This is a genomic window from Algoriphagus yeomjeoni (genome assembly GCF_049821175.1).
Classification (GTDB): Bacteria; Bacteroidota; Bacteroidia; order Cytophagales; family Cyclobacteriaceae; genus Algoriphagus; species Algoriphagus yeomjeoni_A.
Genome location: NZ_CP187512.1, coordinates 403700 through 461370 on the forward strand (window position 1 = coordinate 403700; position 57671 = coordinate 461370).

General features: G+C 39.9%; 51 protein-coding genes (2 of these 51 running past the window's edge). 25 read left to right on the forward strand and 26 right to left on the reverse strand.

The features are described 5' to 3' along the window. Both proB and ACPUEN_RS01525 read right to left on the reverse strand, forming a co-directional pair. Positions 1-394, reverse strand: partial view of a glutamate 5-kinase gene (gene proB / locus ACPUEN_RS01520; RefSeq protein ID WP_425638076.1) — the 5' portion only. The gene continues 689 nt to the left of window position 1, outside the view; only the first 394 of its 1083 coding nucleotides appear in the window; it begins with the start codon at positions 392-394; the stop codon falls past the left edge of the window. A 219-nt stretch (positions 395-613) separates the two neighbouring features. After that, positions 614-1486: a geranylgeranylglycerol-phosphate geranylgeranyltransferase gene (locus ACPUEN_RS01525; protein WP_425638077.1), complete on the reverse strand. Its 873-nt coding sequence runs from the start codon at positions 1484-1486 to the stop codon at positions 614-616. A 467-nt stretch (positions 1487-1953) separates the two neighbouring features. On the opposite strand from ACPUEN_RS01525, the gene ACPUEN_RS01530 reads away from it, so the two are divergent. After that, positions 1954-2148, forward strand: coding sequence for a hypothetical protein (locus ACPUEN_RS01530; RefSeq protein ID WP_146613720.1), 195 nt, complete (start codon positions 1954-1956; stop codon positions 2146-2148). A gap of 234 nt (positions 2149-2382) precedes the next feature. On the opposite strand, the gene ACPUEN_RS01535 is transcribed toward ACPUEN_RS01530, so the two are convergent. The 7 genes from ACPUEN_RS01535 to ACPUEN_RS01565 form a co-directional block, all read right to left on the reverse strand. Further along, on the reverse strand, positions 2383-3102 hold the full coding sequence (locus ACPUEN_RS01535) for an energy transducer TonB (protein ID WP_425638078.1): 720 nt from the start codon (positions 3100-3102) through the stop codon (positions 2383-2385). 280 nt (positions 3103-3382) lie between these two features. Continuing rightward, on the reverse strand, positions 3383-4336 hold the full coding sequence (locus ACPUEN_RS01540; protein WP_425638079.1) for a carbon-nitrogen hydrolase family protein: 954 nt from the start codon (positions 4334-4336) through the stop codon (positions 3383-3385). Positions 4337-4401: 65 nt separating this feature from the next. Further along, positions 4402-5184 (reverse strand): glycerophosphodiester phosphodiesterase, encoded by a 783-nt coding sequence (locus ACPUEN_RS01545; protein WP_425638080.1) that lies wholly within the window; start codon positions 5182-5184, stop codon positions 4402-4404. Positions 5185-5413: 229 nt separating this feature from the next. After that, on the reverse strand, positions 5414-8077 hold the full coding sequence (locus ACPUEN_RS01550) for a DUF7133 domain-containing protein (RefSeq protein ID WP_425638081.1): 2664 nt from the start codon (positions 8075-8077) through the stop codon (positions 5414-5416). Positions 8078-8290: 213 nt separating this feature from the next. Then, positions 8291-9469, reverse strand: coding sequence for an FG-GAP repeat domain-containing protein (locus ACPUEN_RS01555; RefSeq protein WP_425638082.1), 1179 nt, complete (start codon positions 9467-9469; stop codon positions 8291-8293). A 75-nt stretch (positions 9470-9544) separates the two neighbouring features. Continuing rightward, positions 9545-10360 (reverse strand): creatininase family protein, encoded by an 816-nt coding sequence (locus ACPUEN_RS01560; protein WP_425638083.1) that lies wholly within the window; start codon positions 10358-10360, stop codon positions 9545-9547. Between the two features lie 185 nt (positions 10361-10545). Next, positions 10546-11154 (reverse strand): hypothetical protein, encoded by a 609-nt coding sequence (locus tag ACPUEN_RS01565; protein ID WP_425638084.1) that lies wholly within the window; start codon positions 11152-11154, stop codon positions 10546-10548. 325 nt (positions 11155-11479) lie between these two features. Between ACPUEN_RS01565 and ACPUEN_RS01570 the strand changes: the two genes are divergently transcribed. After that, positions 11480-12187 (forward strand): ferritin-like domain-containing protein, encoded by a 708-nt coding sequence (locus ACPUEN_RS01570; protein ID WP_111612020.1) that lies wholly within the window; start codon positions 11480-11482, stop codon positions 12185-12187. A gap of 25 nt (positions 12188-12212) precedes the next feature. Next, positions 12213-13031 carry a ferritin-like domain-containing protein gene (locus tag ACPUEN_RS01575; protein WP_425638085.1) on the forward strand — a complete coding sequence of 273 codons (819 nt, stop codon included), beginning with the start codon at positions 12213-12215 and terminating at the stop codon, positions 13029-13031. A gap of 197 nt (positions 13032-13228) precedes the next feature. On the opposite strand, the gene ACPUEN_RS01580 is transcribed toward ACPUEN_RS01575, so the two are convergent. Next, positions 13229-13756, reverse strand: coding sequence for a GNAT family N-acetyltransferase (locus ACPUEN_RS01580; RefSeq protein ID WP_425638086.1), 528 nt, complete (start codon positions 13754-13756; stop codon positions 13229-13231). 13 nt (positions 13757-13769) lie between these two features. Continuing rightward, positions 13770-14276 carry a RidA family protein gene (locus ACPUEN_RS01585; RefSeq protein WP_425638087.1) on the reverse strand — a complete coding sequence of 169 codons (507 nt, stop codon included), beginning with the start codon at positions 14274-14276 and terminating at the stop codon, positions 13770-13772. 81 nt (positions 14277-14357) lie between these two features. Between ACPUEN_RS01585 and ACPUEN_RS01590 the strand changes: the two genes are divergently transcribed. Next, complete coding sequence (locus ACPUEN_RS01590) at positions 14358-14819, forward strand: GNAT family N-acetyltransferase (RefSeq protein WP_425638088.1); 462 nt, start codon at positions 14358-14360, stop codon at positions 14817-14819. 36 nt (positions 14820-14855) lie between these two features. Here ACPUEN_RS01590 and ACPUEN_RS01595 read toward each other — a convergent pair whose 3' ends face one another. Both ACPUEN_RS01595 and ACPUEN_RS01600 read right to left on the reverse strand, forming a co-directional pair. After that, positions 14856-15779, reverse strand: a complete 924-nt coding sequence (locus ACPUEN_RS01595) for a hypothetical protein (protein WP_425638089.1) — start codon at positions 15777-15779, stop codon at positions 14856-14858. Positions 15780-15831: 52 nt separating this feature from the next. Beyond that, entirely contained in the window at positions 15832-16734 is a 903-nt protein-coding gene (locus tag ACPUEN_RS01600; protein WP_425638090.1) for a mechanosensitive ion channel family protein, read from the reverse strand. Positions 16735-16898: 164 nt separating this feature from the next. Between ACPUEN_RS01600 and ACPUEN_RS01605 the strand changes: the two genes are divergently transcribed. The 5 genes from ACPUEN_RS01605 to ACPUEN_RS01625 all read left to right on the forward strand — a co-directional run bounded on the left by ACPUEN_RS01605 (position 16899) and on the right by ACPUEN_RS01625 (position 23356). Then, positions 16899-18440, forward strand: coding sequence for a GNAT family N-acetyltransferase (locus ACPUEN_RS01605; protein ID WP_425638091.1), 1542 nt, complete (start codon positions 16899-16901; stop codon positions 18438-18440). After that, a complete protein-coding gene (locus tag ACPUEN_RS01610; RefSeq protein ID WP_425638092.1) occupies positions 18422-19006 on the forward strand; it encodes a KdsC family phosphatase in 585 nt (194 codons plus the stop codon). The genes ACPUEN_RS01605 and ACPUEN_RS01610 overlap by 19 nt, the downstream gene beginning before the upstream one ends. Further along, positions 18993-19841, forward strand: a complete 849-nt coding sequence (gene kdsA / locus ACPUEN_RS01615) for a 3-deoxy-8-phosphooctulonate synthase (RefSeq protein WP_425638093.1) — start codon at positions 18993-18995, stop codon at positions 19839-19841. The genes ACPUEN_RS01610 and kdsA overlap by 14 nt, the downstream gene beginning before the upstream one ends. 13 nt (positions 19842-19854) lie before the next feature. Further along, positions 19855-21495: a L,D-transpeptidase family protein gene (locus ACPUEN_RS01620; protein WP_425638094.1), complete on the forward strand. Its 1641-nt coding sequence runs from the start codon at positions 19855-19857 to the stop codon at positions 21493-21495. 205 nt (positions 21496-21700) lie between these two features. Beyond that, positions 21701-23356: a L,D-transpeptidase family protein gene (locus tag ACPUEN_RS01625; protein WP_425638095.1), complete on the forward strand. Its 1656-nt coding sequence runs from the start codon at positions 21701-21703 to the stop codon at positions 23354-23356. On the opposite strand, the gene ACPUEN_RS01630 is transcribed toward ACPUEN_RS01625, so the two are convergent. Further along, positions 23336-24025 (reverse strand): murein L,D-transpeptidase catalytic domain family protein, encoded by a 690-nt coding sequence (locus ACPUEN_RS01630; protein WP_425638096.1) that lies wholly within the window; start codon positions 24023-24025, stop codon positions 23336-23338. The genes ACPUEN_RS01625 and ACPUEN_RS01630 overlap by 21 nt on opposite strands. A 296-nt stretch (positions 24026-24321) precedes the next feature. On the opposite strand from ACPUEN_RS01630, the gene ACPUEN_RS01635 reads away from it, so the two are divergent. Together ACPUEN_RS01635 and folE are read left to right on the forward strand one after the other, a co-directional pair. Beyond that, on the forward strand, positions 24322-24732 hold the full coding sequence (locus tag ACPUEN_RS01635) for a 6-pyruvoyl trahydropterin synthase family protein (RefSeq protein WP_425638097.1): 411 nt from the start codon (positions 24322-24324) through the stop codon (positions 24730-24732). Next, positions 24692-25396: a GTP cyclohydrolase I FolE gene (gene folE / locus ACPUEN_RS01640; protein WP_111612006.1), complete on the forward strand. Its 705-nt coding sequence runs from the start codon at positions 24692-24694 to the stop codon at positions 25394-25396. The genes ACPUEN_RS01635 and folE overlap by 41 nt, the downstream gene beginning before the upstream one ends. 251 nt (positions 25397-25647) lie before the next feature. Here folE and ACPUEN_RS01645 read toward each other — a convergent pair whose 3' ends face one another. After that, positions 25648-28107 carry a glycosyl hydrolase 115 family protein gene (locus ACPUEN_RS01645; RefSeq protein WP_425638098.1) on the reverse strand — a complete coding sequence of 820 codons (2460 nt, stop codon included), beginning with the start codon at positions 28105-28107 and terminating at the stop codon, positions 25648-25650. Positions 28108-28475: 368 nt separating this feature from the next. Between ACPUEN_RS01645 and ACPUEN_RS01650 the strand changes: the two genes are divergently transcribed. From ACPUEN_RS01650 to ACPUEN_RS01665, 4 genes are all read left to right on the forward strand, one after another. Next, a complete protein-coding gene (locus tag ACPUEN_RS01650; RefSeq protein WP_425638099.1) occupies positions 28476-29609 on the forward strand; it encodes a hypothetical protein in 1134 nt (377 codons plus the stop codon). Between the two features lie 9 nt (positions 29610-29618). After that, complete coding sequence (locus ACPUEN_RS01655) at positions 29619-30797, forward strand: hypothetical protein (protein ID WP_425638100.1); 1179 nt, start codon at positions 29619-29621, stop codon at positions 30795-30797. Between the two features lie 55 nt (positions 30798-30852). Further along, on the forward strand, positions 30853-31533 hold the full coding sequence (locus tag ACPUEN_RS01660) for an SDR family NAD(P)-dependent oxidoreductase (RefSeq protein ID WP_425638101.1): 681 nt from the start codon (positions 30853-30855) through the stop codon (positions 31531-31533). Between the two features lie 65 nt (positions 31534-31598). Beyond that, positions 31599-32591, forward strand: a complete 993-nt coding sequence (locus ACPUEN_RS01665; RefSeq protein ID WP_425638102.1) for a phosphotriesterase family protein — start codon at positions 31599-31601, stop codon at positions 32589-32591. 47 nt (positions 32592-32638) lie between these two features. Here the strand turns inward: ACPUEN_RS01665 and ACPUEN_RS01670 are convergent, their stop codons facing one another. Both ACPUEN_RS01670 and ACPUEN_RS01675 read right to left on the reverse strand, forming a co-directional pair. Then, complete coding sequence (locus tag ACPUEN_RS01670; RefSeq protein ID WP_425638103.1) at positions 32639-33241, reverse strand: hypothetical protein; 603 nt, start codon at positions 33239-33241, stop codon at positions 32639-32641. Between the two features lie 61 nt (positions 33242-33302). Then, positions 33303-35012 carry a M28 family peptidase gene (locus ACPUEN_RS01675; RefSeq protein ID WP_425638104.1) on the reverse strand — a complete coding sequence of 570 codons (1710 nt, stop codon included), beginning with the start codon at positions 35010-35012 and terminating at the stop codon, positions 33303-33305. A gap of 322 nt (positions 35013-35334) precedes the next feature. On the opposite strand from ACPUEN_RS01675, the gene guaA reads away from it, so the two are divergent. The 4 genes from guaA to ACPUEN_RS01695 all read left to right on the forward strand — a co-directional run bounded on the left by guaA (position 35335) and on the right by ACPUEN_RS01695 (position 40351). After that, positions 35335-36864 (forward strand): glutamine-hydrolyzing GMP synthase, encoded by a 1530-nt coding sequence (gene guaA / locus ACPUEN_RS01680; RefSeq protein ID WP_425638105.1) that lies wholly within the window; start codon positions 35335-35337, stop codon positions 36862-36864. 154 nt (positions 36865-37018) lie between these two features. Continuing rightward, positions 37019-38668, forward strand: a complete 1650-nt coding sequence (locus tag ACPUEN_RS01685) for an ABC transporter substrate-binding protein (RefSeq protein ID WP_425638106.1) — start codon at positions 37019-37021, stop codon at positions 38666-38668. Between the two features lie 3 nt (positions 38669-38671). Beyond that, a complete protein-coding gene (hemL, locus tag ACPUEN_RS01690; protein ID WP_425638107.1) occupies positions 38672-39967 on the forward strand; it encodes a glutamate-1-semialdehyde 2,1-aminomutase in 1296 nt (431 codons plus the stop codon). 30 nt (positions 39968-39997) lie between these two features. Further along, positions 39998-40351, forward strand: coding sequence for a Spx/MgsR family RNA polymerase-binding regulatory protein (locus tag ACPUEN_RS01695; protein ID WP_425638108.1), 354 nt, complete (start codon positions 39998-40000; stop codon positions 40349-40351). A 37-nt stretch (positions 40352-40388) separates the two neighbouring features. Here the strand turns inward: ACPUEN_RS01695 and ACPUEN_RS01700 are convergent, their stop codons facing one another. From ACPUEN_RS01700 to ACPUEN_RS01715, 4 genes are all read right to left on the reverse strand, one after another. Continuing rightward, the gene (locus ACPUEN_RS01700) at positions 40389-41771 is read right to left on the reverse strand and encodes a c-type cytochrome domain-containing protein (RefSeq protein WP_425638109.1); all 1383 of its coding nucleotides are present in this window, start codon (positions 41769-41771) and stop codon (positions 40389-40391) included. Between the two features lie 37 nt (positions 41772-41808). Further along, positions 41809-43314 (reverse strand): DUF1501 domain-containing protein, encoded by a 1506-nt coding sequence (locus ACPUEN_RS01705; protein WP_425638110.1) that lies wholly within the window; start codon positions 43312-43314, stop codon positions 41809-41811. Between the two features lies 1 nt (position 43315). Continuing rightward, positions 43316-46057, reverse strand: a complete 2742-nt coding sequence (locus ACPUEN_RS01710; protein ID WP_425638111.1) for a DUF1553 domain-containing protein — start codon at positions 46055-46057, stop codon at positions 43316-43318. A 380-nt stretch (positions 46058-46437) separates the two neighbouring features. Beyond that, the gene (locus ACPUEN_RS01715; protein WP_425638112.1) at positions 46438-47385 is read right to left on the reverse strand and encodes an NAD-dependent epimerase/dehydratase family protein; all 948 of its coding nucleotides are present in this window, start codon (positions 47383-47385) and stop codon (positions 46438-46440) included. Between the two features lie 155 nt (positions 47386-47540). Between ACPUEN_RS01715 and kbl the strand changes: the two genes are divergently transcribed. Further along, a complete protein-coding gene (gene kbl / locus ACPUEN_RS01720) occupies positions 47541-48737 on the forward strand; it encodes a glycine C-acetyltransferase (protein WP_425638113.1) in 1197 nt (398 codons plus the stop codon). Between the two features lie 151 nt (positions 48738-48888). Here the strand turns inward: kbl and ACPUEN_RS01725 are convergent, their stop codons facing one another. After that, the gene (locus ACPUEN_RS01725) at positions 48889-49614 is read right to left on the reverse strand and encodes a DUF5715 family protein (protein ID WP_425638114.1); all 726 of its coding nucleotides are present in this window, start codon (positions 49612-49614) and stop codon (positions 48889-48891) included. Between the two features lie 312 nt (positions 49615-49926). Between ACPUEN_RS01725 and ACPUEN_RS01730 the strand changes: the two genes are divergently transcribed. Beyond that, complete coding sequence (locus ACPUEN_RS01730; protein ID WP_425638115.1) at positions 49927-50532, forward strand: DUF4870 domain-containing protein; 606 nt, start codon at positions 49927-49929, stop codon at positions 50530-50532. Between the two features lie 28 nt (positions 50533-50560). Here ACPUEN_RS01730 and cdaA read toward each other — a convergent pair whose 3' ends face one another. Further along, positions 50561-51442 (reverse strand): diadenylate cyclase CdaA, encoded by an 882-nt coding sequence (gene cdaA / locus ACPUEN_RS01735; RefSeq protein ID WP_111611988.1) that lies wholly within the window; start codon positions 51440-51442, stop codon positions 50561-50563. Continuing rightward, positions 51439-52215 (reverse strand): dihydropteroate synthase, encoded by a 777-nt coding sequence (gene folP, locus ACPUEN_RS01740; protein WP_425638116.1) that lies wholly within the window; start codon positions 52213-52215, stop codon positions 51439-51441. The genes cdaA and folP overlap by 4 nt, the downstream gene beginning before the upstream one ends. 122 nt (positions 52216-52337) lie before the next feature. Here folP and ACPUEN_RS01745 point away from each other — a divergent pair, with 122 nt between their 5' ends. From ACPUEN_RS01745 to ACPUEN_RS01755, 3 genes are read left to right on the forward strand one after another with little or no spacing between them, the layout of a single operon-like run. Beyond that, positions 52338-52883 carry a DUF1599 domain-containing protein gene (locus tag ACPUEN_RS01745; RefSeq protein ID WP_425638117.1) on the forward strand — a complete coding sequence of 182 codons (546 nt, stop codon included), beginning with the start codon at positions 52338-52340 and terminating at the stop codon, positions 52881-52883. Next, positions 52876-53976, forward strand: coding sequence for a BT_3928 family protein (locus tag ACPUEN_RS01750; protein WP_425638118.1), 1101 nt, complete (start codon positions 52876-52878; stop codon positions 53974-53976). Before ACPUEN_RS01745 ends, ACPUEN_RS01750 begins: the two co-directional genes overlap by 8 nt. A 2-nt stretch (positions 53977-53978) precedes the next feature. Further along, positions 53979-54509 carry a shikimate kinase gene (locus ACPUEN_RS01755; protein ID WP_425638119.1) on the forward strand — a complete coding sequence of 177 codons (531 nt, stop codon included), beginning with the start codon at positions 53979-53981 and terminating at the stop codon, positions 54507-54509. Here ACPUEN_RS01755 and ACPUEN_RS01760 read toward each other — a convergent pair. Continuing rightward, positions 54499-56004, reverse strand: coding sequence for an OmpP1/FadL family transporter (locus ACPUEN_RS01760; RefSeq protein WP_425638120.1), 1506 nt, complete (start codon positions 56002-56004; stop codon positions 54499-54501). The two genes, ACPUEN_RS01755 and ACPUEN_RS01760, sit on opposite strands and share 11 nt — an antisense overlap. Before the next feature lie 180 nt (positions 56005-56184). Continuing rightward, positions 56185-57519 carry a hypothetical protein gene (locus ACPUEN_RS01765; protein WP_425638121.1) on the reverse strand — a complete coding sequence of 445 codons (1335 nt, stop codon included), beginning with the start codon at positions 57517-57519 and terminating at the stop codon, positions 56185-56187. Positions 57520-57641: 122 nt separating this feature from the next. Between ACPUEN_RS01765 and proS the strand changes: the two genes are divergently transcribed. Further along, positions 57642-57671, forward strand: the 5' portion of a protein-coding gene (gene proS, locus ACPUEN_RS01770) for a proline--tRNA ligase (protein ID WP_425638122.1). The gene runs 1452 nt beyond the window's last position; the window shows 30 of its 1482 coding nt (coding positions 1-30); the start codon lies at positions 57642-57644; the stop codon falls past the right edge of the window.

Genomic DNA, 57671 nt, shown 5'->3' on the forward strand with positions numbered 1-57671 from the left:
TGGGCAAGATACCCTGAGAGAGCAGCGCTTGCACGCAGTTTTTCATATTCAAGAAATGCTTTCGGTCTCGGAAATCTTCTTTTGTTACCAAGATCTGAGCAACGGGCTGCTTATGTTTTTCGAAGAAATTCTGGTATTGATTGATCAGGCGGATTTGACCCGTGGAAGCCCAGATTTGTTTTTTGAAAACCGGGTTGAGTTTCTCCGGTAGGGGAATTGCCTGTCTCCCAAAAGCTACAGCGCCGGAACTTACCAGCACAACCTTTTTTCCTCGGGAAGTGAGATCCTGGATCTGCCTCACTAGCTTTTCCATACGCTCCAAATCAGGAAGACCATTTTCCTGAGTGAGCACATTTGACCCGATCTTGATTACAAGTAATTTGCTATCTAGCATGATTGAAAAATTTGGGTGAAAATAAGGAAGATTTACGACTTATGATTTTGGAATTACGATTTACGCGGCTTTCTTCTAAAGTTGAAGGTCAGTTTTAGGAGTTTGGGCTTGTGGTTGTATTGAGGGCGTAAATCGTCATTCGTAAGTCGTAAATAAGTAGAGATATTGAATGACCATTAAAATCAAAATATAGCCACCTCCTTATTTTGAAAATCGAATTTACAAAAAGCTCATGCTCAGCGTTCCTATCAGCATCAAAATCTTAGCCATGGTGCTCAGTTGGGTGAAATGGTCTTTGCGATCAGCCACATAGATTCTGTACATGAAATACATGAAAAAGAACCCTAAACCGCCGAAATAGGCGAAGATTATCTGGCGGTCAAGTTTGAACATCACTATCAATATAGCGCAGATAAAAATTGCCGCAATCAGGAATATAATAGCTTTGGTTTTGCGGAAGCCTAGGACGATTGGTAGCGTGCGGCAACCGTGTTTCCTATCTCCTGGCCGATCTTCTATATCTTTTATGATTTCCCGGATAAGGTTTAGGAAGAATGCGAAAATGGCAAAAGTCAATACCAGTAATTCTGCTTTCTGATAATGAATTGCCAAAATATATATGGAAAGTGCTGTTAGAAATGCAACGCTTACATTTCCTATTAAGGGCTCTCTTTTCAGTTGATTGCTGTAAAACCACAGGAGAAAAGCTGCTATAAAATTGATCAAGGCAATCTTAGGACTGACAAGATAGCCAAGTCCGATTGCGCTGAAGTTTAAGATGGTATGTAGCATGATGACTACCCGGCGCTTGATCCCCTTGCCAACCACCACATTGCCGGGTCGATTGACATAGTCGATCTTGACATCGTAATAATCGTTGATCATGTAGCCAGCCGCAGTGATCAATAGGGTGGAAGTTATGATCAAATACAGTTTGTAATCCTGAAGTACGGGAATTCCAGAATCAGTGGTTTTGACTAGAAAATAGGCAGTCATAAACTGTGCGAATCCCACCATCAGCAGATTGATCGGTCTGCTGATCCTAAAAAGTCCCCGGATGGAAATGGTTCTGTCCACAGTCATGCTGTTCATACGTCAAAAATAGATTCAATTCCCGTCACATCTAGGGAAAAGCTTACCTATCTGGAAATTAAGTGGCTTGTTAACATCTTTTTGATAGCGACCAGATTCAATTTTCTATAAGAGTACTTGCCCAAAGTATACTCCTAACAGGACGCGTAGGAAGTTCTTTTACATGTTGAGCATCTGGGATTTATTTCCCCAAATAGCTTATTAATTGTGACTTATGCTAAACATCTGTAAGGAGATAGTCCTTCTGATGGTAAGAACAAAGGGGCAAAGTGGGAGCTAAGTATGTGTGTTTGTATTGAAAAAAATGCGTAATGGGTCAAATGAAGACGCCGTTCGTTGGGGATAAAATCTTATTGATACTTCTTGCGAAATAAACCTAGTGCAACTTTAAGTCTTTAGCATTTGTTTTGTGACTGTTTTACAGTACTTTATTGCATAACACTATGAATAACGAAAAACAAAGACTTATGTATGGCCTAAAAAAGATTACCAACTATTCGGAGGGTTTGACCTCTTTAGTTGCTGGTACTTATGTGTTGTCACTCGCAGTAACCAAAGGAAATATGGCTCTTCGAATAGCGTTAGGAATTGCTGGAGGTTATCTAATTTTAAGAAGTGGTACTAAATTACACTCAGCCAGTTTTGATGACGAAATTTTGTGATTTGTATAGAGTTTTTTTAACAGGTTAATTGATCTTGATTCACCGCGGTAAGAAGGCAGCTTGATTTATCTAGTCCATTTCAGTTCTAATTATTATGACAGTCTGTGGCTGTTCTCATTAATTAGCTTTTTTCAGTTACACAAAAAAACCGGATGAATAATCCATCCGGTTCTTAAATCATCAGTTAGAAACATTATTAAGTGATCTTATAACTGATTTTAATTAAATGTACTCTTATCTAATCAAAGCAGGAAGAGTAGGGTTTTTCTTAAAGTCAAACGTAACTGGAACAATTTCCAGAGATGAAACTTCAACACCTTCAACTTTAGCAGGTGTCCAATTGCCGGATGTAGCTTTAACAGCAGCAACGGCTTGTTCTTGAAGATCATCTAAATACATATCAACTGAAGTGTCTACATTACTCGACGTACTCGCAAAATTGATTTCTCCATCATCTTCGACTACAAATTTAACATATATAGTTCCTTCCAAACCCCAATCTTTTGCTTCTGAAGGGTACTTCAAATTACTCAATAAATCTTCGGTTAAATCACCATTGTATTTAGCAGGCTGATCAACTGAATAGAAAACTCCTACTCTATTTGGTTGATTTTTCAGCATGTTTTTATTGCTCTTCAAATCAAATAATACAACTTCAAGTCTTTTTTTATCATTGAAATTGTCGATTCCTGTTACCGTAACATCCTTTACTTCACCATCTTCGATAGTGTAGTTATAAGAAAATGCTGGGTAATCCTTGGTGATTTCATGGATTTGCTTCATGTACTCCATGTCTTGATCTTGTAATATTTCTATCTCGCTGCTAGTTAATAAATAGTCCTGAGCTTGCGCTGAAAACATTACAAGAGCGAAAAGCATTGATAATGTTAATGTTAGTGGTTTAATTATCTGTTTTTTTCTGGTTAAAATACTCATAAAATTCTGTGTACTCATAATATTATCCCTTCTTAATTTAGTTCTAGTTAATTATTGTTTTATTTCAAGTGGCGGATAAATAATATCGCCATTCTACTTTAAATACAAATGTTAAAACAATATAGTTCCTTTAATCTGAATTTTTTCTATATTCATATATAAAAGATGTGAAAGTAAAATAATGTGGTATTAATTTTTTATGAATATATAATTTTTCTAAATAAAAAGTATGGCTTAATATTAAAATAATAAAACCTATTATAGAAAAATAGTATTAAAAAAATCTGCAGTAAGTAGTTTAATTATATTTAACACTGCTTTGTCTTTCACGATTGACACTGAGCCGAAGTATATCTGGCCTGGAATAATGTCCAACTGCATCGAAGTTTTGGCGCTCCTCCAAAACCCGATTAAAATCCAATGTCTCAATTAATATCCCTTCCGTATTTGCCACTGGCTCCAAAATCCACTTGCCATCCGGCCCAGCAATGCAAGAACCTCCATCTGCCAAGACTTCAGGAGCATTTTCAAGGATTAAATCTAGATGTGGCGTGTCATCTGGAAAGTCAGCTTTATTCATCAAACTGGATACGGAAATAACAAAAGACCTACTTTCCTGGGCAATCATCCGGGTGATGTTTTCTGTATTTCTGACAGCTCCTGGCCAAACGGCTATATGCAAATTTTCTCCCAAACCATACAAAGCAGTTCTCGCCATAGGCATCCAGTTTTCCCAACAGTTCAATCCGCCAACAGTAAACTCTTTTAACGGATGAACCTGTAATCCATGACCATCACCTGGAGCCCAAGTGAGTCTTTCTTCGTACGTAGGTTGCATTTTGCGATGTACAGATTTCATATCCCCCTCGGAATTGATATACACCAGCGAACAATAAATACTGTGGCCTCCACGGTCGATAGGTCTCTCAATAATCCCGAGATAGATAGCAATTTTCATACTTTTAGCCAACTCTTGAATCTCCAAAAGGTCTCCTTTTTCAATCTGAACCGCATTCCTTAAGTAATGGGCATGAATTTCCTTTTGAATTTTATTGTCCCAAGCAGCACCATTAGAAAGGGAAAGCCAAAAAGGATAACCTGGCACAAGCCCTTCTCCGAAAACAACCAATTCACAACCTTGTGCACCTGCCTCTACTATCGTAGTTTTTACTTTTTCCAGAGTTGCAGATTTGTTTAGCCATACCGGGGAAATCTGGGCTAGAGCGACTTTGAGAAGATTGGACTGATTCATAGAGTTCAAGTTTGACAGGAAATTACTGCAATGTGATTTCTGATCAAAATTGACTTTAAGTAATTCTACTCTCTATCCTTGATGATTCTGAAAAGTAACTCAGGCTCGTCGGTGGTGATGAAATCCGGGTTTTGATCAAGGAACCAAATCAAATCTTCCGCTGAATTTACGGTCCATGCATTGACAGTCAGTCCCAACTCCTGTGCTTCTTTGATCCAATGTGGATTCTTTTTGAGCAGATTAATATTATAGTCAAACCCAAAAAAACCAGCTTCTTTCAATTCTGCTGGAGTTTTATCACCATTTAAGTACGCGACATTTGCATCTGGGTCCATTTCAATTACTTTCAATCCGCCTTCATAGCTGAATGTGATGTAGTCAACCCATTTTTCAGCTTTCATTTTCTTCACAGCTAGAACAGATTTTTCTGCTATTTCTTTACTTCGTTCTACTGAGATTTTGGAAGGTTTGATTTCGAAAATCAACTTAGTGCCTTTCTGTTTTTTACCTGCTTTTAGGTATTCTTCTACCGTAGAAATTTTCTCTCCATTTGAGTGTTTTTTGGCCAAAAGTTCCTGATACGTTGAAGTTTCTATTTCCATTCCTTCAAAATCTGAATCATGATTAACTACCAACACTCCGTCTGAAGTCATCCAAACATCGAACTCAGAGCCTTCGCAGCCTAATTCCACTGCTTCTTTTAGTGAGGCTATGGAATTCTGTGGATGGGATTGAGCTTTCCAGGCACCTCGGTGAGCGATAACCATATTCTTATAGAAGGATTTCTGGGCGAATGAAATGGGGCTTATCATCAAAAAAGTAAGTAGTGTTAATAGAATTGATTTCATCGTGTTTTAATTTCAGGATTTAGACTTGCTGGTTAAATGTAAAGAATCGAGGAATATTAATGTTCCCATATGTAAGAATTCACAGAAAGTTAATGATTCGTTTTTGAGCCGCTTTGAAATCTTGTGGTAAAAAAAACACCTTGGATTTTTAAAATCTCAAGGTGTTTTGATACTCAATTAAGTTTGCATGTGCCCTGTGGTCTGCAAGCCACAGACCAGGGTTCTTTACTTACTTCTGAGCTTGTAAGTAGGTCACTAAAGAAGCTAATTCCTCATAGGAAAGTGCATTTGCAAGACCTGGAGGCATCATGGAAGTTTCCATTACTTTACGTGTTTTGATTTTACTCTTATCTAGTTTGGTAGCCGTGCCAGTGATATCCTGAATTACAACTTCGTCTGCAGTCTCCGCAGTCACAAAGCCCATGTAACTTTTGTCATCGTTAGTGTCGATCAACACAGATGCAAACCCTTGCGAGATGGAGGCATTCGGTTTCAAAATGGATTCTGTAATCTGAGAACGGTTCATGATTGATCCGATCTGACCCATGTACGGGCCTTTCAGAGGTTGACCTTTCTCTATGCTATGGCAAGCGATACATCCTTGGCTGGTGAAAAGCGTTTTTCCTTTGACAGGATCGCCTTTAAGATCTTGCACCGCGATCATTACATCTTCGATGGACGAAGCACCAACCTGACCTTTTTTGCTTTTGATTTTTTCCAAATCAACTTCGGTTTCTTGGATCACCAAGTTTGATTCTCCAACACCTAAATCTTCAATATCCATTCTATTTCGCTCATTCAGATCAGCGAAGAATTGTCTTTTTGTAGGATCTTCCTGCGCGTTTCTTTCACCTACCAAGAAGTCTTTGATTTGATCAGAAGATTCCCAAGTGATGGCTTTATAATAAGGTCCATGCGTGTCTGGGCGTGTGCCCCACCACCAAGAACCGTCATAAGGAGCTTCTTTCTTGTACAATCTGGAAAGTGTGCCTAAAATCTCTGCTTTTAGCTCCATATCATCTGTGTCTCTGTAAGCTTCAATCAATCCGTCCACGGCCTTAGGATCATGCATGAAGCGTAGCGCCCACAAGGCAATCTGTGAATTATCAGTTCCAATAGCATCCACAGCAGCATCTACTGCATTCAGTTTCACAAGTGATTTTACAGCTACGTGCGGGAGGATAATTGCAGAATTAGGAGTAGCATGTGGCCCTTCGGTACCTTTTTCAGGCTGTTTGAATGAAGCGGGTACTTTTACTTTCAATAGTTCCTCAGCTGCTTCAGGGTTTCCTATTCTACCCAATGCAACTATTGCTGCAGATTTTACTCGATCGTTTGGATCAGTTACACCTTCAATAAATGGATCCAGCGGAACATCTTGAAGGCAGGTTTTTCGATCTGCCAAGGCTCTTAAAGCGAATTCTCTAATTTTCTCTTCTTGGCTCAATTTCACTAACTCATCATTTCCACTCTCGCAAGTAGCTTGAGCGTAAGTGTAAATTCCTGCTACTCTTGATTCCAGCGGTAAGGTCTTATCAGTTGCTACAGAAAGCGCCGCAGCACCAGCTTCCTCCGGAAATCTAGCTAGCATTTCACGTTGTGCGTGAAAACGGGAAACTGAATTATTTGCTTTAAGTAATTCTGTCAATTCATCCAGTGAAGCTGTCTTTAAATCTGGTGCAGCTTCATAAGTCCAATCTTTTGGCACTACGCGTACCACATACCCTTTTTCCGGACTACCAAAATATCCAGCTCCATTCCAGGCAGCCAAGTACATTCTGCCTGAAGCATCTAAGTCAATGTCTGTAATTTGAGCCAATTTGATAAATTCCTCATTTTGCTGTGTAAATCCAGCTCCATCCATAGTTACTCTATGAATATACAATTGGCTTCTGCCCCAATCGGCCATCATCGGCACATGATTGTATTTGGCAGGCCAGCGATCATCATCCATAAAATAACTACCAGTACCGGATCCTCCACCTAAATCAACCAAGGCTGGGATAATTTCTTCTGTGAAATTTTTGAAAAAATTAGGGTATCCATATTCACCGGACTGGGTGTAGTGGATGAAACGGATGTTCCAGCCTCCACCGTCATTTGTATTTCCACGGGTATAGATATTCATAAATGGATCAATCGCCACATCATAGATGTTTCTTGTTCCGTGGATATATTCTTCCATTTCGGTGCCATCAGGTCTAACACGAACTATTCCTCCACCAAGCATGGTCATTTGCGTCCCATCTCTGTCTGTGGCATTGTGGAAACCGAAATCACCCACAGCGATATAAATCCATCCGTCGATGCCCATTCGGATACCATTTGTTGAGTGGTCTGTTCCACGGGAGCGTAGAGATTCCGGTGAAGATATACCTTCAATCAGCAATTTGGATGGACCATCAGCTATGCCATCATTGTCTTTATCCTCAAAAACAACCAAGTTCATGCCTTCAGCTTTTCCTGTTTCTTCTGAAAACTGGGTATGAAGAACGAAGACTTGGTCTCTCACTGAAATGATCCCTCTTGGATTGTCTACTTTGACAAATTCAGTATGGGAGTCCAATTCTCCATCATTATCGCTGTCAACTAGACGAACTATTGCTCCTTTTCCAGGCTCTTTACCTAAAGAACCCATCATGTCCACACCTACGAATACTTTTCCATCGGCCGACACAGATAAAGCAGCTGGACTAGGGACAATATCAGGACCAGCAAAATTCGTCATGATCAATTCTGTACTATCTGCACCATGATTTGCAGTATCGAGAGGGAACTGTGGATAGTAATTGGTAAGCTCTTCCAAATCGGCTTTTCTGGTGTCAGGACTTGAACATCCAAAAGCTAGAAATGAACCAACAAGGGTAATTATTGGTATTGAAATTTTAGACATGCTAAAATATTTTTAAAGGTTTATTATTTCGGGATATGCGGTTTGCACTCTCAAATATATCAGGATCAATGATAAAAGGGGAGTTAAAATCAATAGAGGCTCAGTTCCAGTGAATTTTGGCTCATTTGATAGGTTTAGTGGTTAAATAAGAACTCATTTACACAGTTATTCCAGAGGCTATTATAGCTTGTAAATATGAGATGAAGTTTTTTTTCACTTTATCTGGTTCTGGAAGAGAAAGACCCCGTTCTTATTGGCGATAACGATGTCAGGTTTTCCATCCTTATTCATGTCTTCGACGGCAATATTTAAACCAGCACCAGAATCATTATCGATGATGTGTTCACGGAAAAATGGACCAAACATGGGGGTGAATTCGAAATAGACCAAGTAGGGGGTGTCATCGTCTCCCGCGTCATTTCCATTGTGCGCCAAGTATCTCTTTCCAGTGATCATTTCTAGATCTCCATCTCCGTTCAGGTCAGCCATTATCGTTGAATGGGTCTGAGCAGTTATGTTACTCATGAGATGAGTTTTGAATGTTGAATCATTTATATACTCGTGCCACCATATACCCATAGAGTGTGCAGATGAGCTAACCACGTCATTATCCAAATCTCCATTGACGTCTAGTATTTGCATATGGGCAGCTGGTTCACTGATTAAAACAGGGTGAAAAACCCAGTCTCCGGATTTCTTATCGGCTTTGCCTTCAAACCAACCGTCAACCAAAACAACATCATCAATTTTATCTCCATTGATATCACCGTAGCCTAGGCCATGAGAAAAACGGTCAGTTCCAGCGACATTTTCTTCTGAGATATTAAAGCGCTTCCATTCAGTTGCGCCAGGAGTAGCTGGAGCTTGGAGCCAGATAATTTGCCTTTTGGCATAGTCACCACACAGGATATCCAGTCTCCCATCTCCATCAATATCCACAAAAGCAGGTGACTCATTTGAGATGCCGACAGAGTCTGCGATGATATGCTTTTGCCAGTTGTCACTTTCAGTTTTTGGATTTTCAAACCAATATGCAGGCGTACCCGGATAATCTATAATAACTACATCATCCCAGCCATCGAGATTTACATCCATTCCTAGATTCAAGAAGGAATTGCTGTATTCTTTTCTTGGGTCAAAAACTTTAGAGGGAGAAATTTCATGTCGTGTCCAATCAGGCGCTTCAAACCAATAGTATCCTGCAATTATATCCAGCTGACCATCTTTATTCATATCTCCGACTGCCACACCTTCTGAGAGAAAATCACGGGTTATTACAGTTTTTTTGAATTCCAGTTCATGATCTTGGCTAAAAGCTGGATTAGAAAAAATGGATAAAGTCAAAATGACATATGATCCTTGAAACCCGAGTTTAAAAATGTTTTGCTTCATAACAGGTGTTATTTATGTTCTAGTATTAGATTTTGATTCCTTTTGGATTTCCATTCAAAGACTTCGCTTTCATGACTAATTAAGACCAGCCATATCCCACTTTTTGATGACCTCCTTAATAAAGGCAGAGACTTTTGCATTTACTTTTAGGAAGTATTCATCCGCCTGATCCTGATCAAAGTTTGGATATCCTTGTCCCGGTTGATATAATCCAATTGAGGATGGAAAAGGAGTGGCAGACCAAGTGCCAGCCTCTGGGTAGGCAGTTGCCATTTCTGAATTATACTTTTCTTTATGTACGAGCGTAGGGTCGATGGCTTGAATGTAGGCAGTCTCGTTCAGACCGGCATGGCCACCATCTTCTTTGAAAACTTCCAAGGTCACATCTGAAGCAAATGACCACCAATTGAGGACTAGTGTTCTTACTCCAAGTTCGTTCGCTATTTCTCCTGCTACCTCTTGCAAAACTTTGGTTTGCCCTCCACCATGGCCGTTTAAAATGATAATATTTTTAAACCCATTTTTTGCAAGCCCTTTTAGAATATCCCTTATAAAAGGCCTGTATGCAGCTTCAGTAATTTGAAAAGCACCAGGATAAGCAGCCATACTTCCAGTAATTCCATAGTTAAGTGTTGGAGCGATCAATGCATTGAGATCATCTGCAATATTCTTTGCCATGGCAAAAGGAGCTGTATTATCTGCTCCGTTGTTGACCACGCCATGTGGCTCAAGTGTTCCAGTTGGTAGAAGAACTGTGGTGATTTTCTCAGGAACAAACTCTGCAAATTCCATCCAGTTGATCCTATCCATTTCACGTGTTGAAATCGACTCTTGGGCGAAAGTATAAAGTGATAAACCACTAAAAATAAAAGTAAAAAGAAGTTTTTTCATGAAAGGATTTTATTTCAAAATAGGAGTTTTTTAGGAGATCTGCTGAAAAAATCCATGACTGGAAAGTTAAAGGGTCGCAAAATCACTAAATAGATTCCAAAGGTTTTAGAAATAGGAATAAAAAATTGCCAAAAAAAGAGCAGGAATTTGAATTCCTGCTCTTTGACATCTTTAGTTAGGAGATGTTAGTTGCAACTAACATTTGGATTGTATTTCGCAAAGATGCCTGATGGGTTATTTTTCCACACCCATGCATGAAGTTGGTAATTGTCGAAAGGAAGAGGGACGGGAGCAAAAGCTTCATCAAAAACCTGCATGCCGAAATAAGGAATCATATCATTCTCTATATCCCAAGGTTCTTTTACGATGATAAACTCTACGCCTATCAATTTCATTTGTCCGTTTTTACTCATTTCGTAGAGCAGTGCTTCAGGCATAGTAGGGTCATAAGTCCCATCTACAGCCGCAAAATTAACGAAGTGATAGCCCATTCCTCCATCTTCTGAGGCGACGCAGTCGGAACCTTGTTCGTAACCATCGGCCATTGCCACTTCAATACTATGATATTTAGCCGTGGCAGCTCGGAGATCTGCGAGCATTTTTAATGTTTCTGGGTCCATTCTCAGGTTTTCTAGTGGAAAGGGATCCGGGTATTCCGTGACCTTCTCGAGACTGGAGTTTTGATCTAGTGGTTGATTGAGATTGGCTTCATCTGTAACACAACCTGAAAAGGAAAGTAATACTGTCGCAAACAGCAGAAGCCCTCCAATTGAATTTGGAATGTAATTTTTCATTGTTTTTGGAATTATTGTTGAAAAGTTAGAAATAATAAAAATTCATAAACCCTTGTGGGTACCGAAAACTAATTGATTGTATATCAATTATTTAATGACAAAATTTACTGAAATTGTGGGTTTTTACCAAATCGTTTATGGTATTTTTCAATAAAACCCGCTTCTCATTGAAGCCGAATGATTCCACTTTTTTACTCCTCTTCTAAATCCAGTTGGCATAATCACTTCGTAAATCTTTTTCAAATCACCTCTTCGAATCTTGATGTGTGATTGAATCTTTTCAATTGAAAACCATAACCGGATTATTAACCTAAACACTCTGAAAATGAAAAACGAATTAATCAAGCCTCAAGGACTGGTAAAAAATGCGAATCGCAGACAGTTCCTAAAAACAGGCTCTCTCTCAGTAGCCGCCGCAGGATTGATCTTGGCAGGCTGTAAAGATATAGAAGATGTGAATCCAATGCCTCCTATGGGAGATGGCGTAATGCTAGGTTCAGGAGATATCGGGATTTTGAACTATGCCTACGCTCTTGAACAATTAGAAGCCGCATTTTATGCTGCAGTGATGCAAGGAAGCTATTTCGCTAATGCAAGTGCCGAAGAGAAAACCATCATGGGTGATTTGGAAAAGCACGAAAGAGCGCACCGTGAGTTTTTCAAAGCGGCTTTAGGTGATGCAGCGATCGCTGATTTATCAGTTGATTTTAGCTCAATCGATTTCAGTAGTAGAACTTCTGTGTTGGGAGCAGCAAAAACTTTTGAAGACCTAGGGGTTGCGGCATATAATGGTGCAGGTCAGTTTATCCAGAACGTAGATTACTTATTGATTGCAGGTAAAATAGTTTCTGTAGAAGCTAGACATGCCGCAGCAATCAGAGATTTGATCAATCCAGGTTCTGCTGATTTTGCAGGAGACGATTTGATCGATGCAAATGGTCTGGAGCGCACCCTAAACTTTAGTCAAGTATTGACTGCCGCAAGTACTTATGTGACTACACCAATTGACTTCAGTCAACTACCAACATCCTAATCAACCACTTTAAACAACACTAGATATGAACTTATTAAAATTGCTAGATAAAATGTGCCCGGACACCAATAGTTCGGAAGAGAAAGAATTGTTTTTCTCCAGAAGAGAGGCTTTCCGCCAGTTTGGAGACATGAGTAAAAAAGTTGCTATGGCCGCTGTGCCACTTGGAATTCTGTCAGCTTTGCCAAAAGTAGCAAAGGCGGATACTGCAAGTTTGATCGGTGTATTGAATTATGCCTTAACCTTGGAGCATTTGGAGTACAGATATTATCAGATGGGAATTGAGTCAGGAGTAATTGATGGTGCTGACATGGCTATTTTCACCAAAATCAGAGACCATGAATTGGCCCACGTGAATTTCTTACAAGAGGTGATCTCAAATGTGCTTATGGGAACACCAGTAGCTGAGCCGGAATTTGATTTTACGGCAGGTGGAAACTTTATGCCATTCTCTGATTACCCTACGTTTTTGGCACTTTCTCAAGCTTTTGAAGACACAGGAGTACGAGCGTACAAAGGTCAGGCAGGTAATGTGATGGAAAGTGATGTGGTATTGACAGCTGCGCTTTCGATACACTCAGTGGAAGCTAGGCACGCATCTATGGTCAGAAGATTGAGAACAAAGAAAGGTCAGGATGATATTAAAGGTTGGATTACTAATAGTTCAATAGGTTCTCTCCCAGCAGTTACCCAAGGTATTTATGCCGGTGAAGATAATGTCACACACGGGGGTGTAAATGTGGTAAATCTAACTGGAATAGATGCTGGTGCAGTATCTGAAGGATGGGATGAGCCGCTTAACAAGGATCAAGTGTTGGGAATTGCATCGCTTTTCCTAGCATAAGAAGTAGTAATTAGTTGGGGTTAAGTGGTTAGATGTCACCTCCGTTTCGGGGTGGCATCTTTTTTTCGTTTACTATTTGCCGAGGTGTTCGTAAAGTTTTGTAACAGGAATCAATTTATGTTGTAAACATAATTATTGCCGTTCGTGGGACACGAACGGAGGCGAAATCATTAATTGAAAATATTTAATTGAAACGTTTATAATTCAATCTTAAACAAGCTACAAGGTTGTAGTCGAGGGTGTTCTAATAAATCAGGATGCTCAAAGTCATATTCATAGGTCATTCCTATTTTTTGCATTACCCGGATCGAAGCTAGGTTTTTTGAAGAGGCGAGTGAATACACTTCTTTAATACCTAATTCTTTTGCGTATTCAAGACATCTGGCAGCTCCTTCGGTGGAATATCCTTGATTCCAATATTTTTTTCTGATCCTCCAGCCTATATCTACACATGGAGTGAAACGTTCTTTGAATGATTTGGTACCCAAGCCTATCATTCCTAAAAAGTCTCCACTTTCTAATAAATCTACCGCAAAATAGCAATGCTCTAGCTCATCATAGAGTTTTGTCATTCTATCCATCAAGGCTTTGGATTCCTTCTTCGAAAGTGGATGTTGGAAAAAAGTCATGGTTTCCGGATCTGCATTCATTTTAGTAAAAGCATCAAGATCCGAAGCTTGCCAGAGACGAAATCCAAGGCGTGGACTTTGAAAAAGAAAATTCATCTTATCGATATAATCAATCTTCTAACTCCACAATAACCTCGATCTCCACAGCCATATTATTGGGCAAAGCCGCTACGCCAACTGCTGAGCGGGCATGCTTGCCTTTTTCTCCAAAGATCTCTACCATCAGATCAGAAAAGCCATTGATGACGGCAGGCTGTTTATCGAAGTTTGGATCGGAATTGACCATTCCTAGCACTTTCATAAATTGCTTCACCTTACTTAAATCTCCTGTGGCAGCCTTCAGCACTGCGATTACTTCCAGTCCTGTTTCACGCGCTGCTTGATAGCCTTCTTCAATAGTGAGTTCTGCGCCAACTTTTCCATATACATCCGATCCAGTTCCTGATAGGTACAGCAGATTACCGACCTGTTTCCACTTCACATAGTTTGCAATTGGGGCTCCGACTTCTGGCAGAGTTAGTTCAAGTTTTTCAAGGTTTTGCTCCGGTGACTGAGCATTTGCGAAAAAAGCGACAAAAAGTAATTGAAGTATGAGGATGAAGTTCTTGTATTTCATAGGAAGGATCAATGATTTTAGCTTTTCTAAGCTAAGTGATTCTTTTTACTTTTGGTATTCATATTCTAAAAAGTTGTCCTGATGGATCAGATCGAGATAATACCGTATTCAATGGAGTTAAGTCCGTTTTTCAAATCTATTAACCAAGCTTGGGTGGAGGACTATTTTTCGATCGAGCCATTTGATCAGGCTCAATTCGACCGTCCAGAGGAGACGATTATACAACCTGGTGGAACAATTATTTTTGCAAAATTAGGAGAAGAAGTTGTCGGGACAGTAGGGCTTCACAAAGTGAGCGATGAGGAATATGAACTCATCAAAATGGGCGTCTCTAGAAACGCGCAAGGAAAAGGACTAGGGATGATATTGGCTAGGGCGATTTTAGAAAAAGCTAAAGAAATGGGAGGGAAGAAGGTTGTACTTTATACCCATTCCAAGCTAGGTCCAGCTTTAAGAATCTATCAAAAATTAGGGTTTAAACCAGCAGAACTTGAAGAAGGGAAGTATTGCAGATGTGATATAAAAATGGAGTTAGTCCTCTGAATATCAAATTTGAAATTTCAAACCTCAAATTAAGCTTTACCAGAACCTGAATGCTTTTTCAAACACTCTGTTTCTGAAGAAGAAGTTGTCCCAAATATCAGGAGAAAAGTATATTTCCACACCAAAGTTGATCGTCATGTAGCCATCATAGCGATGAGTAAGTCCTGAGCCCCGGCGAACTCTGCCGTTATTTCTAAGGATCTTATCCACGTCTGGTAGACCGTTATCATCGATAAAACTTGGGTTTCTAATAGCCAGCCTTAGACGATCAGGGTTGTTTCCAGTAACATAATCATCCACTAGGTCAAGGTAAAACTCGCTGACATTATAGGCTGAAATATCATCCATATAATCAGTCAGGGTGAATCTGTAATTTCCCTCAAGGAAAAAATCCATATAAACATTTGCCTTATATTTTAACCCCAAACCCATCGGGAAAGTAATGATATATCGATTGTAAGGGTTGTTTTCCAGTTGCAGAGGTCTCAAATCTACCCACTCACCATCTAGCTCAGCCTTTGGATTATTAGTGGACATACCGAGTCCTGCGAAAATATATGGATTCAATAAGGAGCGATGGATATTTGGGACTTTTACTGGGTTTAAGTAGTATTCTACCATCGCTGTAGTCTCCCAATTTTTGGCTCTAAAATGTAGGTTTCTAGGTGTTCTATAGGCTCTCGGGTCCGAAGGTGGATCTTGACCTGACATTTTAATGTAGGAAAAATCTATTCTTGCTTTAAGGTTAGTTCCGAAGATATAATGAGCTGCAATATTCGCATTCCAGTCAGGTTGGATACCTTCGTTATACTTCCAAAATGAATATAATTCTCCGTAGTACTGCGTCATTCCTGCACTTGCAGAAAATGACCAAGGCTCTTCAAACCGAAAACGATAAAAACTTTGCGAGAAGGCTCCTGTCGTTGAAAGAAATAGAATTATGAATAGAAATTTTTTCATAGAAAGCCTTCACATGATATTCTCAACAAAGGGATTGTTGCTGAAAATTAGGCTAATTTTCTAACTTATCAAACCCCGATTTAAGGTGAAGATCTCGTTGAGGGAATGGTATCTCAACTCCTTGCTCACCAAATTTTTTGAAGATGGTATAATATAATTGGCTTTTCAGCACTTTTGGCCTGTTAATATACTCTGATGACCATACTCGGAGCGTGAAATTGATGCTATTGTCTCCATAGCTGTCAAAAAGTACATCTGGTGCAGGTGTATTGAGAACTCCAGCATTTTCTTTAGCGGCTTCGATTAAGATGCCTTTTATTTTTTCAGGGTTTTCCTTGTAAGATACACCTACAGGGAAATTGAATCGAATATTCCGGTCATTATGAGACCAGTTAATCACAGGACTATCAATAAATTGACTGTTTGGAACAATGATGGTGATGTTATCATTCGTCACAATGGTGGTGGATCGAGCAGAAATTCTAATTACATCTCCAGAAACATCCCCCACTTCAATTCTATCTCCGACTTTTATGGGCTGCTCAAAAAGGATGATAAGTCCAGATATAAAATTATTTGTGATGTTTTGCAGACCAAAACCAATACCTACACCAAGAGCACCAGCCAGGATCCCGAAAGCACTTAAGTCAACTCCGTTAGTCTGAAGAATGGAAAATACGCCTGCCATAATGAGTACGTACTTGACGATCATCCCGATGGATGCTCTGGTACCCGAATCGATTTGATAGCGATTTAAAATCTTGTGTACGAGAAGTCTTCTGACCCATTCAGTGACAATAAAAAGTATTACAAATGAGATAATTAAGGTGAGGACGAGACCAACAGTTAGCTTAGAATCTCCAAGGTTGACTAGGCTATAATTGAAAACTTGCTCTATCCATTCGATAAAGCCTTGCGCTTTTTCCTCAGCCACATCTTTTATTTCTTGCTGCATTTAAATCTTCATTACTTTGATTTTTCTTCTAGCACAACAAATCCAGAATTGCATTTAATGTACCACAATTCTACTAAAACATGCAATCATTTGCATTGTTCGCTTTCTTTTTGTTGGATAGGAGTGAATGGAGATATTTAATTGAATTTGGCTAATTTTGAAACATGAGCAAGCAAAAAGAAGAGCTAGAGCATAGGCTAAAGCTTAGAAATATTAAACTCTCGGATTACGATGACATCCGGGAAATCATGGTTTCCATATATAAAAATCAAGGTGGGGCTTGGACTAAAGAAGAGCTTAAAAACCAACTAAAAGCATTCCCTGAAGGTCAAATTGCGATAGAAGACAATGGCAAAGTAGTGGCAGCTGCCATGAGTTTGGTGGTCGATTACAATAAGTTTGGGGACAACCATACCTACGATCAGATCACAGGTTTTGGCAAATTCGACACACATGACATAGAGGGCGACACTCTTTATGGGACGGATGTTTTTGTACATACCGACTATAGAGGTATGAGACTTGGACGTAGGTTATATGATGTACGAAAGGAGCTTTGTGAGAACCTCAATCTTCGGTCTATCATTGCGGGAGGCAGAATACCTGGTTATACGAATTATGCCGATGAGATGACCCCGAGGAAATACATAGATCTGGTCAAAAACAAGGAGATTTTCGACTCAGTCTTGTCTTTTCAATTGGCCAATGAATTCCACGTACGGAAGGTAATTACTAAATATTTGCCTTCAGATACTGACTCCAGAGCATATGCCACACTACTTGAGTGGATCAATATTTATTATGAAAAGGACGAGAAGCTAATCGGTAATAAGAAGTCAATTGTCCGTCTTGGATTAGTTCAATGGAAGATGCGTCGCTTCTCCAATGTGGATGATCTGATGCAGCAGGTGGAGTTCTTCGTGGATACAGTTTCTGGATACAAATCGGATTTTTGCCTTTTACCTGAATTCTTCAATGCACCGCTTTTAGCAGAATTTAACGATATGGATGCCTCTGAAGCAATCCGTAATCTGGCAGATTATACTGACGAGATTATCAGTAGAATGAGCGATCTGGCGGTTTCTTATAACGTGAATATCGTCGCTGGCTCCATGCCTGAGTACGATGGTAAAAAGCTTCGAAATGTCAGTTACCTCTGCCGCAGAGACGGTACGCAGGATAAGCAGTATAAGCTCCATATTACACCGGATGAAGCCTCTTATTGGGGGCTTCAGGGCGGAAATGGAATCAATGTCTTCGATACTGATGCGGGAAGAATCGGAATTTTGATCTGTTACGATGTAGAATTTCCAGAATTGGGAAGAATCCTCGCTGAGCAGGAAATGGATATTATGTTCGTTCCTTTTTGGACAGATACTAAGAATGCCTTCCTTCGTGTGAATACCTGTGCAAAGTCTAGAGCAATTGAGAATGAATGCTACGTGGCCATCACAGGATCTGTAGGCAATCTACCGAAAGTAGAGAATATGGATATTCAGTATTCTCAGGCTGCGATTTACTCACCTTCAGATTTCTCTTTTCCACACGATGCCGTTGTAGCCATGGCTTCAGAAAATGAAGAAACTATCATTGTTGCCGATGTAGACTTGGATCTTTTGACTAAGCAGAGAAAAGCAGGAAGTGTACGAAACCTCGAGCAAAGAAGACTAGACCTTTATTCTATCCAATGGAAACAGAAAAAATAATAGCTGAATACTTCGCTCACATTTCTGAAGATGTTTGGGAAAGAGCCGCTAAAATAAAATTGATCATCACTGACATCGACGGTGTGATGACTGACGGCGGGATTGTCTATGATGATAATAAGCTGGAGTTCAAAAAATTCAATGTCAAAGATGGCTTGATCGTTTACCACCTTCGGAAAAGCGGGTTGATGGTAGGGGCGATCACTGGCAGAGAATCGTATGTGGTACAAAACCGCTGCGAGGAACTCAAGTTTGATTTTCACTACCATGGAGTAAAGAATAAGGGTAAAAAGTTTAATGAGGTGTTAGAGACCCTAGAACTTCAGGCTAATGAAGTGGCATATATTGGCGATGACCTGATTGATTTGCCAATTTTATCACGTGTAGGCTTGGCGGTAGTTTCTAGCGATGCGATGGAATACGTGAAGCCGATTGCGCACTATGTTTCTAGATTTAAAGGAGGAGAAGGTGTTTTTCGTGAAGTGGGAGATATTCTTCTTCATGCCAACGAGCAACTTGTCCCATTGATTGATACTTTATCCCAAAAGGAAAATGACAAGAAATAATAAACCCATGCGGATCACTGATTCGGTGATTTTAGGCAAAGAGAAACCTGTTTTATTCGCTGGGCCATGTGCTGTAGAGAGCTTTGATATTTGCCTCGAAATAGGAACTAAAGTAAAAGAATGGGCGGAACAGCATGGATTCTCCTATGTTTTTAAAGCTTCTTTTGATAAAGCAAACCGTACTTCTTCAGGTTCATTTCGAAGTATAGGAATGGATAAATCGCTGGAAGTTTTACAGCGCGTAGGAAATGCTTTGAACGTACCGTTGGTGACAGATATTCATGAAAGCTATCAAGTGAAGGATGTGGCTGAAGTAGTAGACGTGCTTCAGATTCCAGCATTTCTTTGTCGGCAGACAGATTTGCTCTTAGCCGCTGGCGAAAGTGGAAAAGCTGTCAAAATCAAGCGTGGACAGTTTATGGCTCCAGAGGATATGCAATACGCAGTTACCAAAGTGCGGTCAACTGGAAATGAAAATGTTTGTCTCACGGAAAGAGGTTTTTCACTTGGCTACCATAATCTTGTCGTTGATATGCGTGGACTACCGATCATGCGTCAGTTTGCACCCGTAGTTTTTGACATTACCCATTCTGTGCAGCAGCCAGGGGGGCAGGGCGGAAGCAGTGGAGGTCAGCGTGAGTTTGCTCCGATTTTGGCAAGAGCCGCCGCAGCTACGGGGATCGATGGATTCTTTATAGAAACACATCCAGATCCGTCCAAAGCATTGAGTGATGGCCCAAATTTGATCCCACTGCATAAAATGGGCGGATTTTTGGAAATGCTAAAAGAAGCCTGGGCGCTGGGAAGAAAGTATCAGGATTTTGAAGTTGAATAATCAGTTTAAATTTATGCACAAGCACCTGCTGTTATTAATGCTCCTGAGTTTTGCTCCGGGGCTTTTTTGTGTTGCCCAAACTACAGATTTACAAGATAATATCAGAATCAGGTTAGAGCTAGACCAGCCAGATGTTCCTTTAAATGTGCGCCAAAATGAGCTTTTTGCCAAAGGCGAAATACATCAGTTTTATTCAAATCGCCTTTTCAGCCCCGCTTGGATAGAAAGAGGTGTGCTTACAGAATTGGCGTATGAACTTCGGTTTGAGATTATGCAAAGCAAGTTTGACGGACTGAATCCAGAAGATTACCATTTGAATCTAATAAATGTATTTTTCACTCAATTTGAATACAATAAAAAGCAACAGGTTTCCAATGACTTAGATGATTTGGCAGACTTGGACTTGTTGCTTTCTGACGCTTTTTTCAGACTGGCTGCAAACTTGGAAATTGGTAAAGTGAATCCTCAATCTTTGGCGGGAGATTGGGAAATCAAAGCTAAAGAGGCAAAAATCTCTTACAATGAGTTGCTCAAAATAGCAGGGGAGAGAAAGCAAATCAGACAAACGCTTGAAACGCTCTACCCAAACATGGCCATCTATAAAAAAGGGCGTGAGGTGATTAGAGCATTGGATGAAATCCGCAAGCAGGATACGCTAAACTGGAAAGCAGTAAAAGTCTCGAAAACTATTAAAGTTGGGGAAACGCATGGAGGAATTCCAAACTTGAGAGAGCGTTTGGCGTTTTGGAAATTTTTGGAGCCATATCCATTCGAAGACGAAAAGCAGTATGACTCTACCATGTTTTTGGCAGTGCAGAAATTCCAACAAAGAAATGGCCTAGAACCTGACGGGGCGTTGGGTAAAAACACGATAAATACCTTAAACCAATCACCCTCAGCTTTGATCGACAAGGCTTCGGTGAATATGGAACGACTTCGCTGGCTTCCCGATACACTTCGTAGTGCAGAAATGATATTGGTCAATATTGCAAACTATCAATTGGATTACTTGAATAACCGAGATACACTTTTTTCTACACGAGTGATCGTAGGTAAGAAATATCATGAATCCCCAATTTTTTCATCTGCGATGAGTTACATCGTTTTTAGTCCTTATTGGAATCTTCCAACTTCCATCGTGAGAAATGAAGTGATGCCAGCAGTGCGAAAAAACCCGAATTACCTTACTCAGAAAAACATGGAGGTAGTGACTTTCTCGGGAAAACCTGTTGACCCATTGACGGTAAATTGGAGTGGCAAATCCATCCCTTACATGGTTAGGCAGAAGCCGGGAGAACATAATTCCTTGGGTTTGGTGAAATTTATGTTTCCAAATGAGCATAGTGTTTACATTCACGATACGCCAGCTAGAAGTCTGTTTAAAAGAGAAGATCGAGCTCTGAGTCATGGCTGTATTCGTATTCAAGATCCTGTAACTTTTGCTGGATTGTTGCTGCGCAATGATAAATCATGGACCTTGGATAAGATTAATTCAGCAATGCACCAGAACCAAGAGAAGATTGTAAACCTTGATCGGAAGATCCCAGTCGTGTTACTTTACCTGACATTTTGGGCTGATTCCAGAGGTCAGGGACATTTCCGTCAAGATATTTATGATAGAGATGAGGAAGTTTTAGCAGCACTTCGAAAATAATTTTATGAGCATTGATTCAAGTGATTTGCCCCAAGTTGGGTAATAACAGTCGCAGTGATCAGTCTCAGCAGGTTATACTTTATGATTTGAATTTTTCTTAACGTATTGAAAATGAATTAGAAGTATTCCAATCTACTTCTTTTAATGATAAGAATTTTTAAGCGTACGAACTTTGTCTAATGGAAGGTGATACAAATCGCCTTTTATGAATAAGAAAATAATTATCCCAATCGTCGCAGTCTTTATCCTAGTCATCGGATTAGTCTGGTTTTTTAATCAGCGTAGATCTGATTTGAAAGATGAGCTGCAGGCAAATCTTAATGGAGGAGAGAGTGGTGTACTAGCCACTTCGAATTATGCTTCCGAAATTCAAAGCTTCTATGCTGATAGAGAGTATATGGAGGTTTGGCTTTTTAATGGCTCACTTTCGGATGCTGGCGAAGAAATGCTCACCCAGATAGAAAACTCCAAATATGATGGCTTGTTGCCAGATGACTACAATATTGACAAGATCTATGCTCTGTCTTCTAATCCGGATGAAGAGAAAAAGAAATTCAGAAATTTATCTTCAGAACAGAAAGTAAGGTTGGAGCTTTTGCTCACCGATGGATTTTTCAACTTAGCTCATGACTTGGAATTTGGAAAAATAAACCCATCCAGCCTAGATTCTAACTGGAAGTTTGAGGAGAAAGAAACCGATGTGAGTTATACTGAACTTCTTGAAGAGGTTGCGAATGGAAGCTCCGTTGAAAAGACTTTTGAAAGTCTATATCCAAGTTCAGAGTTGTATGCCAAAGGAAGAGAAGCGATTCAGGAGCTTTATGAAATTCAGAAAAATGATACGCTGACTTGGGATTTTGCTAAAGTAGAAGGAGCTATTAAAGTAGGAGAGAAGCATTCAGCTATTCCAGCTTTGCGAAAGCGATTGGTATTTTGGGATGTATTGAAGCCATACGATATGGAAGATCCTACACTTTTTGATTCCACTATGTTTGCGGGCCTTCAAAAATATCAGGAGTCCAATGGGATGAATCCCGATGGAGTTATTGGAGCATTGGTTGCAGAATCATTAAACAATAGCCCTCAAAATCTCATCGATATTGCTTCCATAAATATGGAGCGGCTTCGATGGATGCCAAAGATGGATTGGGATCAGGAGATGGTACTCGTGAACATAGCCAACTATCAGTTGGATTATATGAAAAAACAGGATACTGCTTTCACCGCAAAAGTGATTGTAGGTAAAGAATACAACGAGTCACCAACATTCACGGCACCGATGAGCTACATCGTATTTAGTCCATATTGGAACATTCCTGAATCCATCACCAATGATGAGATAATTCCTTCGATAGAAAAAAATCCAAATTATTTGGCTCAGAAAAACATGGAGATAGTTAGCGGAAGCGGAGAAGTAGTAAAGGCTTCAAAAGTCAATTTGGCCAAAGAAACTGGCTATAGAGTAAGACAGAAGCCAGGAGGAGATAATTCCCTAGGTCTGGTTAAATTTATGTTCCCTAACGATTACAATATTTACATTCATGACACACCTTCCAGAAGCCTATTTGAGCGGGAAACAAGGGCACTAAGTCACGGATGTATCAGAATTCAGAACCCAGATCAATTCGCAAAAATCTTATTGAACGATAGCTCTTGGGATGAAAAAAAAATCCAAGCGGCCATGCATCAGACTAATGAGGAAGTAGTGGAGTTGGATAGAGAAATCCCTGTCGTATTAGTTTATATGACTTTTTGGGCTGGAAAAGATGGAAAAGCTAATTTCCGATCTGATGTATATGAAAGAGATTCAGCCCTATTGGAAGCGCTAAAAAAAACTAAATCAAGCCTTAATGAGGCTTGATTTGGCTAAATAATTGTCGTCTTTTCCGAAGATAAAAAGTAATGAACCATCTTTAATTAGATCTATAGCTTGTGCAGAAAGCTCGGTAGGAAGTGCTGGACAGCCTAGACTTCTTCCTAACCTACCGACAGACTTAGCAAATTCCTCTTTGGCATAATCAGCACCATGAATCACAATTGCCCGATTTCTAGCTTGATCATTGAAGCCTTTTTCTAGTCCATCAAGTCGAAGAGAATAGCCATGTTTGCCTGAGTATGTTTCAGCAGTTTTGTAAAAACCAAGGCTACTTTTGAAGGATTCTGGAATATTTGAGAAAGTTTTTGCCATCAAATCACCGGAGTTTCTTCCGTGAGAAACCACAGAATTTAAAAGAATTTCGCCTTTTTCAGGATCTATAATCCACATTCTTTTTGCCGTGGATGGAAGGCTGAAATCAATTACTGTCAGTACTTTTGATTTGAGATTATCCTTCATTTTGTCCCATCCTTGGATAGCCAAATTGAAAACTTCCTCAGATGGTAATACTCCATTTTTTGCAATTAAAGCATCATAAGTCACCGAGACTGGGTTGATGGAAGTAATTGTATGTAAGCTGTTTTCTTTGAAATCTGGATTTGGGAAAATTCCTATAAATAAGAGGAAGGTAATCGCAAGTGTTTGTGAAAGCATAAGCATTTGGGTGATTATGTAAAGTTAGGAGGATATCCTATGAGGACAAACGATGATGTGATCAGTCTCTTATAATTTTGATCATTAAATTCATCGCTTGATTTCGGGAACCTTCTCAATAGCTTTATCCGTTCTTGGCTTGATGAGTTTTACGGTCGATTTTGGTACCACATATTATTCTGTAATTTTGCGTTCCCAAAATTAATAAGCTGTAAAGCAGACCCATACCAGTTGTTTAACAGATAAAAAGAAAAATAATTCAAACAAAAACAGAAAAGTGGCTGTTTCAGCAATCAATGAAAGTATCAGTTTATAGAAAAGAACATTTCAACGCAGCGCATCGTCTTCATAACCCTGAGTGGTCTGACGAACAAAATCAATCTGTTTTTGGTAAGTGCAATAATCCCCATTTTCATGGTCACAACTATGAGTTGATCGTGAAATTGAGAGGGGAAGTAGATCCGCAAACTGGATATGTTTACGATATGAAAGTGCTCAGCGATTTGATCAAAGAGTATGTCTTAAAAAAATTAGATCACAAAAATTTAAACCTGGATACCGATGAATTCAAAGAACTTAATCCAACCGCTGAAAATATTGCAGTGGTTGTTTGGAATATTTTAAGGGAAAAAATTGATCGAAAATTCGAGTTAACAATTCGACTTTATGAAACAGAAAGAAACTTTGTTGAATACGATGGGAATTAATATCGCAAGAGCATCTGCAGAGGATATTGGAGATGAGCATGTGGGAACTTCCCTAGAAACACCACTTCGGGAGGATGCTTTCGAAATGGATGATGAGCTGAAAGTCGAATTAATTGAGAAGCATTTCAGAGAAATCATGCACATCATGGGATTGGATCTCACAGATGACAGTTTGAAAGGAACTCCACATCGCGTGGCAAAGATGTATGTAAAAGAGGTTTTCAGCGGATTAAATCCAAAGAATAAGCCACTGGCAAAGCTTTTTGAAAATAAATATAAATACAATGAAATGCTCGTGGAGAAGAATATAACCTTCTTTTCCCACTGCGAGCATCACTTCGTGCCGATCCATGGAAAGGCTCACGTGGCTTACATTTCCAATGGATCTGTGATCGGACTATCAAAAATCAACCGAATTGTGCAGTATTTTTCGCAGCGCCCGCAAGTTCAGGAGCGGTTGACCATGCAGATCGGAAACGAGCTGGTAGAAGCGCTAGGCACAGATGATGTGGCCGTGATCATGGATGCAGATCACATGTGCGTAAGCTCTAGGGGTGTGAAGGATACGACAAGTTCTACTCTGACTTCTTTCTATTCAGGTAAATTTGAGAAGGACGAGCAATCCAGAAATGAGTTTTTGAAATACATTAGTCTGGAAAAGTAATTTAGAAAGCAAGAACCAACATGAAACCGAGCTGAGAGGCTCGGTTTTTTTGTTTTAGTTTTTAGCCACAACGGGCTCGAAGAAAGCGTGAAGGAGCACTGGGTTTATTTTCTTGCCTAGCAAGGGGTAGGATTGGTTTTGTCTCTAGATAGTAGTGCCATACTTTCCCTTTCTGGTCAATAAGGTAGTGATTCACTTGGGGGAAGTTGGAATTTTAAGGGAGGTGCTCTATGAAACTGTTGGTCATTCGGTCATTTCACTATTTCATAGAATTTCTCCTGTCCCTCTTGACTAATAGCGAGTTGATCTAGTACTATTCCAACCTGATTAACTGATATTTTCAGGCTGTGTTTCCCTGATTTTTCATTGAGAATCGGGTAAGTCACTTTTACAAAATTCCTCAGTACATTTTCCTTCCACTCTTCAGTTCTTCCACGAGTATTTAAAGAGAATTCTTTGGGCTCCTGATCATCGATTGATACCCATATCTTCTGATCAAAATTGTTTGAATGAGTAGGTAAGAATCGTAGTTCCACTACATGCTTTCCTGGATTTTGCAGGTCAAATTGATATTCCAAGTATGGTTTTTCTGATTCAAATAGCAGGTTTGTAAAAGGGAATAGCGTCATAGCGGCATTGCTGTAACCTAATCCTTCCACTGCTTTCCATTGGTAATTTGCTGCACCTTGGGCGTTAGAATATTCATTTCCCTGCATAAAAATAGGCGGAGAAAGAGTGGGGTCTCCTGCTGTGTTTTTGCTCTCAGGCAACTGGTCTGTCTGATGATAGTTTGGCATGGAGAAAACAGGTAGGTCTCGAGGATGCATGGACATCATTTTATTCCACTTACCATTGCTGATTTTGAGGTTATATTCTTCGGTAAGCACAACAATATTATCATATGCTTGTTGCGATTGCTTCGCGAGTTTATCCTTTAAATCACTAGTTGTATTTAGGTATGATTCCTGAGCAAGGATAAATTTCTCATTCATTAGCGCAGCACCTTTTATTGGGTATTCCACTAATTGGAAATAGGAGTCAAGACGCTCTTTGGATAGGGAAGACTTTATCGCATTTACTTTTTCTACCAGCTTAGCATAAGCTTCAAGTCTGCGGTTTGCTTCCTTGGAGTTAAACTCCGTGATCCTTGTTGTTGTGGTCGGCTCAGTTTGGCTCCATCCCATGTATTCGGGTTTGCGTAGAAATGCCAAACGATAATATTCCGCAAAGATCTTGGCGATCTCTTCCCCATGGAATTCCCCAAACTCTCGAGAACTCCAAGCTTCCAAATGGGAATTTATGGTAGTTTCAGAGATACTATTGATGTCCCAGGCTAGGTCTAGGAAAAACTCTATATCGTATTCAGCAGGCTTAATATCTCCTACATTGGCAATCCACAGTTTTTTGGCTCCGTTTTGATAGGCTCTGGTCATTTCATACCATATCAACCCAGGCTGTGTGGTAGAGAGCCAGAGGTGATCATGAGGTCTACCCCAATAGCTCAAATGATAATATACACCGCTGCCACCTTTTCTACTTTGTTCTTTCTCATCACTTAATCTCCGTATGTAGCCATAATTGTCATCGGTCCATACCAGCGTGATGTCATCTGGAACTTGTAAGCCATCATTGTATAGGTCTAATACTTCCTTGTAGATTGTAAATGCCTGAGGGATTTCTTCGATGGCCTTATCGATTGTGCTTGACAAAATACTCCGCTGATCCTGAAAAATTTGTTCTAGAAGTTCAACTCGCTCTTTTTGAGTAGCATTTCCTTGCATTCCTGAATCATGGATTCCCCGCATGCCCATGCTAATAATGTTGTTCCCATTTTTGGCTTGTGTAATTCGTTCTTGCCAATACTGCTTGACGTTTTCACTGTTGGTAAAATAATTGAAATCACCATAAGTTTCCTCATCCCACTCATCCACATTGTTTCGTAGCATGGGCTCTGCATGTGAGGTACCTATGGAAATGTGATACTTTTCGGCCATTTCCCGATTTCCTGGAATGCTAAAAAAAGCCTTAGTGGAAGGATGCATCGCTGGCCATATGGTGTTAGCCTTCAGGCGAAGCAGCAATTGAAAGATCTTCTCGTATGTTTTGGGGCCAATATCTCCAGTTTCTGGTTCGAAGGTATTAGCTGCCCAAGGTTGTAATCCCCAGTCTTCGTCGTTTAAAAATATCCCTCTATACTGCACGGAAGGACTAGTTTCAATTCCTCCGATAGGCAATTTCAATTCGACCCCTTCACTTTTCTGAGGATGGACATCTGCCCACCATTTCCACGGTGATATACCGATTCGCTCTGCAAGTTCAAAGATCCCATATACAGTGCCTCTAATGTCGCTGCCCACAATGAAGAGATTTTCCTCATGTTTATTGATTAGGAATTTTTCCCATTCACCGTTTAAATTTCTATTGAGCTTTTCGGGTAAGGATTCAATTAATGGATCATCAAATTTCCCTATATAAATTCCTTTGTCCTCTGGATTGAATTTGTCAGTATAACTAATTGTAACTTCTGTTCTGAGTATGAACTCTAAGTCTTCTGCAAGGTCATTAGCTGCCCATTTCACCAATTCATCGGAATCTTCGCTGATGAAAATGGACCTGTTGGATGAATTTTTATCAATGACAAAATACTCGCTAGTATCTGAATTACATGAAAAAGAAAATATTACTAACAGGTGAAAAATATACTTTTTCATAGCTATAAGCTTAATTTTATTAAGTAGTTTTTTAACTCAGAGATTTATCATGAGACACAAGTAGCACTCAAATTGAAGTTTAAATCTAGTGAATCAATTATCGGACACAAAAATTTAGTCTAAATCAGCTAATTTGTGAATATCTAATTTCGTCAAAATGGCCTAAGGAATGGGGTGCTTTTATTTGATGATTTTTAGGGAATCTTGGCTGAGCTTTTTTCAACTTTGGGGCAATCTCAGTGTGCTTTGGACTCGGTGATAACTCATTGAATTGCTATGGAAGAGGTAATAAACTAGTTTTTCAAAAATTTGACTACTTTACCTACTGCGAATTATCAGAAAATCTAAATTGTTAGTAAATCACACCTATGAAGAAATTTCTACTGCTCCTACTTTTTACTGCTGCCCTCGCTTGCAGCGAAAAGACCCAAGAAACACAATCTGAAGCCTATATTCCAGAGCTGGTCATTACTGATAGTTTGGTGATTGATATGTTAACTCAACCGTACTTGATAGACGCAAGGGATGACGGATCTGAGTTTTTGTTTTTTGATTTTAATACTGAAGAACTTTTGAGAGTAAGTAAGACTGGAGAAATTCTTGTTAAAGCTAATCGAAGTGAGGATGGAAGAGATAGTTTTAAAACCAGGTATTTTACATCCGCAGATTATTCTGGAGAAGATGAAATTTTGGTTACCACACATGCCGGACTCTTTGTTTATGATCTTGATTTCATATTGAAAGAAGAAAAGGCTATTGATTTTTCTTTAATTACTCGAAATATTGGAGGGAGTAATGCTGTTGAGATTTATGAAGATTACCTCTACACTTTTTCAGTTCAAAACGAAGATGGTGAAAAAGTTTACAGTTCAGAAGAGTTTAGTACATCGTATCCGTTTATGACAATTAGGGATCTTAATTCCTTGGATATTATCAAGTCAGCGTATATCCCTGCTCAATCTATGATGGCTACTACTCCTGGACAATACCTTAGTTTAGATCCGATAGTACGTTTTTCTGGAGATGAGATGTATGCTTTGTTTCCAAATTCACCTGAACTATATGTATATGATTTTCCAACCTTGGAGCTTAAATCTTTTATGCCTTTGGGTCCAGATGATCATTTCAAAATGATACAACCCCTAAATAAAGAAATCAATTTTGATGGTTTCTTTAAATCATTGGCAAGTTCACAATACACTAATTATGCTTTTTCAAATGGGTATTTGATCACTATGTTCGAAGGTGCAGTTCCACAAGAAGAAGTTGATGAATTACCCAGAAATGTCGTAGGCGATGAACGGTATATGGCCCTGGAGGAAAAGTATAAGAGCAATTTACATTACCAGATTTTCAAAGGAGAAGAAAAACTTTGGGAAGGCACTTGGGATGTAAACCTATTGTCAGTTCGCGATCTTCTATATTCCAATGCAAAGCCGGGAGAAGATCCTGATGCAGTCGAAAAGGACGTACAGACCTTTTATTTTTATGAACTTAAATAAGCTTACAAAATGAACGGAAAATTACTTAGAGTTTCCTTAAAACACGCACTTTGTTGTTTTGTGGGTTTTGCTTTTTTGACTATGGTTTCATCATGTGGGTCTTCTGGTTCAGAAAAAAAAGCAGAAGCTGAAAAATATGTTCCCGAACTAGTGATTAGGGATAGTATGATTATAGATAGACTCACTAAACCTATCATGGTCGATGTAAAATCAGATCATTCAGAGTTTTTGTTTTATGATTTCAAAACGTCTGAGTTTTTTCGGATCAGTAAATCAGGCGAATTGCTAAATACAGCAAATCTCACCGGAGACGGTAGAAACACTATACAATCAACTTATTTCGTCGGAGCAAAATATGGCGGCAATAATGAGATTGTAATACAAACCATGACCGCAACTTATACTTATGATCTTGATTTTCAATTGAAAAATAAAGTGACCAGTGACTTCAGCCTCGTGCTTCCTAGGGTGGGGGGAAGTAGAGGTTTTGAAACGTATGGGGATTATATCTATACTTTTTCACTAGATGAGAAGGATAGGAGTACCGAATTAATGCAGTCCAAAAACTTCAGTAACTCATATCCATTTATTACCCTCAGAGATAGCCAGACATTTAATATAGTAGAGTCTGATTCTGTTCCTGCAACTAGCTATGTAGCTAAAAACCCAGGTCAATATTTGGATTTGGACCCAATTGTCAAATTCTCCGGTAATGAGATGTTTGTTCTTTTTCCAAATTCACCTGAAATGTATGTTTATAATTTTCCGTCCTTAAAGCTAAAAGATCAGTGGGATTTGAATCCTGAAAATGCATATAGACAAATGGAGCCATCTACGTCGGTTGGAGAAAATAATGCGAATCAAAGTCTAACTGCGGGCAGGTATCAGAATTTTGTCTTTTCAAATGACTATTTGTTGACTTCATACCAAGGGGCTGCACCACAGGATGAGGTTGATGATCTGGCAAACTATGAAAAGGGCGGAGATGAATATAAGGCACTTGTGAAAAAATACAGGTCCATGCCTCATTATCAACTATTTGAAGGAAAAAACAAAGTATGGGAAGGGCAATGGGATATTAAATTGTCCATGCTTAGAGATGTGATTTTTGCCTTTTCTAAGCCGGGTGAAGATCCAAGTGCATTCGAAAAGGACGTACAGACCATTTATTTTTACGAGTTGAAATAAAGCTGATTTCAAACAATCTACCTTCCAAAATGCTTTAACCAGAAAAGGAAAAGCAATGAAAGGAAAGAATATTGTCATCATCGGAGGGAATTCAGGAATCGGAAAAGCAGTCGCAGAACAAGCTGAAGCAGGTGGAGCAAATTTGGTCCTCTACTCCAGAAATGGTGAAGGAAATAATCAATTCGATGTAACCGATGAAGGTTCAGAACTCCAGGATTTACCAGAGGTAATAGATGGCTTGGTTTATTGTCCAGGATCTATCAATCTGAAGCCATTTCATAGAATCTCTATGGAAGATTTCAAGGCTGAGATGGACGTTAATTTTTTTGGAGCTGTCAAAGTTCTGCAGGCTTGTTTGAAAAATCTAAAAAAATCAGAGGCTGCCTCAGTAGTTCTTTATAGTACCGTTGCCGTGCAGACGGGAATGGGTTTCCATGCAGGGATTGCTTCTGCAAAAGGAGCTGTAGAAGGATTGGTGAGATCCTTGGCAGCAGAATGGGCACCAAATCAGATCAGAGTAAATGCCATTGCCCCATCCTTAACTGACACACCGTTGGCAAAACAATTGGTGAGCACAGATGAAAAGCGTGCCGCGTCAGACAAAAGACACCCGCTAGGTCGAATCGGAACACCAAAAGATATTGCTGACGCAACACTGTTTTTGTTAGATGAAAAATCATCTTGGGTCACTGGTCAGATACTGCACATAGATGGAGGGATGTCTTCTTTGAAGTAAGAAAAAGAAGTAAAATCAATTGAGTTTCAGTTGACTTAATCTGAAGTAGTTGCTTAGTTTTATATATGAAGCATTCTCTACTCATCGGATTAAGTTTTCTGTTTTTAGCATTTTCCTGCACAGAATCTGACACCACATACATAAATACCGTCACTGGACCGATTTCCTTGGATTCAATGGGGCTCACATTGGTTCACGAGCATGTGCTGGTTGACTTTATTGGTGCGGATTCAGTGTCTCCAGATCGATATAACCAAGAAGAAGTAATCGCTAAGGTTATGCCTTATTTACTCGAAGTAAAAAAGTACGGTGTGCGAACCATTTTTGAGTGTACGCCTTCTTTTTTGGCAAAAGACCCTGTTTTACTTAAGAAACTGAGTGAGCAATCGGGTATTCAGTTTATCACCAACACCGGACTGTATGGTACTCAAAATGGAAAGTTTTTGCCTGAGTATGCTTTTACCGAAACAGCTGAGCAGTTGGCTAAGCGATGGATTGAGGATTTCAGAAATGGGATAGAAGGAACAGGTATCAAACCGGGCTTTATCAAAATATCAGTCAACGAGGATGATCCATTAGGAGAAATGGATGCAAAATTGGTCAGAGCAGCAGGCCTGACTTATAAGCAGACTGGTTTAAAAATCTATTCCCACACCGGAACTTGGAACACTGCGAAACAGGAAGTGGAAATCCTTCAGCAAATGGGAGTGGATCCTTCAGCATTTGTTTGGGTGCATGCTCAGGCAGAGCAAGATTTCCAGAATTATGAGAAAGCTGCCGAACTGGGCGTTTGGATCAGTTTGGATGGAATTGGTTGGAGTTTGGAAGAGTATGTAGAGCGCCTATTTTTCGCGAAGGAAAATGGGTTTTTGGCAAACGTCCTGATTTCCCATGACGCTGGATGGTATGATCCAGCTAAACCAGATGGTGGAGATTTTGTTCCCTTTACCAATATCTTCGAAAAGCTAATGCCTGCATTAAATGCCAAGGGCTTTCAAGAGGCTGATTGGAAAATGCTTTTGGTGGAGAATCCGAAGCGAGCTTTTAGAAAAGAGTAATAATCAATAAACAATTTTCAAATTCAATGATCAAGGGTAATATAATACTACTTCAATTTAAAGCCCATTCTGTAAGTAGCCATCAGATACCAAGGCCAGTACCCTCCGAAGGAAGACATACTAAGGGCAGCTGAATTTCTTCTGTTTTCGTTTTTGCTTTTCCAGTCGAAAGCGATCTGCTGAGTGTAACCTAATTTTGCAAAACGCTCAATACTGTACATATATTCATAATAGCTTCCAGTTTCATCGTATCTTAAGGAAGCTCCATCTGTGCTATTTTCACTTCCGATTTGAAAGGATGGTCCAAACGCCAATGAAATTCTAAAGTCATTTGTGGTCTTGAGGACATCGTATTTGAGCGTAACATTCGTAAAAAGTCCAGATGAATTATCCTGTCCAAACTTTGGGTCATCATAATTATCGAAGGATTTAATAGATTGATAATAGGTTAATGATGGATTTAAGGAAATTCTTTTCCCTAGGCCAAAACTCAGTTCATTACTTACATTTATCCCATAAAGTCCAATATTTCCATCAATTGCAGGGCCTATTCCCACGTAATAAATCACATTTTTATTTTCCTGAGCCAATGCGTTTGAATGCAAAAAGTAGGTAAAAAGAATAATGGAAAGGAGTATAGTTTTTTTCATAAAGGTGGATTTGAGATATATGGCGAAATCTAGCAAAAAAAAACTTAGTTGCAACTATAAATTAAAGCTTTGGCACTTGAGCTTTAATCGCTTCTTTCGCCAAAAGTATTCTTCTCAAAGTTTTTTCATCATCAGCAGGTACCAAGTCCTTAATAGAATCCATAGCTTTTGCATAATAATCCGCCCAAGTATCGAGGATTTTCTGTTCATCCTCCTTCGATCCACCTTCTGTAATTGCTTTTTTGCTAAGCTGAACTTCTGTCAGCAATCTTATATGGGCCTTTGCCGCGATCATGAGTATCAGTTGATCTACAGTTTTTGAATCTGCATTCAGTAGGGTATATGCAGAGACCAAAGCTGCTGTACCCACATTAACCATGGTTTTTTGTGAGACTTTGTCCAAGCGATCATTATCTGTATGGTAAAACTGATCCGTGAAATGCCAAAGTAACAATCCCGGAATGTCTGCCTGTAGGAATGGGGTATGATCTGATCCACCTTCGAAAGGATTGGTCTTTACTACCCAGTCAGCATACTCACCTTGCGCTTCGAAATTGGTTAAGATAAAGTCATTCAAATAGTGCGGCTTCATCTGGTCCACAGTCATCGGAGAACCACCCCATTCGCTGTGCTTGTCCTCTCCGCGTGTCCAGATCGCACTTGGATCAGGCATTTTCTCAATTAGGAATGTTCCGCCTGTTACATCCGTGTTTTCGCCTACCATATCAAGGGAAATCCCCCAGTTGATTTTGGCTTCACGCTTATCTTTTTCTTGGATATATCTTCTGGTAGAAATGATCTCATCTCCCCAAAGGAAAGTTAAAGTTCGCTTCAGTTCGAGTTTTTTATCCTGAATCAACTCCGCGGTGATCTTTGCCATTTCCAATTGCGTGCCCACACCAGTCGCATTGTCATTGGCTCCTGGCTCTTGGATATGAGCAGAGAAAACTAGGCTTTCTAGTGGTAATTCTGATCCTTTAATATTAGCAACAATAGTAAGCTCAGCCGAATCATAAATCTTCATTTCTGCCTTCACCAGCACTTCTACTTTTCCCTTCGCCAACTCAGTCTTCAGCTTTTCTTTGGCTTCAAAAGAAAGAGCAATCGCCCAAGCTGGATTTTTCTCATCGTGTCTTAATCCTCTGAATTGGATGGAAGTCGTGTTTTTCTCAGGTTGTAAGTACGAAGGCATATCGTAAGTCAACGCGCCCAAAGCACCTTTATCTTTCACCGCTGACTGCAGTGTTCTATAGCTAACCTGATCCGAGAAGAGGATTTTCCCCGTCACTTCTAGTTCCGAAAGTGCTTCTTTATTCTCTACATAAATTACTTCCGCAGTAATTCCTTCAACAGGAGTGGAGGAGGAATACTGATAAATCATATTTCGGTTTGTCTCCGAGGAAAGTAAATTTTCATTGGAGCCGACTATTTTCAATGAAGCCGAAACTGGTTCCCAAGTTGGTTGTCTCATCTCCCGAGTTTCGATTCTATAAGTGAATCGATCTGATTCGGTGGCTTGTTCCTCCAATACATAACCGACTGATTCGAGCTTCTCAGCGATAAGATACACTGTTTTATTAAATCCGGTATTTCCAGCGAGTCTCCAGTATTGCTCTACAAAGGCTACCGTCTCATAAGCTAAATCCCCTTTGAATTCCGGTCTCACCAACTTGAAGTAAGGGTCAGTAACTTTCTGGAGAGGAGCATTTTGAGCAAAAGAAGCAGTGCTAAGAATTAGCAAAAAGAGTGGTAGGATGGTTTTGAGTTTCATGGTAACAGGTAACTTCAAGTTGGTTTAATGATGCTAGATAATATATTCTTCGATGAAATGGATAGCCTTGAGAGATTTACGATTATAGAATGTGTCAGTTCGAGCGGAGTCGAGAACCTACCATTGTCGTTAAAAGGTAAAGAGGAAATGGCTTCAACTCCGCTCAGCCTGACAGCTTATCGGGTTCAATCAATAATTATCCTACAATTACTAAAATTTTCCAATTGTCCAACCCTTCGACTCCGCTCAGGGTGACCAAACATTATTCGGTAAATTTTCCAAGAACACTTCCTCATTTTAACTGCCCTGCTTACCTTTGCGCATGGCAGAACAAATCTTGATCCTCGATTTCGGTTCTCAGTACACACAACTCATCGCCCGAAGAGTTAGAGAGCTGAATGTTTATTGCGAAATCCACCCTTATAACAAAGTTCCAGAGATCACCTCCGATATTAAAGGAGTGATACTTTCAGGCTCTCCTTGCTCGGTAAGAGACGAGGGCTCTCCTGATTTGGATTTGGACGCTTTGAGAGGCAAACTTCCTCTACTGGGCGTATGTTATGGTTCACAGCTTTTAGCTCAGAAATACGGTGGGGAAGTAGCACCTTCAGAGATCAGAGAATATGGACGAGCTAACCTTAGCCACCTGGATAATCATTTCGAATTGCTTAAGGAAATGACGCATGGCTCCCAAGTATGGATGTCCCATGGCGATACGATCAAGAATCTGCCGAGTGATTTTGATGTAATTGCTAGCACTGACTCAGTTCGTGTAGCAGCTTTCAAAATTCAGAATGAAGAAACTTACGGAATTCAATTTCACCCAGAAGTAACACACTCTACGGAAGGTAAAAATCTTCTTAGAAATTTCGTTGTTGGAATTTGCGGATGTGCTCAGGATTGGACTTCAGATGTGTTTATCGATGCGAGCATTGCAGATTTGAAAGCTAAGATCGGTTCTGATAAAGTCGTGATGGGCTTGTCAGGGGGAGTTGATTCCTCAGTAGCGGCTACGTTGATTCACCGTGCTATTGGCGATCAGCTGATTTGCGTGTTTGTGGATAATGGTTTGCTGCGCAAAAATGAATTCGAAGAAGTGTTGGATTCATATAAGCACATGGGACTGAATGTGATAGGCGTAGATGCCAAGCAGAAATTCTATGATGCACTTGCGGGCGTTACTGATCCAGAAGCAAAGAGAAAAGCAATTGGAAATGCCTTTATCGAGGTTTTCGACGAAGAATCAAATAATCTGGAAGGCGTAAAATGGCTTGGACAAGGCACCATCTATCCAGATGTGATTGAGTCTATTTCTGTGAAAGGCCCTTCTGCTACAATCAAATCTCACCACAATGTGGGTGGATTACCTGACTTCATGAAGCTTTCCGTAGTGGAACCTCTGAATACCCTTTTTAAAGATGAAGTTCGAGAAGTAGGACGTGCGCTAGAGATTGTAGAAACAATTATCGGTAGGCATCCATTCCCGGGTCCGGGGCTTGGAATCCGTATTTTGGGAGATGTGACTGCAGAGAAAGTGAAGACACTTCAGGAAGTAGATCATATTTTTATCAAGGGATTAAAAGATCACGGACTTTATGACAATGTGTGGCAAGCCGGAGCGATGCTGCTTCCGATTCAGTCTGTAGGTGTAATGGGAGATGAGCGTACCTATGAGAAAGTAGTTGCTCTGAGAGCTGTAGGTTCTGTAGATGGTATGACTGCTGACTGGATTCACCTTCCATATGAGTTCTTGGGTAAGATTTCCAATGACATCATCAATAAAGTAAAAGGTGTAAACCGCGTCGTTTACGATATTTCTTCGAAGCCACCTGCTACTATTGAGTGGGAATAAATTCTTAAATCTCAAATTTGAAATTTGAAATTGTAAACCCGGAGATAATTCTTCGGGTTTTTACTTTTCAAGGCTTTTCGGCCTGAACTTTGGGTTTGAAAATAATGGGTTAAATTTGCACACCCTGTTTTGATGTTTGATTCACCTCAATAAAATGAAAAAATTTCTTTTAGTAATTCCGGTATTTTTCATCCTGAGCTTGGCAAATGCTCAAATCCCAACACCGGATGCGTATCGTAAGGCTCAGTCGGAGTTGGCTGCCAAAAACTATTGGGAAGCGATCCCACTTTTCAGACAATTTACTGATCCAAAAGAATACGGGAATCTAGCAAATTACGCAGCTTTCCACCTTGGAGAAGCAGCGTTGGGAGCCAATCAGCCGGGGCAGGCGATAGCAGCGCTGGAACCAATTGTTGTAGGTAATTGGGCCAAGACAGATGAAGCTAAGTATCTTTTGGCAGTTTCCTATTTCAAAAATCAGCAGAACGTAGAGGCGCTTCGCACCATTCAAAAAATAAAGAATGACGAGTTGATGTCTATGGCTGAGAATGCTACTTATGATAATTTGAAGGAAGTCAGTGTAAGTTTTATGATCGCTAATCTATCTGAATTCAAAGAGAATAAAGGTTATGGAGAGGCACTTAAGCGGGTTTTGGAGAGTCAAAGTATTCTTTCTGCCACAGAGCGAGCTGCCTATTACGAATTGCAGGGGAAAGCCAATGAAAGCAAAAACATAGTAAAGGATCTGGTGTTAGATATAGTAGTGATTTTGCCGTTTACTAACTCCTCGCGCACAAGTTTGACCAGCATTCCAAAAAATGATTTTGTTTTTGAATTGTATCAGGGCCTTGAATATGGTGTTGAGCAATTAAAGAGAAATGGAATAAAGGTCAATATGCTGACTTTCGATTCCAGAAGAGATGTCGCTCATTTGCAAAATCTACTTTCTGATCCAGCCATTGCGTCAGCTGATGTGATTATAGGTCCAATCTATCCAGAAGAATCTGATTTGGTGAGTAGTTTTGCTGAAACTGCTAGAATACCTTTCGTCCACCCTTTGTCCAACTTGGGAGAAAGGTTTGAGGAGCTGGATTTCAGCTATTTATTTAGACCTTCGGTGAGTTCGATTGTTGATGGAATCGTGGAGGGATTGAGAAAGCAGAATTGGGGGAAAAGAGTAGCCATAGGATACAGCAGTAGCTCGCGGGATGAAATGCTAGCAAATATGCTTCAAGGTAAATTGGATGCTGCTGGCTTTCAATTGGTGAAATTTGAGCAGATTAACCCTAGAAATACAAGCGACTTTTTGCAAGGTTTGGGAATACGAAGAGGTGAAGGAAGCATGTCGGTGGATCAGGTGATTATGCTTACCGACGATCCATCCATTGCTCAGCCAGCATTCTCATTGATGGAGTCTATTACTGCTTCCATCCCCACTTTGGTGATGGATTCTTGGTTGGGCTTCAATTTTGCAAATTACGAAATGCTAGAGTTTCCTAATTTCTATTTTGTAGGTAATAACACGTTGAATTTCTATGGTGAACCAATGAGGCAGTTCAGAAATAGATTTTACGACAAATACCTGAGCCTACCGAGCATCAACGCTACTATTGGCGCTGAATTAATCAATTGGGTGTCGTCCAATCTTTCTGATACCAAAGGCTTCGATTTGAGGAAGAATCTAGATCAGAAAGCATTTCAAGCAGGGAAATTAACTTGGGGGTTCAACTTCCAAGGCACACACAATAATCAATATGTACCTCTGTTTACGTTAGAAGCGGGGGAATTGAAACCTTTAGATTAACCAATGAATATTTCTAAGAGTAAAGCCCTTTTTGCAAAGGCCCAAAATTCCATTCCTGGTGGTGTGAATTCACCCGTTCGTGCATTTCGAGCTGTAGGAGGAGAGCCACTTTTTATCAAAAAAGCTGACGGCGCTTATTTATACGATGAGGATGGAAACAAATTTATAGAATTGATCAATAGCTGGGGTCCAATGCTCCTAGGTCATAATCATCCTAAGGTGAAGGAGGCAGTGATCAAAGCGATGGAAGATGGTACGTCTTTCGGAGCTCCTACGGCCCGTGAAGTGGAAATAGCTGAGTTGATCGTAAGCATGGTTCCTTCTATTGAGAAAGTTCGTATGGTCAACTCTGGTACGGAGGCGACTATGTCTGCTATTCGGGTTGCCAGAGGCTTTACTGGTCGAGATAAATTCATTAAAATGGAAGGTCATTACCATGGGCATGGGGATTCATTTTTGATAGCAGCAGGTTCTGGTGCAATGACAATGGGGGATCCTGATTCTCCGGGAGTGACCAAAGGAACTGCTAAGGATACTTTAATTGCTCCATATAATAATCTAGAAGCTATTGAAGAACTGATCGCAGCAAACTCTGGACAAATCGCCGCGTTAATCCTTGAGCCTGTTCCGGGAAATATGGGGCTTTGCTTACCAAAGGAAGGTTATCTGCAAGGATTACGTGACATTTGTACCAGAGAAGGGATTGTCTTGATCTTTGACGAGGTGATGACAGGATTCCGTTTGGCTAAAGGTGGAGCACAGGAAGTATTTGGAGTAACTCCGGATATGACTACGCTAGGTAAAATCATCGGAGGAGGAATGCCAGTGGGTGCTTACGGAGGAAAGAGAGAAATCATGGAGTTTGTTTCTCCTGCAGGACCTGTTTACCAAGCGGGAACTCTTTCCGGTAACCCAATTGCAATGGCTGCTGGCTTGACTATGCTGAATCATCTGAATACAGATCCAACTGTCTACGATGAGTTAACTCACATTGGAAGCAAATTGGCAGAAGGTATAAAAAACATCAATAAGGAACTAGGACTGAATTATACAGTGAATAGCCTAGGAAGTATGTATTCCTTGTTTTTCACAGATAAGCCAGTGTTTGACTTTGAGAGTGCAAAGAGCTCCGATACGGCGTTATTTGGCAAGTATTTTCAGGCTATGCTGAAAAGAGGAGTTTACTTGGCACCTTCTCAGTTTGAAAGTTTGTTCTTATCCACCGCCTTGAAAGATGAGGTGATCGATCAGTTCTTAGCTGCTCATAAGGAAGCAATGGTGGAGATTTTAGGATTGTAAAAAAAATCGAATTATAAAAATTTAGTAGATATGTCCATCAAAGTTTACGGAATTAAGAATTGCAATACGATGAAGAAGACCTTCGATTTCCTCGCGGAAAAAGGAGTGGAATACGACTTCATCGACTATAAAAAACAGAAGCCAAGTTCTGCACTTTTGGAAGGGTTTTTAAAGAAAACAGATCTTGCCTCTCTAGTGAATAAGAAGGGGACGACTTACCGAAAAATGTCTGATGATCAGAAATCAGCTTTAGAAAATGAGGAAACTGCTATCCCTATTTTGGAAGAAAACTCAAGTATGATCAAGCGTCCGGTGATCGTGTACAAAGATGGAAGCCTGAGCTTGGGTTTTGATCCGGAAGTGATTGAGGGGCATTTGAAATAGTTTTTTTCTCGGTGGAGCAGCGTCGCCGCAAGACATTTCAATATACGATAGTATCCGTCGGCAAAGGGGGCAAGCTTAGATTCCCTGTTTCCAGATAAAAACTAAACTGAGAAGAACTTGCAGCATCGGCCGCTGGGGATTCGAAAGCGAATACTTTTTCTAATGCTGGGTGGCCATCAAGCACTGAAAGCTTCTCTCGAGTCACCTGCGTATTGTTGATGTAAAGCAGTTTTAGATTTTTGTTTTCCGCTAATTTTCCTAACCCAGATCCTTCGATAGCAGTCTGATTAAGTTTCAATACCGTCAAGTTTGGAAGGGTAGCAATTTGCTCTAAAATATCATCACTGATTGCTGTTCCTGTCAGGTCTAAATACACGATTTGATTTTTTGCAGATTGCAGCATATACCAGTCTGAATCTGAAAATCCCGGGAAATTGATGCAACTGACCTTCAATAACGGAGAGTCTTTCTTCACGATTTCGGCAAAGAAGCCTTGATCTCGCAATTTCGAAATTGAGTCCTGAGGAAGCTTTGCCACATCAACGACCGGATAAAACGGTATTTCGTTTCTTTTGAAAAATGGCTCAACCAAACTCACTTTTATTGCTGATTCTCCAAGTTTAGCATTTTCAGAAGATCCTGATTCGATCCATGCTTTGATCAACTCAATCTCCTCTTTTCTAGGCTGACGTTTGTCCTTTGGCGGCATGTGATCGTCATCATCCTTCGGTAAAACTAAGCGGGAAAACAAGGCGCTCTCTTCGGGATTTCCGCTTTCCAAAATATGTCCATCCTCACCTCCTTTTTGAATTCCGGCAAAAGAACTCAGATCCAATTCTCCTTTTAGTTTATTGGGATTGTGGCAACTCTTGCAGTTTTGATCTAAAATTGGCTGGATTGCACCTGAGTAGAATTCCACTTCTTCCCAGTTATCTGCAGGGAGTTCGAGTGGTTCAGTGGTGCTTGCGTCTCCTCCCAATAATGCTTGTATTTCTGGAGGTAGAACTTCAGTGAAGTAATCATCTCCATGCGTGATATTTCCTCCTAAGTGCCCTGTGATTGTTATAATCATGATCAGACTTGCTCCTTTGATTTTCAATTGAGTAGGAGTTGAAACCGCCTTTTTCAGATGATACCATAAGCCGAAGGAAAGAATGGTAGTGAAGATGCCAAGAATCAAGTGAAACTTTACCGTGTCCCATCCATATCCCTCATTCTGGTATTGTAGATAACCACTAATGCTTGCTAGCAGAGCTGAGATAGCTCCAAGCAAAAAAGCAAATTGGATTACGGGAGAATAGACCGCATATTTTTTTTCAAACCAGAAAATCAGAATCACTCCAAATACCAGAAAACCAATTGGCAAGTGAACCAAGATCGGATGAAATCTCCCGAATAATGGCAGGATAAAATCAATCATTCGCGAAGCGGGCTTTAAAGGCTTTAGGCATGCAGGATTAAGCTAGTATTTTGTTGATTAATTCTCCTTCCACGTCAGTCAAGCGGAAAGGACGGCCTTGAAAGTCATATGTAAATTGTTCATGATCAAAACCCATTAAATGTAGAATTGTAGCATGTATATCATGAACAGAAACCTTCTCTTCAATTCCCGAAAATCCGAAATCATCTGTTTTACCATAGGTTACTCCTGGTTTGATACCACCGCCAGCCATCCACATGGTAAATGCATCTCCATGATGATCTCTACCTAGGAAACTCTGGGTTTTACCTTCTCGGTTTTCCTGCATTGGCGTACGGCCAAATTCTCCGCCCCACACCACCAAGGTATCTTCAAGCAATCCTCTTTGTTTCAAATCGAGGAGTAAAGCGGAAACAGGCCGGTCCATTTCTCGGCATTTATTTCTTAATCCCATGTCGATCGATCCATCATGATCTGTACCATGTGTATCCCATCCCCAATCATATAACTGAACAAATCGTACACCTTTTTCCACTAATTTTCTGGCAAGAAGGCAATTGTTGGCAAAGGATTCTGTGCCAGGTTTAGTGCCATAAAGCTCATGAATCGATTCTGGTTCATCATTGATATTCATGACTTCAGGAACTTCTATTTGCATGCGGTAAGCCATCTCATACTGGTTAATTCTTGCCAATATCTCCGGGTCACCATAAGCATCGAATTCTTCTTTGTTGACCGTGTTGATCGCGTCAATGACATTTTTCTTAAGGTTTCTTGACATTCCTTCCGGGTCGTCCAGGTAAAGAACAGGATCACCTTTGGATCTACACTGCACTCCTTGATAGACAGAAGGCAAAAACCCAGATCCCCAAACACTTTTTCCTGCATCAGGAGTTTTTCCTCCAGAAGTAAGAACCACAAAGCCAGGAAGATTTTGGTTTTCTGTTCCCAAACCATACGTCACCCAGCTTCCTAAGCTAGGACGACCAAGTCTAGCACTTCCCGTTTGCATTAAAAGTTGAGCGGGTCCATGATTGAATTGATCGGTATGTACAGCTTTCAAAAAGGAAACTTCATCAGCCATTTTTTGAAAGTGAGGCATATAATCTGAAATCCATGCGCCAGATTCTCCATGTTGGGAGAAATTAGCCTGAGGGCCAAGTAAATTTGGAACTCCACGTATAAACGCAAATTTCTTTCCTTCCAATAAAGATTGAGGGCAGGGTTGATTGTGATATTTTGCCAATTCTGGTTTGAAATCGAATAACTCCAACTGTGAAGGTGCTCCAGCCATGTGGAGGTAAATGATTGACTTTGCCTTAGCTCCAAATGGTGGTGGTAAAGGGGAAAGCGGGTTCAAATCACGCTGGCTTAAGTTTAAACCTTTAGAAGATGCAGGCGAACCAGTGTCGCAACCAAACATCAGCGGTGCCATCGCCAGTCCACCAACTTTAGCGACACAATCCATCAGGAAATGTCTTCTTGTTTGCTTTTCCAGCTTTTGCTGCGCAAACTCAACAAGCATTTTATCTAGATTCTTCATTTTAAGGCTTGGTTAAGAATTCATCCATATTCAATAGGGCATTTGCCACCACAGACATCGCAGCTTGCTCAGGATTTGTTGATTTGTCTTTCACAGTAAAGAAAGCCTCCAGCGATTCAGGTTTGCTTTTGTACTCAGCTAAAGCTTCATCATACAGCGTTGATAGCGTTTTTAGCTTTACATCTGAGATTGGATTCAACACTAGTTTCTCATAGCCATAGGCAATTCCTTTCTCTGGTTTTGCGCCGTCTTGTTTAATCATATCTTCGGCTAAGTAATAAGCAGCTTCCAGATACACCGGGTCATTTAGTGTCACCAATGCCTGAAGAGGCGTATTAGTGACTATTCTTCTGCTCAGACATACTTCTCTACTCGCAGCATCAAAAGATATAAAAGAAGGGTAAGGACTAGTCCGCTTCAAAAACGTGTAAATACCACGTCTGTGCGCGTCTTCTCCTTCACTTTCTTTCCATGATTCTCCATTATAAACTGTTTGCCAAATACCATCTGGTTGATGTGGCTTGACTCCTGGGCCATACATTTTGTCACTTAATAAACCTGAAACAGCTAAGGCCTGATCACGAACCTGCTCAGCGCTCAATCTGAATCTCGGACCACGGGCATACCATCTGTTTTGCGGGTCTTTTTTGTAGAGGTCAGCAGAAACTGCCGAGGATTGTTTATACGTAGCTGAAGTGACAATTTCCCTAATCAAGCTTTTCATACTCCAATCGTATTCATTCATGGTTTTCCATGCCAAGTAATCAAGCAGTTCAGGATGGGAAGGAGGATCAGATTGTGTTCCAATGTCTTCTAGCGAACTCACAATTCCGCGACCAAAAAGTTGATCCCAAACTCTATTTACAAAAGTTCTCGAAGTCAAAGGATTCTCCTCATCAGTGAGCCAATACGCAAATCCAAGGCGGTTATTTGGCCATTCAGGTTTCCAACCATTAAAGCTTTTTGGTGTTTCCGGATTTACTTTTTCTCCCAAACTCATCCAGTTTCCCCGCTCAAATACATGCGTTTCGCGAGCCATGTATGCAGGGTTTTCAATCATTATTGGGAGCTTGGTTCCTCTGAAGTTCAATGCTGTTTCCCAAGACTTCTGTACATCCTTGAAGCCAGGTTTATCAGCTCCAGGTAAGGTTGGGACAAAAGCAAACCACACGAATTTGGCGGCATTTTGCTGAGATTTCACGCTTGAGTTTCTGACTTCTAAATAAAGGTCTACAAATCCTTCGGTAGGTTTAAACGGGATTGCCCGAACTATATCCCCACCTGTTTTATTGATTGGGAATTCTGCAAGCACTTCTCCTTCTGGTCCGCCATTTCGAATCGTCATTTTGCTACCATCTAGACCTGATCCGTATTGCATGAGTAATTGGTCAGAACCGCGTGTGTCTATTTTTCTGAGGTAAGCAGAGCCATTTGCCTGAATGCCTAGCCATTTGGTGTCGATGAGTTCAGCATTGTTAAAGTCAACCGCATTGTGAGATGGATACTTTGGCTCAAGAAAAGTCAGGAAGTTTTTACGGGCAGCGGCAGCAGTAGCATCTTCATTTTCTTTTACCCAAGCCAATACAGATTCAATTTCAGTTTTTTGCTCAGGTGAATAGAACCTAAGTCTAGGCTCTTCATCGTGTGTGTCTTCGTCTCTTGAGTTATTAAAAAATGCCGTGGATTGATAAAACTCCTCATGACGAATTGGATCATATGGATGACTATGGCATTGAACACATGCCATGGTAGTACTTTGCCATACTTCATAGGTTGTACCCACTCGATCAAGTACAGCTGCAACTCTAAATTCCTCATCATTCGTACCACCCTCATCATTATTCATGGTGTTTCTGTGAAAAGCCGTGGCAGCCAATTGATCTTCTGTGGGATTAGGAAGTAAATCTCCAGCCAATTGCTCGATCGTAAACTCATCAAAAGGTTTATCGTCATTGAACGCCCGAATGACATAATCCCGAAAAGGCCACATTGTCCGGGACACATCCCGCTCGTAACCTTTGGTATCTGCATACCTGGCGAGGTCCAACCACCAGGTTGCCCATTTTTCTCCAAATGTAGAAGATGCTAACATCTGGTCCACAGCTTGCTCATAGCTTATTTTCTTAGATGAAAATTGTTCAACTAGATCGGAAGTGGGAGGTAGGCCTGTGATGTCCAGCGCAGCGCGGCGCAATAATTTAAGAGGATCCTCCTCTTTGGAAAATGCCAGTTCTTGCTCTTCTAGTTTTTTGCCTACGTAATAATCTATGGTATTGGTGGATACTGGGGTGTTTTCACCAGTGAATCCAGCAGTTGTTTTTGTGTCAATAATTTCCGGAGCTTGAACGGGCTCATAAGCCCAGTGCTCTCCCCATTTTGCGCCTTGTTTGATCCATGTTTTCAAAAGATCTATCTCTTCATCAGAAAGTGGAGAACGTTCATAAGGCATTCTCATTTCAGGATCTGTAGCGGTCAGTCGCTTGATCAATTCACTTCCATTCGGATCGCCTGGGATAATGGCGGGATGTCCTGATTCAGTATTTGCAAAAGCATCTTCTTCGAAAAGCACGGAGAAACCGCCGCTCTTTTTCACTCCTCCATGACAGGAAATACAGTTTTTATTCAGGATTGGTTTGATTTGAGTACTAAAATCAACTTCCTTTTCCTGACCAAAAATCATAAAGCCAGCAATGGAAATGATTAAGGCAAGGGTAAGAAAACCAGCTATTTTAAGATTATTCATGGGTAATTCTCTGAACCTGAAAAGTAAGGAATTCTGCCTTACTTCGAAAACCGCTTATATGATTAAGATAAATATGAATAAGTGTGTGTTAATATTCTGGAATTTTGATTTTGGTAAGTAGGATCAATTGGCAGCATGAATTTATGATTGTTTCTAACCAACGAGGATCTACAAATTATTAGAGCATTAAAATTCCCCGAACCCCCTTTTTCAAAATCTCTTTTCCAAATTATATCTAAAAGTATAAGGGGAGTTGATCCAGCACTGATGCCCATGCTCGAATAATATTTAGCTGTGGTCTCTGTGTAGTCCTCTGTGCCTTCTGTGGTAAAAAAAACTCTCAAAAAAATACCCTGCTTTTGTGGAGCAGGGTAGTGATATTAAAATTTGAAGTTTGGAAGATTTTCCAAAATATCCTTGGTCATGGCGTCTAGATCATAGTCATGTTGCCAACCCCAATCTATCCTGGCACAGGAATCGTCAATGCTATCTGGCCAGCTATCTGCGATAGCCTGTCTGAAATCAGGATTGTATTCGATTTTGAAGTCTGGAATATGTTTTAGAATGCTTTCATAACTCTCTTTAGGAGTGAAATTCATCGCAGCCAGGTTATAGCTAGATCGGATTTTTACTGATTCCCGTGGGGCATTCATTAGATCCAATGTCGCTTTGATTGCATCCGGCATGTACATCATCGGAAGGGAACTGTCTTCGCGTAGGAAGCAATCGAATTTTTCTCCAGCCAAAGCTTTGTGATAAATATCAACTGCATAATCTGTAGTACCCCCACCAGGAAGAGATTTATACCCAATCAATCCAGGGTAACGCAGACTTCTGACGTCCACATTGTATTTCTGGAAATAGTATTCACACCATCTTTCGCCCGCCTGCTTTGAAATACCATATATGGTATTCGGCTCTTTGACGCAGTATTGAGGAGTATTGATTTTTGGAGTATTTGGTCCAAAGACCGCAATGGATGATGGCCAATAAACTTTGTTAAGGTTGAATTCTCTGGCAAGCTCAAGGACATGAAGCAAACTTTCCATGTTTAGTTCCCAAGCGAAAAGTGGTTTTTTTTCTCCTACAGCAGAAAGAACAGCTGCCAAATGATAAATCTGAGTGATTTTTTCGTGTTTGACCAGGTTTCTTAAACCTTCTTTGTCCATCACATCGAGGACTTGAAATCGGCAAAAGTCAAATTTTGATTTTGCTGCTTCGTTGAGATCTGTAGCGATTACCTGCTCTGTACCAAACTGATCTGCCAACGAACGAGTGAGTTCTGAACCCAACTGCCCTGCGGCGCCTATTACCAGGATTTTTTCCATTAATATTTCTTTCAAAATCTACCTAAAGATGAGCTCTAGGTTTTTGTTTATATTTGGGTTTGCGACTGCAAAACTAAGAAAAAACTGCTTGCAGAGCAGGATTTTTGAACAAAGGAATCAGACGTTTTTGAATAATATAAAATCAACTAGCCATCATGTTCGATCAGTTCAGACCCAAATTACAAGAAGAATTAAAAGGAATAGAAGAGGCAGGTCTCTTTAAAAAGGAGCGCGTAATCACTTCTCCGCAATCAGCAGAAATCACTATTGCCGGTGGGCAGAAAGTATTGAATTTTTGTGCAAACAATTATTTGGGACTTTCCTCGCATCCAAAAGTAATTGAGGCAGCAAAAGCCGCAATTGATTCACATGGTTTTGGTCTGTCTTCAGTCCGCTTTATTTGCGGTACACAAGATATTCATAAGGAGCTGGAGAGGAAGATTTCGGAGTTTTTAGGGACCGAGGATACAATTCTTTATGCAGCAGCTTTTGATGCAAACGGTGGCGTGTTTGAACCGATTTTGGGTCCTGAAGATGCGATTATCTCTGATGCTTTGAATCATGCTTCGATCATCGACGGCGTTCGGCTTTGTAAGGCGATGCGATTCAGATATCAGCATAACGATATGGCAGATTTGGAGACTCAACTAAAAGACGCAATTTCTAAAGGAGCTAAGCAAAAGATAATTGTGACTGATGGAGTATTTTCGATGGATGGTACGATTGCGCAATTGGATAAAATCGTAGAATTAGCTGAAAAATATGAGGCTCTTGTGATGACGGATGAATGTCACTCGACGGGCTTCATGGGTAAAACTGGCCGTGGTGTTCATGAGCATTGTGGCGTCATGGGCAAAATAGATATCATCACTGGGACATTAGGAAAAGCACTTGGTGGAGCATCTGGAGGATTTACATCTGGAAGAAAAGAGATTGTAGAATTGCTTCGTCAGCGTTCCAGACCATATTTGTTTTCAAATACCTTAGCACCGTCGATCACAGGGGCATCCATCGCTGTATTTGATTTGCTTTCTGAGACTACCGAGTTGAGGGATAAACTGGAGGAAAATACCAAGTACTTCAGAGAGAAAATGACTGCTGCAGGATTTGATATCAAGCCAGGTGAGCATGCTATCGTACCGATCATGTTGTATGATGCGGTGTTATCTCAGAAAATGGCCGAGAAAGTTCTTGAAAAAGGGATTTATGTGATTGGATTCTATTATCCGGTTGTTCCAAAAGGTCAGGCAAGAATCCGAGTTCAGATCTCAGCAGGTCATGATAAAGCACATTTGGATCAGGCTATTGCTGCTTTCACAGATGTAGGAAAAGAATTGGGAGTTATAAAGTAGTTTTTTTGACTTTCTATGCTAAAAGTGAGTGAAAACAAAAAGCCAGGCTTCTAATTTAGATTCCTGGCTTTTTTTATGATATGATAGAAGAAACTAGCTGCTTATCCCATTTTGAAAACTGACGTTGATTTTTGACTATTGGTGATTTAAATCACCTCACCGTCACGTGATAGCAACTCTGCTTTCTCTCCTTAATAAATAGAATTTTACCTGCATCTTGAAACTCAGTCAGGATCTTTTCAAGCTTTTTCTGCTTACTTCTGTTCCAATTTTTCTTTCCATTGAATCGAATGTAAGAAATGTCAAAAGAGACCCCATAGGAGTGCGAGCTCTCTCCGGAAGTTGCATTTGAATTTCTCCTTCTTAAGCTTTTTTGCTGTTCAGGTGTCCTCGTTACTGAGGTTAAAGTCATTGAACTCTTCGAATCAGTTAATATTTGGAAAGCTAACCCCAGCTCTTCCAGTACTACTTTTGAGTAAGGAGTAATGTATGGATGGCTATGGGTTAGATTCATCACCTCATAACCTTGTCCTTCATTTATAAGGACTAATTCTTGCTCCTCGATGAGTTTATTTAAGTGGCTTTCATTTTCAATTGCCCCAAAGCCATTGTTTTCACCCGCGAAGAGATGTTTATCATATTCTTTGGTTATCAGCTCTTCTGGAATTGGAGGGATGACTCTTGGAAGTGGTAACTCCACTGTGATTGGCTCTAGAATTTCTTTATTTAAATCCCGTGTTTTTGGTGTATGGGTTAAAGTAGAAAACGTGTCTTTTAATTGCTTTTTCAATTCAGGCATATAACCCTGAGTAGCTAGAGCACCTGCCGAAATAAGTATGAAAATTATGGCAAGTTGTATAAAAGGAAGTTTTTTCATAGGTGAAGAGTACTTTTTTATTTTGCTGGTCAAAAAGGATCGTAGCAAACATTAAACCATAAACCAGCTATTAACTAATTTTTATTCAATAATAGCCTTGGTTTGTAGTTTCCTTTTGGTAATAAATTCCAACTTGTGTTTTTTAGCGAACAAATCCCAAAAGTTCTTTTCCTTGAGGTAAAATGTCTTTACAAAAGGTAATTCAGAATCAATTGGGGTGTATGACGTAAGTGACGTAAGAATGACGTAACCAAGTCGCAATTATTGTGGTGCCACAAAACTACTTTTGAATTCTACAAAATGAACAGGAAAATGGATAGTAAAGCACTTGGCGTAAAATTGAAAGCACTTCGGTTAAAAAATGGATACTCTCAGGATCAATTAGCGGAATCTGCAGGAGTTAGTTTGAGGACAGTCCAGCGAATGGAAAATTCAGAAGCAATTCCTAGGATGGATACAGTCAAACGTCTTTTCCAGATTTTCGGTCTGAGTCCTGATGAGGTACTTGACTGGACTCAAACTGAAGATAAAGGTTATTTACTTGGGATGAATATTTCAGGTTTGATTTTTATAGTCTTACCACTTCTTGGTGTTGTTTTGCCTCTAATACTCTGGATGAGTCGGAAGGATAAAATTGCTGGCGTGAGTGAATTAGGGCGAAGCTTGGTGAATTTCCAACTTACTTGGGCTTTAGTGTATTACTTATGGACTACCTTTTGTCATTGGTTAATTAGTTATTTTAAACTTTCTGGCAATGGTGACGTGAGTCCTGATATTGTATATAATTATTTACATATCAGAGTTGGCGTAATATTTTTCATATACCTGATTGAAATCCTAATGGTCTGCTTGAATACTTATAGAACCAACAAGGGATTAAAAGCAAAGTATTTTCCAAAAATCAATTTCTTGAGATAAAAAAGCCAAATGATCGCCTGTTGTTATTTTATGATGCCGACTTACTGGTCATGGCAAGTTTCCTGCGCTTTTTCAACTCGTACTCTTCAATATCTTCGAAGCGGGAATCAACATCCAAGTTATTCAGGTAATCATTGATCGTCTCTCTGATTTCCTGAAATGACATATTGTGAAGGATCTTTCCGTTTTTTGACATCGATAGTTGCCCTGTTTCTTCTGAGACAATTAATACTATCGCATCTGTTGTCTCGGACATCCCAATAGCAGCTCTATGACGAAGTCCAAATTGCGCAGGCACTTCTCGCTCTGTGACAGGCAAAATGCAGCGAGCGGCTTTGATTTTACCGTTGTGGATGATTACAGCTCCATCATGAAGTGGGCTGTATTTATTAAAAATTGAAATAAGTAATCTTTTTGAAAGCTCTGCATCAAGAATATCTCCGCTTTCTGCATAGAATTTCAATTCAGTACTTTTGGAGATGACCATCAATGCACCAGTATTACTACCCGCAAGAGTTTTGGAAGCATCTATGATCGGACTGATATTGAATAGTGAATTGTCTTTTTTTCTCCAGAAAAATAACATGTCTTTCCAGACATTGTCATCTGATAGGAGGGAGGATCGGCCGATGAGAAGTAAGAATTTTCTGATTTCCGGCGCGAAAATAATAATGGCAGCGATCACACCTACTCCCATGAACTGGCCTAGTATGGCAGATAGCAACTCCATTCGAAGTGCTCTAACCAGTAGATAGATGAGATAGATGGAAAGGAAGCCTAGAAATATTTTAATTGCAACGCTGCCCTTTAGCAGTTTATAAACTTGGTATAATAGGGCTGCCACCAGCGCAATATCGATGATATTGACAATGGAGATGTCTAAAAATCCTATTTTGAAAAGTAAGATCAAGGGTATAAAGTGTTATATAATTTTAATGTTTCGTTAGCTTCTTTAACGTCATGTACTCGTAGTAAGTTTGCGCCTTGACATAATGCAAACATATTTAGAGCTGTGGTACCATTCAGTGCTTCACTAGCTTCTACATTTAAAGCTTTTGATATCATCGATTTTCTCGAAATACCAACCAATACTGGCAATGAAAGCGCTTGAAATTGATGTAGGTTTCTCAGCAAGAAATAATTTTGCTCTAAAGTCTTCGCGAATCCAAACCCAGGATCAATTATTACATCTTTGATGCCAAACTTTTTGAATTGTTCTAGTTTTTCAGCGAAATAATACAATATTTCCCCTAAAATATCTGAATAACTTGTTTTTTTATGCATGTTTTGAGGATTCCCCCTCATATGCATTGCGATGTATGGGACTTGAAGACTGGCTACTGTTGGAATCATTTCCTCATCTAAGTCTCCAGCTGATATATCATTTACGATATGAGCTCCTGATTTTATTGCCTCCTCCGCCACTTTTGCGCGAAAAGTATCAACTGAAATTAAAACATCAGGATAATTGGATGAAATCCATTTTACAGCCGGAATCACTCTATCAAGTTCTTCCTGAATGCTTACTTCCGCAGCACCTGGTCTCGAACTGTAGCCTCCAAGGTCCAGAATACTAGCGCCATAAGTGATATGCGATCTGACTAATTCAGCTACTTTATCCAGAGATTTTTCTGCTCGGCTGCCTTCGAAAAAGGAATCTGGAGTCAAATTGACAATACCCATTAGCTGAGGTCGGTCCCAACAGATTAGCCGGCCATCTATTTGAAGGGTGTTTTTTTGGGGAAATGATTTATCTTCGATTTTAGAAGACTTGCCCGGAAGAGGAAACATTAAATTAAGAGACTTTGGAGACGCAAACGAGTAACGAATATAAGGAAGTTATCAGCAGTTGTAAAGAACTATTTCGTAAGAAGACTATAGATTATGGTACGGCTTGGAGAATTTTTCGCTTACCATCGATTACAGATCAAATTTTCATTAAAGCTCAAAGAATTCGCTCGATTCAGGAAAAAGGAAATCAAAAGGTAAATGATCCGATAGAAGATGATTTCGTCGGAATTATTAATTATTGCCTGATTGCCTTGCTACAAATTAGCTATTCAAAAGATGAGCGGATGGAAATTCCTTTCGAGGAATTAGAACCTGCCTATGACCATTGGGTGAGTGAAACTCGGGGTCTTTTGGAAAATAAGAATCACGATTACGGTGAGGCTTGGCGCGATATGCGGATTAGTTCGATTACGGATATTATTTTAATGAAATTACTTCGTACCAAACAGATAGAAGATAATCAAGGCCAAACCTTGGTATCTGAAGGTATTGAAGCTAACTATCAGGATATGATCAATTATGCAGTGTTTTGTTTGATTAAATTAAATTATCATGTTTAAGCAAGGATTTTTGTGGGTCATTCGATTTATTGTTGGAGGCCTTTTTATTTTTTCAGGACTGATTAAAGTCAATGATCCTGTTGGAACTTCCATTAAGCTGGAAGAGTATTTTGATGTGTTCTCAAATGACATCGCTGGTTTTTTCTATTACCTCAAGCCTTTTGCCTTGGAGTTAGGGGTTTTTCTAGTTGTAGTGGAGGTAGTGTTAGGCATCATGTTGATACTCGGTGTTCGAAGTAAGTTTACTGTTTGGGCACTTGGATTGATGATTCTGTTTTTCACTTTCCTTACATTTTATTCTGCATATTTTAATAAAGTGACAGATTGTGGGTGTTTTGGAGATGCTATTAAATTGACTCCATGGGAATCTTTTTACAAAGATTTGATCCTTTTAGTCCTGATAGCGATTCTATTTTTGTTTCAGGCGGACCTTCCAAAAAGCTCTCCTCGGTGGGCAAAAGTAATAACCATGTCTGCCTTGATTTTGTCTTTTGTACTTGCAATAATAGCTGTTAGAAATCTGCCTTTTATCGACTTTAGAGCTTATAAAGTGGGAGTTAATATCCCTCAAAATATGCAGCCTTCAGCTACGCTAGAATATTCATATGTGATGAAAAAAGATGGTGAGATGCTTACTTTCGACCAATATCCTTCGGATGAAAGCCTGGAATTTGTTGAAATGAATTTGAAGAACCCAGATGCACTTCCTAAGATTTCTGACTTTGCAGTTTGGAATGATGAGGGAGATTTTTCTGAAGAAGTCTTTACTGGGAATAAAGTTTTAATCCTTGTAAGCAGTATGGCAAAGATGAGCGAAGCTAATCTTGGTGAAATTGATCAGTTGGTTCAGTCACTTTCAGGATCACCCGTGCAACCAGTTTTTGTAGCAGCAGCATCTCAGGAAGAGATTAAGCACCTTACTTCATCAAGAGGGTGGAATGTGCTCTCATTGCAGGCTGATGCAACTGTGGTAAAAACGATGATTAGATCCAATCCAGGTATTATGGTATTAAAAGATGGTGAAGTGTTGGCAAAATATCATCATAATAATACCCCAGATGCCAGTGATGTGTTAGATCTATTCATGAAGTAAGAATGGGAAATGACCTGAAAATAGTTTTAGTTGGACTTCCAGGATCGGGTAAAAGTACGTTTGGGAAGCAACTTGCTGCTGTGTTGCAATTCCCTTATTATGATTTGGATACCTTGATAGAAGCAAGGTCTCACATGAGTATTTCTGATATCTTCTCTAAGTATGGAGAAGGAGAGTTTAGGAAACAGGAAACTGAAGTTTTACGAAATTTTTTAAATAGAGAAGAGTCCTATGTTCTAGCATCCGGTGGAGGTTGTCCTTGTTTTAATGATAACATGGATCTGATAAATGAGAAATCAGTATCTGTATACCTGGATGTTCCCCTAGAGGAAATATCTATGCGGCTAGGGTTAGCCAAAGCTCAGAATAGACCAATGTTCTCCGGTTTGGATCAAGGAGAAATCACGTTGAAGTTAAAGAGTTTGCTAGTGGAGAGAGATTATTTCTATCGTCAATCAATAATAAAGCTCAGCGGTGAAGATTTCTCCGCTGAGCTTTTGGTTTCAGAATTGATCCGCTTGCTTAAAAGCTAAGTCCAAGGGTAAGTACCCCATTTATGAGATTGTTTTTGATTTCAGTTGTTGGGCCTATATTACGCCCCTGAGCGTCCAAGACTTGATAGCTGGAATAAAGAGTGTTGAACTTTTGATTTACTAGAGCAAAATCAATGTTCAATTTATTAATTTTCATCCCTATTCCTCCACTAATCTGCTGGGTACTTCTATCATAATCTGACCCTAGAATAGGATCACCGTAATAACCATAACCTCCTCTAAACCTGAAATTACTTGCTTTGTACTCTGCTCCGAATCTGAAGTTGATTGTGCTGGTATAGAGGTTTTGAATTTCTAAATTATCTGGGCCCTCGTCAAAATCTCTTGAATTTAGCCTGGCTGCACTATAATCTACCCAATCAACATCGGCCGAGATGAATCCATTTTTCCCTAAGAAAACTGTAGCCCCACCTCCGATTTTAAATGGAGTGCTAAGGTTGTATGAACTGATAAATAAGTCTGTAAGCTCTTCTTCACGTCCAAGAACAATATTCTCAGGCTCGTAAGTGTAATTATCATAATTCGCTAACATACTCGCACTGTACTCATCGTTGAGAGCGTACCAGGTTGGTGACTGTAAGGTGAAGCCTAAATTCAGATAGTCGATTGGCTTATAAATGACTCCTAAATTAATATTAACGCCTCCGCCATTAATGAAAAGATTTTCTTGAAGGTTGGTGTTAAACAGAGGACCTTCTGGAAATTCTTCATTATAGATCTTTCTAGAATTAAAATTTAATGTTCTAATCCCTACAGATCCGCCAATGAATAACTTATAGTTGAAATTGGCTCCATAAGCGAAGGTGATTTGACTAGAACTCCCTTCTTGAGTGATGTTTTCATCTTGAAACGGTGCGATAAAACCATTGACTGGCTCATATTCTCCTACGATCGCATTTCCATTATTGTCCAAGCGTGGATTTATTTGATAGGTGTTATACGCCATTCCTGTCAACCCAAAATTAGCAACTTGATTTTCAGGAAATCCATTAGCATCCTGAAGATAGAAGTCAATAATAGATGTTTTGCCTGGCTGGTCAGAAAAAAAACCGTACTCGGTATTAAAATTAGCTATTCTTTGAATGCTTATTCCGAATGATCCTCCCTTGAATGCGCCTCTGTCAAATTCGCTTTTAGGTTTTGCTATAACAAAACTCAAATTCGGCAAGGAAAAATTTGTCGTATTATAATTTCTATTTTGACCTAAGTAAGTTGTTTCTACTCCCCAGTCTGTGTAACCTAAGGAGAGACTACCTTCTGACGTTCTGAAAAAACCAAGACCTGCAGGATTACCTGCAATATTGGAAACGTCACCACCAAGTGACCATTGAGTTCCGCCAACTCCCATTATTCTAGCTGTACCAGCGGGTTTAACTAGACTAAATCTGTAAGCATCTTCATAATATCCACTTTGAGCAATAGCGAAAGTAGATGTAATTAGGCAAAAGGATAAAACCAGAATGGATATTCTCATTTAGATTTGATTTGGGTGTAAGAGATAAACGTAATAAGTAGATGAAAATGTTACTATATATTCTTTTTCTTTCTCCAAAATTACTCAATAACATAAAAATTTCCGTGTAAGGCGATAAACGGCGGGAAAAAAATAAGGCAGTGTGATCACTGCCTTAACCTTAATATATATTTTGGGAGTTTAATTTCCTCTACCACCTCGGCTTGAACTTCCGCCTCCTGTACTTCGTGTAGCTCCACCAGTAGAACCAGAACTTCTACTCGGTGAACTCATAGTTGGCATGCTGCTCCTTGTTGGAGTCGTCATCCTACTTGGTGTGACAGTCCTTGTGTTGCTTCTATTATAAGAAGGTGAAGAAGTTCTAGATGGAACATTACTTCTGTTATATGAAGGGCTGGAAGACCTAGTATATGAATTAGGATATGAAGATCTAACTGATCCAGATCTACTAGGATTGATTGAACGAGAATTTATATTTCCAACACTTGGTCTAGCTGATGGCATTGCGCTTCTAGTTCTAGAAACTGGTCTATTCATTGCAGCAGAACTTACATTTCTAGTGCTACTTTCACGTGCACTTGAATTGTAATAATCATTTTGAGAAGAACTGAAGTCTCTGGAACTAACTCTGGAATTATCTGAATTTGAGATTGAACGTCTACCTGTCGAACCATTATTCAATACATCTCTTCTAGCTTGAGCTCTGGCAGTGCTTGGCTGAAGTGCAACATTGGATACTCCAGCGTTTCTAGATGATGCGGCAAAGGATGAACCTCGAGTGCCTCTAGCTCCTCTTACAACTCTACGATCTCCATATTCTCCTCCAGGGAGAACATAAATAGGATTTCTTGGGTACATTGGGAATCCATACATAGGGTAACCAAATCCGCCCATTCCGTACATAGGCATTCCCCATGGGCTCCATGGATCGTAAAATCCTCCGTAGCCAAAACCTGGTCTCATGAAAGGGTTACCGAATCCAAATCCGAAACCAATATTCATACTAAATCCTGGTCTGAAACCAAATCCCATAAATGGGTTGTAAAAACCACCCATTCCCCAAGGATTCATTCCGTACATCATACCCATTCCCATGTTCAAGCCCATATTGAAGGCTGAATTGGAATTAAAATTAGAACCAGAATTATTAACTCGGTAATTGTCGTAGGCATTAATATCAGCATTTCCTTCCTCTCTGCTACTTTCTTCGTCAAAATAAACCACATCGTCTTCTGTAGAATCATCCTCGGATTGATATCTGGCGATATAATCAGGATTCACGTTCCTAGAGCTAAAGCTTTCTTGCGGTATAGCTTCGGTAGAAGTGGTAGAAAGAGTTTGGAATTGCTCAGGGTTATTATTTTGCACAGCATATTCAGTCGCTATTCTAGCATCAGATGCCATGAAATACAAGTTATCACTGCTATCGGTAGTAGCTAATTTGTTAGTGCTACACGAAGCAAGTGCAAGTGACCCTAAGATTAAAGATGTTGTTAGTATTACGGAATTCTTCATAGTAGAAGTTTAATTGTTACTTTCTTATACGGACTCAGAGGTGAAGGGTTATACTTTTTGGTTTATATTTGCCACGCATAAGTTAGCAAAAATAACTATAATCTGTATCTCAACCAACCACAATGAGTAAAGGACTACCTAAGAGAAGCGAG

What these genes read in the sequence shown, in the direction of transcription:
- ACPUEN_RS01695 (WP_425638108.1), top strand. Translation starts at nt 39,998, where the DNA reads ATGTCCATCAAAGTTTACGGAATTAAGAATTGCAATACGATGAAGAAG.
- folP (WP_425638116.1), bottom strand. Translation starts at nt 52,215, where the DNA reads ATGGGTATTGTCAATTTGACTCCAGATTCCTTTTTCGAAGGCAGCCGA.
- ACPUEN_RS01700 (WP_425638109.1), bottom strand. Translation starts at nt 41,771, where the DNA reads ATGATTGATTTTATCCTGCCATTATTCGGGAGATTTCATCCGATCTTG.
- ACPUEN_RS01535 (WP_425638078.1), bottom strand. Translation starts at nt 3,102, where the DNA reads ATGAGTACACAGAATTTTATGAGTATTTTAACCAGAAAAAAACAGATA.
- ACPUEN_RS01660 (WP_425638101.1), top strand. Translation starts at nt 30,853, where the DNA reads ATGAAAGGAAAGAATATTGTCATCATCGGAGGGAATTCAGGAATCGGA.
- kbl (WP_425638113.1), top strand. Translation starts at nt 47,541, where the DNA reads ATGTTCGATCAGTTCAGACCCAAATTACAAGAAGAATTAAAAGGAATA.
- ACPUEN_RS01765 (WP_425638121.1), bottom strand. Translation starts at nt 57,519, where the DNA reads ATGAAGAATTCCGTAATACTAACAACATCTTTAATCTTAGGGTCACTT.
- ACPUEN_RS01550 (WP_425638081.1), bottom strand. Translation starts at nt 8,077, where the DNA reads ATGTCTAAAATTTCAATACCAATAATTACCCTTGTTGGTTCATTTCTA.
- ACPUEN_RS01685 (WP_425638106.1), top strand. Translation starts at nt 37,019, where the DNA reads ATGAAAAAATTTCTTTTAGTAATTCCGGTATTTTTCATCCTGAGCTTG.
- folE (WP_111612006.1), top strand. Translation starts at nt 24,692, where the DNA reads ATGAAACAGAAAGAAACTTTGTTGAATACGATGGGAATTAATATCGCA.
- ACPUEN_RS01560 (WP_425638083.1), bottom strand. Translation starts at nt 10,360, where the DNA reads ATGAAAAAACTTCTTTTTACTTTTATTTTTAGTGGTTTATCACTTTAT.
- ACPUEN_RS01635 (WP_425638097.1), top strand. Translation starts at nt 24,322, where the DNA reads ATGAAAGTATCAGTTTATAGAAAAGAACATTTCAACGCAGCGCATCGT.
- ACPUEN_RS01590 (WP_425638088.1), top strand. Translation starts at nt 14,358, where the DNA reads ATGGATCAGATCGAGATAATACCGTATTCAATGGAGTTAAGTCCGTTT.
- ACPUEN_RS01595 (WP_425638089.1), bottom strand. Translation starts at nt 15,779, where the DNA reads ATGAAAAAATTTCTATTCATAATTCTATTTCTTTCAACGACAGGAGCC.
- ACPUEN_RS01605 (WP_425638091.1), top strand. Translation starts at nt 16,899, where the DNA reads ATGAGCAAGCAAAAAGAAGAGCTAGAGCATAGGCTAAAGCTTAGAAAT.
- ACPUEN_RS01600 (WP_425638090.1), bottom strand. Translation starts at nt 16,734, where the DNA reads ATGCAGCAAGAAATAAAAGATGTGGCTGAGGAAAAAGCGCAAGGCTTT.
- ACPUEN_RS01665 (WP_425638102.1), top strand. Translation starts at nt 31,599, where the DNA reads ATGAAGCATTCTCTACTCATCGGATTAAGTTTTCTGTTTTTAGCATTT.
- ACPUEN_RS01565 (WP_425638084.1), bottom strand. Translation starts at nt 11,154, where the DNA reads ATGAAAAATTACATTCCAAATTCAATTGGAGGGCTTCTGCTGTTTGCG.
- ACPUEN_RS01755 (WP_425638119.1), top strand. Translation starts at nt 53,979, where the DNA reads ATGGGAAATGACCTGAAAATAGTTTTAGTTGGACTTCCAGGATCGGGT.
- ACPUEN_RS01750 (WP_425638118.1), top strand. Translation starts at nt 52,876, where the DNA reads ATGTTTAAGCAAGGATTTTTGTGGGTCATTCGATTTATTGTTGGAGGC.
- ACPUEN_RS01525 (WP_425638077.1), bottom strand. Translation starts at nt 1,486, where the DNA reads ATGAACAGCATGACTGTGGACAGAACCATTTCCATCCGGGGACTTTTT.
- ACPUEN_RS01625 (WP_425638095.1), top strand. Translation starts at nt 21,701, where the DNA reads ATGAATAAGAAAATAATTATCCCAATCGTCGCAGTCTTTATCCTAGTC.
- hemL (WP_425638107.1), top strand. Translation starts at nt 38,672, where the DNA reads ATGAATATTTCTAAGAGTAAAGCCCTTTTTGCAAAGGCCCAAAATTCC.
- kdsA (WP_425638093.1), top strand. Translation starts at nt 18,993, where the DNA reads ATGACAAGAAATAATAAACCCATGCGGATCACTGATTCGGTGATTTTA.
- guaA (WP_425638105.1), top strand. Translation starts at nt 35,335, where the DNA reads ATGGCAGAACAAATCTTGATCCTCGATTTCGGTTCTCAGTACACACAA.
- ACPUEN_RS01570 (WP_111612020.1), top strand. Translation starts at nt 11,480, where the DNA reads ATGAAAAACGAATTAATCAAGCCTCAAGGACTGGTAAAAAATGCGAAT.
- ACPUEN_RS01530 (WP_146613720.1), top strand. Translation starts at nt 1,954, where the DNA reads ATGTATGGCCTAAAAAAGATTACCAACTATTCGGAGGGTTTGACCTCT.
- ACPUEN_RS01620 (WP_425638094.1), top strand. Translation starts at nt 19,855, where the DNA reads ATGCACAAGCACCTGCTGTTATTAATGCTCCTGAGTTTTGCTCCGGGG.
- ACPUEN_RS01575 (WP_425638085.1), top strand. Translation starts at nt 12,213, where the DNA reads ATGAACTTATTAAAATTGCTAGATAAAATGTGCCCGGACACCAATAGT.
- ACPUEN_RS01585 (WP_425638087.1), bottom strand. Translation starts at nt 14,276, where the DNA reads ATGAAATACAAGAACTTCATCCTCATACTTCAATTACTTTTTGTCGCT.
- ACPUEN_RS01650 (WP_425638099.1), top strand. Translation starts at nt 28,476, where the DNA reads ATGAAGAAATTTCTACTGCTCCTACTTTTTACTGCTGCCCTCGCTTGC.
- ACPUEN_RS01710 (WP_425638111.1), bottom strand. Translation starts at nt 46,057, where the DNA reads ATGAATAATCTTAAAATAGCTGGTTTTCTTACCCTTGCCTTAATCATT.
- ACPUEN_RS01705 (WP_425638110.1), bottom strand. Translation starts at nt 43,314, where the DNA reads ATGAAGAATCTAGATAAAATGCTTGTTGAGTTTGCGCAGCAAAAGCTG.
- ACPUEN_RS01715 (WP_425638112.1), bottom strand. Translation starts at nt 47,385, where the DNA reads ATGGAAAAAATCCTGGTAATAGGCGCCGCAGGGCAGTTGGGTTCAGAA.
- ACPUEN_RS01610 (WP_425638092.1), top strand. Translation starts at nt 18,422, where the DNA reads ATGGAAACAGAAAAAATAATAGCTGAATACTTCGCTCACATTTCTGAA.
- ACPUEN_RS01670 (WP_425638103.1), bottom strand. Translation starts at nt 33,241, where the DNA reads ATGAAAAAAACTATACTCCTTTCCATTATTCTTTTTACCTACTTTTTG.
- ACPUEN_RS01730 (WP_425638115.1), top strand. Translation starts at nt 49,927, where the DNA reads ATGGATAGTAAAGCACTTGGCGTAAAATTGAAAGCACTTCGGTTAAAA.
- ACPUEN_RS01545 (WP_425638080.1), bottom strand. Translation starts at nt 5,184, where the DNA reads ATGAAATCAATTCTATTAACACTACTTACTTTTTTGATGATAAGCCCC.
- ACPUEN_RS01630 (WP_425638096.1), bottom strand. Translation starts at nt 24,025, where the DNA reads ATGCTTTCACAAACACTTGCGATTACCTTCCTCTTATTTATAGGAATT.
- ACPUEN_RS01555 (WP_425638082.1), bottom strand. Translation starts at nt 9,469, where the DNA reads ATGAAGCAAAACATTTTTAAACTCGGGTTTCAAGGATCATATGTCATT.
- ACPUEN_RS01725 (WP_425638114.1), bottom strand. Translation starts at nt 49,614, where the DNA reads ATGAAAAAACTTCCTTTTATACAACTTGCCATAATTTTCATACTTATT.
- ACPUEN_RS01655 (WP_425638100.1), top strand. Translation starts at nt 29,619, where the DNA reads ATGAACGGAAAATTACTTAGAGTTTCCTTAAAACACGCACTTTGTTGT.
- ACPUEN_RS01645 (WP_425638098.1), bottom strand. Translation starts at nt 28,107, where the DNA reads ATGAAAAAGTATATTTTTCACCTGTTAGTAATATTTTCTTTTTCATGT.
- ACPUEN_RS01675 (WP_425638104.1), bottom strand. Translation starts at nt 35,012, where the DNA reads ATGAAACTCAAAACCATCCTACCACTCTTTTTGCTAATTCTTAGCACT.
- ACPUEN_RS01760 (WP_425638120.1), bottom strand. Translation starts at nt 56,004, where the DNA reads ATGAGAATATCCATTCTGGTTTTATCCTTTTGCCTAATTACATCTACT.
- ACPUEN_RS01580 (WP_425638086.1), bottom strand. Translation starts at nt 13,756, where the DNA reads ATGAATTTTCTTTTTCAAAGTCCACGCCTTGGATTTCGTCTCTGGCAA.
- ACPUEN_RS01540 (WP_425638079.1), bottom strand. Translation starts at nt 4,336, where the DNA reads ATGAATCAGTCCAATCTTCTCAAAGTCGCTCTAGCCCAGATTTCCCCG.